The organism is Streptomyces sp. NPDC020898, from assembly GCF_044333925.1.
Taxonomy (GTDB): domain Bacteria; phylum Actinomycetota; class Actinomycetes; order Streptomycetales; family Streptomycetaceae; genus Streptomyces.
In genome coordinates this window covers 344,161-401,831 of the sequence record NZ_JBIRRV010000001.1, presented here as the reverse complement: position 1 = coordinate 401,831, position 57,671 = coordinate 344,161, and the positions used below count along the sequence as shown (strand labels likewise).

Annotated in this window: 47 protein-coding genes and 1 pseudogene; 24 read left to right on the top strand and 24 right to left on the bottom strand. The window is 70.8% G+C overall.

Annotated features, from left to right (window positions below; genetic code table 11):
* Positions 1-183: 183 nt before the first annotated feature.
* On the bottom strand, positions 184-981 hold the full coding sequence (gene lipB / locus ACH4TV_RS01800; protein WP_398393167.1) for a lipoyl(octanoyl) transferase LipB: 798 nt from the start codon (positions 979-981) through the stop codon (positions 184-186).
* Between the two features lie 238 nt (positions 982-1,219).
* On the opposite strand from lipB, the gene ACH4TV_RS01795 reads away from it, so the two are divergent.
* Positions 1,220-2,662: a regulator gene (locus tag ACH4TV_RS01795; protein WP_398393165.1), complete on the top strand. Its 1,443-nt coding sequence runs from the start codon at positions 1,220-1,222 to the stop codon at positions 2,660-2,662.
* Between the two features lie 142 nt (positions 2,663-2,804).
* Here ACH4TV_RS01795 and ACH4TV_RS01790 read toward each other — a convergent pair whose 3' ends face one another.
* Positions 2,805-4,226: an NAD(P)/FAD-dependent oxidoreductase gene (locus tag ACH4TV_RS01790; RefSeq protein ID WP_398393163.1), complete on the bottom strand. Its 1,422-nt coding sequence runs from the start codon at positions 4,224-4,226 to the stop codon at positions 2,805-2,807.
* A gap of 264 nt (positions 4,227-4,490) precedes the next feature.
* A complete protein-coding gene (locus ACH4TV_RS01785; protein ID WP_398393162.1) occupies positions 4,491-5,390 on the bottom strand; it encodes a TIGR01777 family oxidoreductase in 900 nt (299 codons plus the stop codon).
* A 61-nt stretch (positions 5,391-5,451) separates the two neighbouring features.
* On the opposite strand from ACH4TV_RS01785, the gene ACH4TV_RS01780 reads away from it, so the two are divergent.
* Positions 5,452-6,003 (top strand): GNAT family N-acetyltransferase, encoded by a 552-nt coding sequence (locus ACH4TV_RS01780; protein ID WP_398393160.1) that lies wholly within the window; start codon positions 5,452-5,454, stop codon positions 6,001-6,003.
* Between the two features lie 26 nt (positions 6,004-6,029).
* Here the strand turns inward: ACH4TV_RS01780 and ACH4TV_RS01775 are convergent, their stop codons facing one another.
* The gene (locus tag ACH4TV_RS01775; protein ID WP_398393158.1) at positions 6,030-7,214 is read right to left on the bottom strand and encodes a MarP family serine protease; all 1,185 of its coding nucleotides are present in this window, start codon (positions 7,212-7,214) and stop codon (positions 6,030-6,032) included.
* A gap of 224 nt (positions 7,215-7,438) precedes the next feature.
* On the opposite strand from ACH4TV_RS01775, the gene ACH4TV_RS01770 reads away from it, so the two are divergent.
* Both ACH4TV_RS01770 and ACH4TV_RS01765 read left to right on the top strand, forming a co-directional pair.
* A complete protein-coding gene (locus ACH4TV_RS01770) occupies positions 7,439-8,269 on the top strand; it encodes a peptidoglycan recognition protein (protein WP_398393156.1) in 831 nt (276 codons plus the stop codon).
* 103 nt (positions 8,270-8,372) lie between these two features.
* A complete protein-coding gene (locus ACH4TV_RS01765) occupies positions 8,373-8,600 on the top strand; it encodes a hypothetical protein (RefSeq protein ID WP_398393155.1) in 228 nt (75 codons plus the stop codon).
* A gap of 11 nt (positions 8,601-8,611) precedes the next feature.
* Here ACH4TV_RS01765 and ACH4TV_RS01760 read toward each other — a convergent pair whose 3' ends face one another.
* The 4 genes from ACH4TV_RS01760 to ACH4TV_RS01745 form a co-directional block, all read right to left on the bottom strand.
* Positions 8,612-9,136, bottom strand: coding sequence for a DUF4240 domain-containing protein (locus ACH4TV_RS01760; protein WP_398395307.1), 525 nt, complete (start codon positions 9,134-9,136; stop codon positions 8,612-8,614).
* On the bottom strand, positions 9,136-10,191 hold the full coding sequence (locus ACH4TV_RS01755) for a helix-turn-helix transcriptional regulator (RefSeq protein WP_398393153.1): 1,056 nt from the start codon (positions 10,189-10,191) through the stop codon (positions 9,136-9,138). The genes ACH4TV_RS01760 and ACH4TV_RS01755 overlap by 1 nt, the downstream gene beginning before the upstream one ends.
* 181 nt (positions 10,192-10,372) lie before the next feature.
* Positions 10,373-13,084, bottom strand: coding sequence for a pyruvate dehydrogenase (acetyl-transferring), homodimeric type (aceE, locus tag ACH4TV_RS01750; RefSeq protein ID WP_398393151.1), 2,712 nt, complete (start codon positions 13,082-13,084; stop codon positions 10,373-10,375).
* Positions 13,085-13,342: 258 nt separating this feature from the next.
* Positions 13,343-13,966, bottom strand: coding sequence for a GntR family transcriptional regulator (locus ACH4TV_RS01745; RefSeq protein WP_398393149.1), 624 nt, complete (start codon positions 13,964-13,966; stop codon positions 13,343-13,345).
* A gap of 239 nt (positions 13,967-14,205) precedes the next feature.
* On the opposite strand from ACH4TV_RS01745, the gene ACH4TV_RS01740 reads away from it, so the two are divergent.
* On the top strand, positions 14,206-14,940 hold the full coding sequence (locus ACH4TV_RS01740) for a hypothetical protein (protein WP_398393147.1): 735 nt from the start codon (positions 14,206-14,208) through the stop codon (positions 14,938-14,940).
* A gap of 70 nt (positions 14,941-15,010) precedes the next feature.
* Here ACH4TV_RS01740 and sucB read toward each other — a convergent pair whose 3' ends face one another.
* The 3 genes from sucB to ACH4TV_RS01725 all read right to left on the bottom strand — a co-directional run bounded on the left by sucB (position 15,011) and on the right by ACH4TV_RS01725 (position 20,099).
* Entirely contained in the window at positions 15,011-16,792 is a 1,782-nt protein-coding gene (gene sucB / locus ACH4TV_RS01735) for a 2-oxoglutarate dehydrogenase, E2 component, dihydrolipoamide succinyltransferase (RefSeq protein WP_398393145.1), read from the bottom strand.
* A gap of 58 nt (positions 16,793-16,850) precedes the next feature.
* Positions 16,851-18,239: a dihydrolipoyl dehydrogenase gene (gene lpdA, locus ACH4TV_RS01730; protein WP_398393143.1), complete on the bottom strand. Its 1,389-nt coding sequence runs from the start codon at positions 18,237-18,239 to the stop codon at positions 16,851-16,853.
* A 330-nt stretch (positions 18,240-18,569) separates the two neighbouring features.
* Positions 18,570-20,099 carry a leucyl aminopeptidase gene (locus ACH4TV_RS01725; protein WP_398393141.1) on the bottom strand — a complete coding sequence of 510 codons (1,530 nt, stop codon included), beginning with the start codon at positions 20,097-20,099 and terminating at the stop codon, positions 18,570-18,572.
* 384 nt (positions 20,100-20,483) lie between these two features.
* Between ACH4TV_RS01725 and ACH4TV_RS01720 the strand changes: the two genes are divergently transcribed.
* From ACH4TV_RS01720 to ACH4TV_RS01705, 4 genes are all read left to right on the top strand, one after another.
* Positions 20,484-22,466 carry a hypothetical protein gene (locus tag ACH4TV_RS01720; protein WP_398395305.1) on the top strand — a complete coding sequence of 661 codons (1,983 nt, stop codon included), beginning with the start codon at positions 20,484-20,486 and terminating at the stop codon, positions 22,464-22,466.
* A gap of 114 nt (positions 22,467-22,580) precedes the next feature.
* Positions 22,581-24,104: a GT4 family glycosyltransferase PelF gene (gene pelF, locus ACH4TV_RS01715; RefSeq protein WP_398393139.1), complete on the top strand. Its 1,524-nt coding sequence runs from the start codon at positions 22,581-22,583 to the stop codon at positions 24,102-24,104.
* Positions 24,101-25,621, top strand: coding sequence for a hypothetical protein (locus ACH4TV_RS01710; RefSeq protein ID WP_398393137.1), 1,521 nt, complete (start codon positions 24,101-24,103; stop codon positions 25,619-25,621). Before pelF ends, ACH4TV_RS01710 begins: the two co-directional genes overlap by 4 nt.
* A 37-nt stretch (positions 25,622-25,658) precedes the next feature.
* Positions 25,659-26,321, top strand: coding sequence for a spherulation-specific family 4 protein (locus ACH4TV_RS01705; RefSeq protein ID WP_398393135.1), 663 nt, complete (start codon positions 25,659-25,661; stop codon positions 26,319-26,321).
* Here ACH4TV_RS01705 and ACH4TV_RS01700 read toward each other — a convergent pair.
* Positions 26,310-27,134, bottom strand: a complete 825-nt coding sequence (locus ACH4TV_RS01700) for an adenosylcobinamide-GDP ribazoletransferase (RefSeq protein WP_398393133.1) — start codon at positions 27,132-27,134, stop codon at positions 26,310-26,312. The two genes, ACH4TV_RS01705 and ACH4TV_RS01700, sit on opposite strands and share 12 nt — an antisense overlap.
* A 100-nt stretch (positions 27,135-27,234) precedes the next feature.
* On the opposite strand from ACH4TV_RS01700, the gene ACH4TV_RS01695 reads away from it, so the two are divergent.
* Positions 27,235-27,999, top strand: coding sequence for a hypothetical protein (locus ACH4TV_RS01695; protein WP_398393131.1), 765 nt, complete (start codon positions 27,235-27,237; stop codon positions 27,997-27,999).
* On the opposite strand, the gene ACH4TV_RS01690 is transcribed toward ACH4TV_RS01695, so the two are convergent.
* From ACH4TV_RS01690 to cobT, 3 genes are read right to left on the bottom strand one after another with little or no spacing between them, the layout of a single operon-like run.
* On the bottom strand, positions 27,939-28,637 hold the full coding sequence (locus tag ACH4TV_RS01690; protein ID WP_398393129.1) for a hypothetical protein: 699 nt from the start codon (positions 28,635-28,637) through the stop codon (positions 27,939-27,941). The two genes, ACH4TV_RS01695 and ACH4TV_RS01690, sit on opposite strands and share 61 nt — an antisense overlap.
* Before the next feature lie 25 nt (positions 28,638-28,662).
* Complete coding sequence (locus ACH4TV_RS01685; protein WP_398393127.1) at positions 28,663-30,474, bottom strand: phosphatidylglycerol lysyltransferase domain-containing protein; 1,812 nt, start codon at positions 30,472-30,474, stop codon at positions 28,663-28,665.
* Between the two features lie 53 nt (positions 30,475-30,527).
* On the bottom strand, positions 30,528-31,700 hold the full coding sequence (gene cobT, locus ACH4TV_RS01680; RefSeq protein ID WP_398393125.1) for a nicotinate-nucleotide--dimethylbenzimidazole phosphoribosyltransferase: 1,173 nt from the start codon (positions 31,698-31,700) through the stop codon (positions 30,528-30,530).
* Between the two features lie 132 nt (positions 31,701-31,832).
* On the opposite strand from cobT, the gene ACH4TV_RS01675 reads away from it, so the two are divergent.
* Positions 31,833-32,849, top strand: a complete 1,017-nt coding sequence (locus tag ACH4TV_RS01675) for a class I SAM-dependent methyltransferase (protein WP_398393123.1) — start codon at positions 31,833-31,835, stop codon at positions 32,847-32,849.
* A 121-nt stretch (positions 32,850-32,970) separates the two neighbouring features.
* Here ACH4TV_RS01675 and ACH4TV_RS01670 read toward each other — a convergent pair whose 3' ends face one another.
* Positions 32,971-34,170 (bottom strand): bifunctional adenosylcobinamide kinase/adenosylcobinamide-phosphate guanylyltransferase, encoded by a 1,200-nt coding sequence (locus ACH4TV_RS01670; RefSeq protein ID WP_398393121.1) that lies wholly within the window; start codon positions 34,168-34,170, stop codon positions 32,971-32,973.
* 114 nt (positions 34,171-34,284) lie between these two features.
* Here ACH4TV_RS01670 and ACH4TV_RS01665 point away from each other — a divergent pair, with 114 nt between their 5' ends.
* A complete protein-coding gene (locus ACH4TV_RS01665) occupies positions 34,285-34,500 on the top strand; it encodes a hypothetical protein (RefSeq protein ID WP_398393119.1) in 216 nt (71 codons plus the stop codon).
* A 117-nt stretch (positions 34,501-34,617) separates the two neighbouring features.
* On the opposite strand, the gene ACH4TV_RS01660 is transcribed toward ACH4TV_RS01665, so the two are convergent.
* Both ACH4TV_RS01660 and ACH4TV_RS01655 read right to left on the bottom strand, forming a co-directional pair.
* Positions 34,618-35,325 (bottom strand): class I SAM-dependent methyltransferase, encoded by a 708-nt coding sequence (locus tag ACH4TV_RS01660; protein WP_398393117.1) that lies wholly within the window; start codon positions 35,323-35,325, stop codon positions 34,618-34,620.
* 83 nt (positions 35,326-35,408) lie between these two features.
* Complete coding sequence (locus ACH4TV_RS01655) at positions 35,409-36,035, bottom strand: DUF3043 domain-containing protein (RefSeq protein ID WP_398393115.1); 627 nt, start codon at positions 36,033-36,035, stop codon at positions 35,409-35,411.
* 259 nt (positions 36,036-36,294) lie between these two features.
* Here ACH4TV_RS01655 and ACH4TV_RS01650 point away from each other — a divergent pair, with 259 nt between their 5' ends.
* The 6 genes from ACH4TV_RS01650 to ACH4TV_RS01625 all read left to right on the top strand — a co-directional run bounded on the left by ACH4TV_RS01650 (position 36,295) and on the right by ACH4TV_RS01625 (position 45,198).
* Positions 36,295-37,098 carry a PspA/IM30 family protein gene (locus ACH4TV_RS01650; RefSeq protein WP_398393113.1) on the top strand — a complete coding sequence of 268 codons (804 nt, stop codon included), beginning with the start codon at positions 36,295-36,297 and terminating at the stop codon, positions 37,096-37,098.
* 21 nt (positions 37,099-37,119) lie between these two features.
* On the top strand, positions 37,120-37,398 hold the full coding sequence (locus ACH4TV_RS01645) for a hypothetical protein (protein WP_398393111.1): 279 nt from the start codon (positions 37,120-37,122) through the stop codon (positions 37,396-37,398).
* Between the two features lie 127 nt (positions 37,399-37,525).
* On the top strand, positions 37,526-38,764 hold the full coding sequence (locus ACH4TV_RS01640; RefSeq protein WP_398393109.1) for a sensor histidine kinase: 1,239 nt from the start codon (positions 37,526-37,528) through the stop codon (positions 38,762-38,764).
* Between the two features lie 65 nt (positions 38,765-38,829).
* Positions 38,830-39,513, top strand: a complete 684-nt coding sequence (locus ACH4TV_RS01635) for a response regulator (protein ID WP_398393107.1) — start codon at positions 38,830-38,832, stop codon at positions 39,511-39,513.
* Between the two features lie 164 nt (positions 39,514-39,677).
* Entirely contained in the window at positions 39,678-42,788 is a 3,111-nt protein-coding gene (locus tag ACH4TV_RS01630; RefSeq protein ID WP_398393105.1) for an efflux RND transporter permease subunit, read from the top strand.
* A 133-nt stretch (positions 42,789-42,921) separates the two neighbouring features.
* Positions 42,922-45,198: a protein kinase gene (locus ACH4TV_RS01625; protein WP_398393103.1), complete on the top strand. Its 2,277-nt coding sequence runs from the start codon at positions 42,922-42,924 to the stop codon at positions 45,196-45,198.
* A 15-nt stretch (positions 45,199-45,213) separates the two neighbouring features.
* Here ACH4TV_RS01625 and ACH4TV_RS01620 read toward each other — a convergent pair.
* Positions 45,214-45,525 (bottom strand): annotated as a pseudogene (locus tag ACH4TV_RS01620) (multiprotein-bridging factor 1 family protein); the annotation flags it as partial.
* A 166-nt stretch (positions 45,526-45,691) separates the two neighbouring features.
* Between ACH4TV_RS01620 and ACH4TV_RS01615 the strand changes: the two are divergent.
* Complete coding sequence (locus tag ACH4TV_RS01615) at positions 45,692-45,988, top strand: hypothetical protein (protein WP_398393101.1); 297 nt, start codon at positions 45,692-45,694, stop codon at positions 45,986-45,988.
* A 43-nt stretch (positions 45,989-46,031) separates the two neighbouring features.
* On the opposite strand, the gene ACH4TV_RS01610 is transcribed toward ACH4TV_RS01615, so the two are convergent.
* Both ACH4TV_RS01610 and nadA read right to left on the bottom strand, forming a co-directional pair.
* Positions 46,032-47,522, bottom strand: coding sequence for an ATP-binding protein (locus tag ACH4TV_RS01610; protein WP_398393099.1), 1,491 nt, complete (start codon positions 47,520-47,522; stop codon positions 46,032-46,034).
* A gap of 97 nt (positions 47,523-47,619) precedes the next feature.
* Positions 47,620-48,804, bottom strand: coding sequence for a quinolinate synthase NadA (gene nadA / locus ACH4TV_RS01605; RefSeq protein WP_398393097.1), 1,185 nt, complete (start codon positions 48,802-48,804; stop codon positions 47,620-47,622).
* 283 nt (positions 48,805-49,087) lie between these two features.
* Here nadA and ACH4TV_RS01600 point away from each other — a divergent pair, with 283 nt between their 5' ends.
* The gene (locus tag ACH4TV_RS01600; RefSeq protein WP_006380335.1) at positions 49,088-49,444 is read left to right on the top strand and encodes an iron-sulfur cluster assembly accessory protein; all 357 of its coding nucleotides are present in this window, start codon (positions 49,088-49,090) and stop codon (positions 49,442-49,444) included.
* A gap of 96 nt (positions 49,445-49,540) precedes the next feature.
* On the opposite strand, the gene ACH4TV_RS01595 is transcribed toward ACH4TV_RS01600, so the two are convergent.
* Positions 49,541-51,133 (bottom strand): hypothetical protein, encoded by a 1,593-nt coding sequence (locus ACH4TV_RS01595; RefSeq protein WP_398393095.1) that lies wholly within the window; start codon positions 51,131-51,133, stop codon positions 49,541-49,543.
* A gap of 171 nt (positions 51,134-51,304) precedes the next feature.
* A complete protein-coding gene (locus tag ACH4TV_RS01590) occupies positions 51,305-51,544 on the bottom strand; it encodes a hypothetical protein (RefSeq protein WP_398393093.1) in 240 nt (79 codons plus the stop codon).
* A gap of 135 nt (positions 51,545-51,679) precedes the next feature.
* Here ACH4TV_RS01590 and ACH4TV_RS01585 point away from each other — a divergent pair, with 135 nt between their 5' ends.
* Positions 51,680-52,654 (top strand): carbohydrate kinase family protein, encoded by a 975-nt coding sequence (locus ACH4TV_RS01585; RefSeq protein WP_398393091.1) that lies wholly within the window; start codon positions 51,680-51,682, stop codon positions 52,652-52,654.
* 89 nt (positions 52,655-52,743) lie between these two features.
* Here ACH4TV_RS01585 and ACH4TV_RS01580 read toward each other — a convergent pair whose 3' ends face one another.
* The gene (locus tag ACH4TV_RS01580; protein WP_398393089.1) at positions 52,744-54,129 is read right to left on the bottom strand and encodes a cysteine desulfurase/sulfurtransferase TusA family protein; all 1,386 of its coding nucleotides are present in this window, start codon (positions 54,127-54,129) and stop codon (positions 52,744-52,746) included.
* Between the two features lie 320 nt (positions 54,130-54,449).
* On the opposite strand from ACH4TV_RS01580, the gene coxB reads away from it, so the two are divergent.
* From coxB to ACH4TV_RS01565, 3 genes are read left to right on the top strand one after another with little or no spacing between them, the layout of a single operon-like run.
* Positions 54,450-55,442 (top strand): cytochrome c oxidase subunit II, encoded by a 993-nt coding sequence (gene coxB / locus ACH4TV_RS01575; RefSeq protein ID WP_398393087.1) that lies wholly within the window; start codon positions 54,450-54,452, stop codon positions 55,440-55,442.
* On the top strand, positions 55,439-57,175 hold the full coding sequence (gene ctaD, locus ACH4TV_RS01570) for a cytochrome c oxidase subunit I (RefSeq protein ID WP_398393085.1): 1,737 nt from the start codon (positions 55,439-55,441) through the stop codon (positions 57,173-57,175). Before coxB ends, ctaD begins: the two co-directional genes overlap by 4 nt.
* Complete coding sequence (locus ACH4TV_RS01565; protein ID WP_398393083.1) at positions 57,172-57,570, top strand: cytochrome c oxidase subunit 4; 399 nt, start codon at positions 57,172-57,174, stop codon at positions 57,568-57,570. Before ctaD ends, ACH4TV_RS01565 begins: the two co-directional genes overlap by 4 nt.
* Positions 57,571-57,671 lie beyond the last annotated feature (101 nt).

Sequence of the window (57,671 nt, the reverse complement as noted above, 5' to 3'; positions counted from 1 at the left end):
TACGCCCGTGCGGTTCCCGCCCTCCGGGGTGGGCAACCTTCGGGACCGGGGGTGCATTCCCGGGGGCTGGGTTTCCTCGCCCCCGCCGCCCCTACCCGTCCCATCCCTGGGGGCTGCGCCCCCAGACCCCGCTGTCGGCCCTGAACGGGCCTTGTCCTCAATCGCCGGACGGGCTGAAACACATCACGCCGGCGTCCGCTCTACCACCCTCGCCCGGAGTTCGGCGTCCTCCAGTACGGCCCGCAACTGCCGTTCCACCACGGGCAGTACCTCCGCCACCGTGACGTCCCGGCCCAGTTCGTTCGCGAGGGAGGTGACCCCCGCGTCCCGGATCCCGCACGGGATGATCCGGTCGAACCAGAGGTTGTCCGGGTTCACGTTCACCGCGAAGCCGTGCATCGTGACCCCCTTCGCCACCCGGATCCCGATCGCCGCGAGCTTGCGGTCCTCGCGGCGCTGTCCGGCGTTGGACGGGGCGTACTCCGGGCCGTTCATGCGAGGGTCGAACTCCTCGTCCGTCAGACGCGGGTCCAGGTCGAGCGAGAGGCCGCCGAGTGCGGGCCGCTGGTCGACCGGGTCACCGAGCACCCACACTCCGCTGCGCCCCTCCACCCGCGACGTCGCGACACCGAACTCCGCGCACGTACGGATCAGCGCCTCCTCAAGGCGGCGTACGTGCGCCACGACGTCCACCGGACGCGGCAGCTTCTGGATGGGATAGCCCACCAGCTGGCCCGGGCCGTGCCAGGTGATCTTGCCGCCGCGGTCCACGTCGATGACCGGAGTGCCGTCCAGGGGGCGTTCGCTCGGGTCGGTGCGCCGGCCGGCCGTGTAGACCGGGGGGTGTTCGAGGAGCAGGCAGGTGTCCGGGATCTCGTCCGCGAAGCGGGCCGCGTGCACCCGGCGTTGCTCGTCCCAGGCCGCCTGGTACTCGACGGCCTCGGCACCGAATCCCATCCGGACGAACCGCAACTCACTCACGGCAAGCGCCTCCCTCGAAGCTTCGCGTCAGGCACGTAGGGCGCCCCAGCCACTGTACGTCCGGCCGGTGTCCGTCAGTCCGGCGCCCAATCCTCACACGATCGGATGAATGTACGGCGAAATGTGCGATCGGCCGCTTACTCTCCGCTACATTCGCGCCGTTCACGAGGCCAAATAGGGCTGCTCACCAGCAATCCGGGCACATCAGAGAGCCCGAAGGCAGGAGACCGCACCGCAGATGACGGAACGACCCGCGCAGCGCACTCCCAACCGACAGCTCGCCGCGCTCATCGCAGAAGCGGGATTCTCCAACGCAGGTCTGGCCCGTCGTGTGGACCAGCTCGGCCTCGAACATGGGCTTGATCTGAGATATGACAAGACATCGGTGACCCGCTGGCTGCGCGGACAGCAGCCGCGCGGCACCACCCCCGCGCTCATCGCCGAGGTGTTCACCCGGCGCCTCGGGCGGCGCCTCACCGCCCAGGACCTCGGGCTCGACGCCTGTGCGCCCGTCTACGCCGGGCTGGAGTTCGCGGCCACCCCGGAGGAGGCCGTCGACATCGTCAGCGGGCTCTGGCGCAAGGACTCCGGCAGTCACGCCGAGCTGCGCAAGATCGCCTTCACCCCGGCGGGGCTCGTCGTCCCCAGTCGGGACTGGCTGATCGGGCGGCCCGACGACCGGGTGGGGCGAGGAGAGCAGCCCGGCGCCGTCCGGGTGCCCGTGCAGGGGCGCCCCGGCGTACCCCGGCAGCGCGGGCAGGCCGAGCGCGGCCCCGGGCAGAAGGTCACCGGAGGTGACATCGCCGCCCTCCGCTCGGTCGGCGAGCTGTTCCGGACCCTCGACGACGCCTACGGGGGCGGCCACGCCCGACAGGCCCTCGTCCGCTACCTCGAACACGAGACCGAACCGATGCTGCGCGGCACGTACGGCGAGCAGACGGGCCGCCGCCTGTTCGCGGCGACCTCCGACCTCACCCGGCTCGCGGGCTGGACGTCGTACGACATCGCCGCGCACGGGCTCGCCCAGCGCTACTTCGTCCAGGCGCTGCGGCTCGCGCAGGCGGCGGGGGACCGGGCGTACGGCTCGTACGTGCTGGCCACCATGAGCCGGCAGGCCGTCTACCTCGGGCACGGGCGGGAGGCCGTGCAGCTCGCGCGAGTGGCCCAGCAGGGTGTCGGGACGACCGCGCCGCCCGTCGTGCAGTCGCTGCTGCACGCGTGCGAGGCGCGTGCTCATGGGGTGCTGGGCGAGGTCCGGGCCTGCACCGCCTCCCTCGTCCGGGCCGAACGGGCGCTCGAAGCCGCCCGGCCCGGCGACGAAGTCCCGCACTGGGCGCGGTTCTTCGACGAGGCACAGCTCGCCGACGAGTTCGGGCACTGCCACCGCGATCTCCAGCAGTTCCGCGCCGCCGCCCAGCACGCGGAGCGCTCGCTCCAGCTGCGCGCCCCCGCCTTCGCCCGCAGCCGCCTCTTCTGCCGCGTCGTGCTCGCCTCGGCCCGGCTGGGCCTCGGCGAGCTCGACCAGGCCTGCCAGCTGGGCGCCGAGGCGGCCGGGGCGGCCTCGGAGATGCGCTCGGTGCGGGCGATCGAGTACGTACGGGACTTCGAGCGGCGCCTTGAGCCCTACAAGGACGCGGCACCGGTCAGGGGGTACCGCGACAAGGTCGCTGCGCTCGGCTGAGCGGTGCGGGAGGTGCCGCATGGTGTTGTCGGTCTGGTGCGGCGCCGCTGGGGCTGGTCGCGCAGTTCCCCGCGCCCCTTTGGGGCGCGGCGGAGCCGCACATAGAGACAGCCCCGCGCCCCTGTGGGGCGCGGGGCTTCGCTCACGCCGCCTCGGCAGTCGCCGTCGCTGTCGTAGTCGTCGGTAACGGATCCGCCGCGTGCAGCGGGCCCGCGCCCAGGTCCGTCAGGATCGCGGCCGCGGCCCGGTGCCCGGAGTGCAGGGCGCCCTGGACGGTGCTGGTGTCGCGGTGGTCGCCGCAGACGTACAGGCCCGCCAGCAGCCGTACCGGACGGCGCAGGTCGTGCGGTGGGCGCATCGTGGGCACCGCCTCGGCGGTGTGGTGCACGGCGAGCGTCTCCCAGCGGGTCGTCGACGTCCCGTAGAGGCGGGCCAGATGGGTCCGTACGGTCGTGTCCACGTTTTCCGGCGGGGCGCCCAGCACCGTCGAGGAGATCAGCGGGCGGCCGGCGGGGGAGCGGGACGGGTCCACGCGGCTGACCACCGCGGTGTGCGCGACCGGGCCCCGGCGGTCCGCGTCCAGGAGCAGGAACGCGCCGGTGGCGGGCGCCTCGTCGGCCGTGTGGTGGACGACGGTCACCGGATGGAATCCGGGCACCCGCAGGCCCGGCAGCAGAGCGGCGGCGGCACGGGCGTCGGTCGCCACCAGGACGGCCCGGCAACGCAGTTCGCCGTGGTCGGCGGTGGTCACGAGATTCGTGGAGATCGACGTGACCCGGACCCCGGTGTGCACCGTGCCCGGCGGCAGCGCCCGTGCGAGCAGCTCCGGCAGGGTGTCCGCGCCGCCCTCCGGCACGCACAGCCGGCCGCTCGCGAAGGACCGCAGCGCGAGGTCCGCGCACCGGCTCGACGTGGTCAGCTCGGGGTCGCAGAGGAGCGCGGCGAGCAACGGGCGCAGGAAGCCCTCGATCGTACGGGCGGGCAGGCCGCGGTTGGCCAGGGCGCGGGCGGCGGGCAACTCGGGGCGGGCCAGCAGCCGTTCGACGGGAACACCGGCGAGCCGGGTGAGCGCGGCGCCGAGCCGGGCCTGGTCGACCGCGCCGCCGAACGCTCCGCCGACGGTCCCGCCGAGAGGTGCGCCGGTGCGCGCCAGCGCCGACGTGACCGTCCTGGGCGTCCTGGACGTCCTGGTCTGCCTGGGGGCGCTTGCCAGGGCGCGCACCGCGCCGAGTGCGCCCCGTGCGCCCCCTCCACCCAGCGGTGCGCCCGCGCGATACCGCCGTCCGTCACTGTGCACCAGGACACCCGGCGCGAACGGCCGCAGGACGAGCGCGTCGAGGCCCGGGGTCAGCCGCAGTTCGGGGTACGACGTGGACAGGAGCTGCCCGATCCGGTCGAGCCGGAAGCCGTCGACCTTGTCGGTCGCCATCCGGCCGCCGACGTAAGGGGCGGCCTCCAGGACCGCGGTCGTTACTCCTGCGCTGGTCAGCCGATGGGCCGCCGAGAGTCCGGCGACCCCGGCCCCCACAATGACGACGTCCGCCTGGTACGCGGGCTCAAGCACGTGCCCTCCCTCGATCGCGGTGACGCGGCCGGCCGGGGCGCCCTGCCTCGGTCGACCCATGCCCCAACAGGCTTATGGAATAAGCGAGTTCGGATCGTTCGGGTCGTTCAGGTCGTTCGGATCGAGGGTAGGGCGGTCCGCCGCCGACGGAAGTCGCGCATGAACAGGGCACGGTCGCACACCGGTCGCATACGGTCGCACCCGGTCACACGGGATGCGGACCTCGGGCGCGGACAGGGCGCGGGCCGGGGCGCGACGGTGCGGCTATGCCTGCGCCGCGCGGATCGCGTCGTCGATCTCCGGGAACGCGAAGGTGAACCCGGACTCCAACAGCCGCTTGGGCAGCACCCGCTGGCTGCCGAGCACATCCCCGGACATCTCGCCCAGCACCAGCCTCAGCACGGGCGCGGGCACCGTGAAGAGCGTCGGCCGGTGCAGCACGCGCCCCATCGCCGCCGTGATCTCGCGGTTGGTGAGCGGCTGCGGTGCCGTCAGGTTGAACGGCCCGGACAGCCCCTCGGTGTCCATGAGATGCCGGATCGCCGCCACCTCGTCGTGCAGGGCGACGAACGACCAGTACTGACTGCCGTCGCCCATCCGTCCGCCCAGGCCCGCCTTGAACAGCGGGAACAGCTTTCCCCAGGCCCCGCCCCCACGCGCCACCACCAGCCCGGTCCGCGCGAAGACCGTCCGTACGCCCGCTTCCTGGGCCGCGCGGGTGGCCCCCTCCCACTCCACGCACAGCGACGGCAGGAAGCCCTCCCCCGGAGGGGCGTCCTCGTCCACGGCCCGCTCGCCGGTCTCCCCGTAGTAACCCATCGCGCTGCCGTTCACGAAGACCCGCGGCGGCTCGTCCATCGAGGCGACGGCCTCGGCGAGCGTCGTCGTGCCCAGGACGCGGCTGTCGCGGATCGTCCGCTTGTACGCGTCCGTCCAGCGCCGGTCGCCGACACCCGCCCCGGCCAGGTTCACCACGGCGGTGCAGCCCACGAGCCCGGCCGCGTCGATCGTCCGCCGCGCGGGGTCCCACTGGACCTCGTCCTTCGCCCGGGGCGCACGCCGTACCAGGCGGCGCACTTCATGTCCGTCGGTGGTCAGCGACCGCACCAAGGCCCTGCCGATGAGACCGGACGCACCGGTCACCGCGATTCGAGAGCGTTCCATGCCCCCATCCTGCGCCTCCGTCCCCGGGGCCGTTGTCGTACCCCCGCCCTAGAGTGGTCCCATGCCGCCCGAGCCTCATCAACCGCCCCAGCCGTACGCCGCGTACGCGAGTGACAAGCCGCGTGACGAGCCGTTCGTGCGCCTCGCCCTGCCCGACGACGAAGAGGTCCTCGGCCGGCTGGAGCGCGCCACCTGGTCCACCCTGCACGCCGTCACACCCCGGGCCAGACAGCCGTACACGCCGTTCTTCCACGAGAGCTCCGATGCGCGCGACCATCTGGTCGCCGTGGCCGGTGACGGCCGGGTCGTGGGCTTCGTCCGGCTGGCCCGGCCCTCTCCGCTCGCGTCGAACGCGCACGTCCGGCAGATCCAGGGGCTCGCCGTCGCCGACGAGGCGCGGGGCATGGGCGTCGGGCGGCTGCTGGTCCGGGCCGCCGTGGCCGAGGCCCGCCGCCGGGGCGCCCTGCGCCTCTCGCTGCGCGTCCTCGGACACAACTCCCCGGCCCGCAAGCTGTACGAGTCGGAGGGCTTCGTCGTCGAGGGCGTACAGCCACGGGAGTTCCTGCTGGACGGGGAGTTCGTGGACGACGTCCTCATGGGCCGGCCGCTGTGACCACGGGGACATGAGCCAGGACAGGGCTACGACGTGACCAGGTCGCCCGTGTCCACCGCCGCCGTCGAGGTCGCCGCGCGTCGGGCGTCGTCGGCGACCTCGTCGGCCGTCAGGACGTAGCCCGTCTCGTCGTCGGACGTCGAGCGGGCGAAGACCACGCCGTACACCCTGCCGTCGGTGGTGAGGAGCGGGCCGCCGGAGTTGCCGGGGCGGACGGTCGAGCGGATCGAGTAGATCTCGCGGGTCACCGTGTCGCTGTTGTAGATGTTCTGGCCCCTCGCCCGCACCTTGTCGGCGACCGTGGCGGCCTGGAGGTTCAGATCGCCGTCCTGCGGATAGCCCGCGACCACCGCCGAGTCGCCCCGCTCCGCGCTGTCGTCGAAGCGCAGGACGGGCGCGCGCAGATCCGGGACGTACAGCACGGCCACGTCCTTCTCGGGGTCGAAGAGCACCACCCGCGCCTCGTGCGCCGTCCCGACACCGCCCACCCGGACGGTCGGCTCGTCGATGCCCGCCACCACATGGGCGTTGGTCATCACATGCCGGGGCGCGTACACGAAACCGCTGCCCTCGCGGCCCTGGTTGCCCGCGACGCCCTCGACCTTGACCGTGCTCATCTTGGCCGCGTTCGTCGCGCTCGCCGTGACACTGTCCCCGGTGGGTTTGGCGACGCTGGTCGCCGGTTCGTTCTCGAAGGGGTTGAAGACCTGCGGGAAGCCCGCCTGGGTGAGCGCGGACGTGGCCCGCGAGAACCAGGTCGGCGTGGTCTCCGGCATCGCGTTCTGCACCGCGCCCAGCAGTGCCGAGTCCCGGATCGCCGTCGTGACCAGCGGCGAGGAGGAGGCGCCCAGGACGCTCGCGGCCACCCAGGACACGATCAGCACGGCGACCGTGTTGGCCACGGCCCCGCCGACCCCGTCGGCCACTCTGAGCGGCCCCCGGTCCAGCTCGCGCCGCAGTTTCAGCGCCAGCCTGCCCATCAGTTCATGGCCCACCACGGCCGGCACCAGCACCGTGAGCACCGCGGTCACCGTCGCCGCGGGCGTCCCCGGCGTCACCAGTTCCATGATCCACGGCAGCACCCACACGCCGATGGCGGCACCGCCCACGAACCCGGCCAGGGAGACGCAGCCCGCCACCAGGCCGCGCCGGTAACCGGACGCCGCGTAGCCGAGCATCACCAGCAACAGCAGGATGTCGAGCAGGTCCACTCCGGCCGCCTTTCTCCTGGACCCCTGGGCCCCCTGTACATGCGGTTTACATGCGGTAGTACGCGCGGGACGGGCCCGTTGATCAGCCGCCGATCAGTCATGGGCCCGTGATGCGCGCACATCCGGTGCCCGGAGCCCGTAAAACGTCCCGGACCGGGATGTTGGTTCCACCAAGTGGCACAGCACACATCGCGGGCGGAACCGAACCGCCCCACAGTGGGCCCATGGGTGACTCGCGTGTCTTCCGTGTGCCGCTGCGGGCACGCACGCCCCGCGGGGCGCGAAAAAGGCGCGCGGTACGAATACCGGGCGCCGCCCGCGCGGTGCTCGCCTGCCTCCCCGGAATCGCCGCCGCCCTCGGCCTGGTCCTGTGCGCGGCCGGCGTCGACCGGACGACCGCGCGCGAGGCACATCCCGTCGCGGCCCGCCCCTCCGTCGCGCACCCCGCCGCCAAGCCCCGCATCGTGCCCCGCAGCGCCTGGATCGCGGACGCCGGCCGCAGCCAGCCCCCGCCGCGCTACGACGACCGCGTCGTCGCCGTGTTCATCCACCACACCGACTCGCCCAACGGCTACGACTGCGCCGACGCGCCGCGCATCATCCGCTACCTGTACGCGGGCCAGACCGGCTCCCGCGACTGGGACGACATCGGCTACAACTTCGTCGTCGACCGCTGCGGCACCGTCTACGAAGGCCGCGCGGGCGGCGTCGACCGCCCCGTCACCGGCGCCCACACCCAGGGCTTCAACCACCGCACCGCCGGCATCGCCGCCCTCGGCACCTTCACCGCGGGCGTGCCCGTGCCGCAGGCCATGACCGACGCGATCGCCGCTCTCGCCGCCTGGAAGCTCGGCCTCTCGGGAACCGACCCGCGCGCCGGCGTACGCCTGGTCTCCAGCAACTCCCTCAGCCGGTGGGCGTCCGGCACCACCGTCACCCTGCCCGCCCTCGCAGGCCACGACGACGGCTACATGACGAGCTGCCCCGGCGCCGCCCTCGCCGCCCGCCTCCCGGCGATCAGACAGACCGCGGCCCGCCTCCAGGGCCGCCGCTGAGCCGCTCACAGGTACACCACAGCGCACTCAGGGAAACACCCCAACTCCCCGCCCTACCTTCGTCGTACGCACTCGTCGTACGCACTGACTGGAGGTGGGGATCATGAGCAGCAGCAGTCACAAGAGGTCTTCCGGCGGCTGGACCGGGGGCGCACGGGGTCCGTGGACCGTGCTGTGCGCGGTGGTGACGGTCGTCCTGGGCCCGGCGGCGGTCACCGCGTCCGCCCTCGACCAGGCCAACGCGGCACCCATGCACCACGCGGTACGGGCCGACCACACGCAGCAGGCGTACATCCCGTCGGACCTCACCCGGCGCCGCGCGGCGGCCTGAGAGGCGGGCGCTCAGCCGCCCTTGAAACGCTGCCACAGCTTGGGATACCGGTCCGCGAGCGCCCCTTCGTCCTCCAGGGCGAGCGGGGTGCCCTCCGGCTCCGGAGGCGCCGGCGGGATGCCGAGGTCGGGCGCGGTCGTGCCGGTGAGCTGCTCGTACGCCTCGTCGGACGCGTAGCCCAGCTCCTCGCCGTCGCCGTCGATCTCCGCGTCGAAGTCGTCCAGGAGGTCGGCGAGCGAGTCCGGATCGCCGTGCAGGGCGCCCTCGAAGACCTCGCGGCCCTGGCCGATCAGCCAGCACCGGAAGAAGTCGAAGGCGTCGTCGTTCGCCCCGTCGAGCAGCACCCAGGCGGCGCCCCACAGATCCCATCGGTAGGCGCGGTTGTAGCGGGACTCGAAGTGCCGGGCGAAGTCGAGAACCGAGTCCGGGTCGCGCTGAAGCAGCCGCTCGACCAGCAGATCGGCCTGGTCCTCGGGGTCACCCTCGGCGGCCTCACGGGTCGCGTCCACCAGCTCCCAGAACTCCGTCTCGTCCATCACGGCTCAAGCATCGTGCCTGGAGGGGAGGGGCGCACGTGGAGCGACGCGGAATGTGATGGGGCGTACAGCGCCCCCAGGCGCGTCGCGTCCCGCGCGAACCGGGCCCGCAGCTCAGCCGGTGCCAGCACCTCGACCTCCGGCCCGAGCGCCGTCAGCTGACTGTGGGCCACCTCCGTCGACTCCACGCCCAGCGTCACGGTGACCCGGCCCCGCTCGTCCGGGTCACCGCCGGCCGACAGCGCGTCCCGCGCGGACACGGGATCGACGGCGTACGGAAGTCTGCGCGCCCCTTCCGCCGAGAGCCGTACGACGATCTCGGCGCGCAGGATCGACCGCGCGAACTGCTCGGCCCGCTCCTCCCAGAACCCCGGCAGGTCGAAGCCGTCGTCGCGGGTGAAGCGTTCGCGCTTCGCGGAGACCTGGACGGAGGTGAACCGGTCGACGCGGTACACCCGGAAGGGCCCGGGGGCGGCGGGTTCCGGCACCCGGGCGCACAGATACCAGAGGCCCGCCTTGAGGACGAGCCCGTACGGCTCCAGCACGCGCTCCACGTCGTCGGTGTCCCCGGATCCGCGCCGGTACCGGACCAGGACGGGCCGGTCGTCCCACACCGCGTCCGCGACGGCGGGCAGCAGCTCGGGGGTCGGGGGCTCGCTGAACCAGGCGGGTGCGTCCAGATGGAACCGCTGGGCAGCGGTTCGGGAGGCGTCGCGGAGGGAGGGGAGGAGGGCGGCGGACACCTTGAGGCGGGCCGCTGAGGCCGCGTCCTGGAGCCCCATCTCGCGCAGGGCGCCCGGCACGCCGCTCAGGAACAAGGCCTCGGCCTCGCCGCGGGCCAGTCCGGTGAGCCGGGTGCGGTAGCCGCCGATCAGCCGGTATCCGCCGGCTCGCCCGCGGTCGGCGTACACCGGCACGCCCGCCTCGGACAGGGCCTGCGCGTCCCGGGTGACGGTGCGCTCGGAGACCTCCAGCTCCCGGGCCAGTTCGGCGGCGGTCATGGAGGGCCGGGACTGGAGCAGCAGCACCATTTTGATGAGGCGGGCAGCACGCATGGGTTCATGATGCAGGGCGCCGCGGGCGGGGGCGTCGGGTTTTCGCCCCCGCCGCCCCTACCCGTCCCATCCCTGGGGGCTGCGCCCCCAGACCCCCCTTACGGCCCTGAACGGGCCTCGTCCTCAAACGCCGGACGGGCTGAAATGACACCGAGACGGGTGGGTGGGCAGAACGCGCCCCCTACAACCCGTACCGCTCCCGTGCCTCCTTGACCGCCGTGGCCTTTACCTCGCCGCGTCGCGCCAGCTGGGCCAACGCCGCGACGACGATCGACTGCGCGTCGACGCCGAAGTGACGGCGCGCCGCGGCACGGGTGTCCGACAGGCCGAATCCGTCGGCGCCCAGTGACGAGTAGTCCTGCTCGACCCACTGCGCGATCTGGTCGGGCACCTGGCGCATGTAGTCGGACACCGCCAGGACAGGGCCCTCGGCCCCCTGGAGCGCCTGGCGGACGTACGGCACCCGCTCCTCGCCCCGCAGCAGTGCCGCGTCCGCTTCCAGCGCGTCCCGTCGCAGCTCGGTCCAGGACGTCGCGGACCACACGTCCGCCGCCACGCCCCACTCCTCGGCGAGCAGCTGCTGTGCCTCCAGGGCCCAGTGGATGGCCGTACCGGAGCCGAGCAGCTGGATGCGCGGGGCGTTGGCGGCAGGTGAGAGTCCTGCCGACTCCGCCGTGTTGAAGCGGTACAGGCCCTTGACGATGCCGTCGTCGAGACCCGGGGCCGCCGGCTTCGCGGGCTGCGGGATCGGCTCGTTGTAGACCGTCAGGTAGTAGAAGACGTTCTGGTCCTCGCCGGGCGCCGCCTCGCCGTACATCCGGCGCAGACCGTCCTTGACGATCACCGCCACCTCGTACGCGAAGGCCGGGTCGTACGACAGCGCGGCCGGGTTCGTCGCGGCGATCACCGGGGAGTGGCCGTCCGCGTGCTGGAGGCCCTCGCCGGTCAGCGTCGTACGGCCGGCCGTCGCGCCAATGAGGAAGCCGCGGCCGAGCTGGTCGCCGAGCTGCCACATCTGGTCGGCCGTGCGCTGCCAGCCGAACATCGAGTAGAAGATGTAGAAGGGGATCATCTGCTCGCCGTGCGTCGAGTACGACGTCGACGCGGCGATGAAGTCCGCCATGGAACCGGCCTCGGTGATCCCCTCGTTGAGGATCTGGCCGTCCTTGGCCTCCTTGTAGTACATCAGCTGGTCGCGGTCGACCGGCTCGTACGTCTGGCCCTTGGGGGAGTAGATCCCCAGGGACGGGAACAGCGACTCCATGCCGAAGGTACGCGCCTCGTCCGGCACGATCGGTACCCAGCGCTTGCCCGTCTCCTTGTCGCGGACCAGGTCCTTGACCAGGCGCACGAACGCCATCGTCGTGGCGATGTTCTGTGAGCCGGAGCCCTTGTCGAACGACGTGAACGTCTTGTCCGCCGGAGCGGGGAGAGGGGCGAGCGCGTGCGTACGGCGGGCCGGGGCCGGGCCGCCGAGGGCCGCGCGGCGCTCCTGGAGGTAACGGACCTCCGGGGAGTCGGTGCCCGGGTGGCCGTACGGCACCACGCCGTCCACGAACTGGGCGTCGGAGATGGGGAGTTCGAGCAGATCACGCATCTGCTTGAACTCGTCCACCGACAGCTTCTTCATCTGGTGGTTGGCGTTCTTCGACGCGAAGCCCTCGCCCAGGGTGAATCCCTTGACCGTCTGGGCCAGGATGACCGTCGGCCCGCCCTCGTGCTCGACCGCCGCCTTGTAGGCCGCGTACACCTTGCGCGACTCGTGGCCACCGCGCGAGAGGTGGAAGCACTCAAGGATCTTGTCGTCGCTCAGCAGCTTCGCCATCTCGGCGAGCGCCGGGTCCTTGCCGAAGAAGTCGGCACGGATGTAGGCGGCGTCGCGGGTCTGGTACGTCTGCACCTGGGCGTCCGGTACCTCGCGCAGGCGGCGGACGAGCGCGCCCGTGGTGTCGAGCTGGAACAGCTCGTCCCACGCCGTGCCCCACAGGGTCTTGATGACGTTCCAGCCGGCGCCGCGGAACTGGGCCTCCAGCTCCTGCACGATCTTGAAGTTCGCGCGGACCGGGCCGTCGAGGCGCTGGAGGTTGCAGTTGATGACGAAGGTCAGGTTGTCCAGACCCTCGCGTGCCGCCAGCGCCAGTGCCGCCGTCGACTCGGGCTCGTCCATCTCGCCGTCACCGAGGAACGCCCACACGTGGGACGCCGAGACGTCCTTGATGTTGCGGTTGGTGAGGTAGCGGTTGAAGCGTGCCTGGTAGATCGCCGACAGCGGGCCGAGGCCCATCGACACCGTCGGGAACTCCCACAGCCAGGGCAGGCGGCGGGGGTGCGGGTACGACGGCAGACCCTTGCCGCCGGACTCCTGACGGAAGTGGTCGAGGTGGTCCTCGGTCAGCCGGCCGTCGAGGAAGGCGCGGGCGTAGATGCCGGGGGAGGCGTGGCCCTGGATGTAGAGCTGGTCACCGGAGCCGGGGGACTCCTGGGATTCCTTGCCCTTGAAGAAGTGGTTGAAGCCGGTCTCGTAGAGCCAGGCCGCGGAAGCGAAGGTGGCGATGTGGCCGCCCACGCCGTGTTTGCTGCCCCGGCTCACCATCGCCGCCGCGTTCCAGCGGTTCCAGGCGGTGATCCGGTGTTCCAACACCTCGTCGCCGTCCACCGCGGGCTGCGCGGCGGTCGGGATGGTGTTGACGTAGTCCGTCTCCAGGAGCTTGGGCAGCGCGATGCCGTTGCCCTCGGCGCGCTCCAGTGTGCGGCGCATCAGATACGCGGCACGGTGCGGCCCGGCCGCCTTGGTGACCGCGTCCAGCGAGGCCTGCCATTCGGCGGTCTCTTCGGGGTCGCGGTCGGGAAGCTGGTCGAGCTCGCTCGGCTGGATGGCCTTGGGGTCGGTCATGTCGCCGCCTTCCTCAGTCGAAGGGGGTTCCCTCGTCGGTAAGGGTTCGGGGGTGCCCTTGGTCTTTGGCAGGACAGGGCTGAGAGCTCTGGTGGGAGCCCGTCGGCGACTGTAACCCGCTGATCGATGATCGATCAAAGGGTTGAGGGGCAAAACCTCTTGATCACGAGAAAGTAGGCACGGGGTGCCGTTCGGGTGGGCACCGGGTGCCGCGCTTTTCGTCGTTTCCGCAGGTGAGCGGCTGCGGGCTCGGTTGTGTCAGGGGCGCGGCGCGCAGCCCAGCACATGGGCCTTCACCAGCTCGGCGATCCGTGGATCCCGGCGGCGGAACGCGGCCACCAGCTCCTCGTGCTCCTCCGCGTACGACTGCTGGACCGTCCCCAGCCAGCGGATCGACAGGGCCGTGAACACCTCGATGCCCAGCCCTTCCCAGGTGTGCAGCAGCACCGAGTTCCCGGCCGCCCGCACCATCTCGCGGTGGAACCCCACCGTGTGCCTGACCTGGCCCGTTCCGTCCGACTCGCGGTCCGCCTCGTACAGGGCGGCCACATGCGGTTCGAGGGCCGAGCAGTCGTCCGCCAGCTTCTCCGCCGCCAGTTCCGCCGCGATCGCCTCCAGGCCGGCCCGGACGGGGTAGCTCTCCTCGAGATCGGCCGCGGTCAGATTCCGTACGCGTACGCCCTTGTTGGGGGCCGACTCGATCAGCCGCAGCGACTCCAGCTCGCGCAGCGCCTCCCGGACGGGGGTCTGGCTGACCTCCAGCTCGGTCGCGATCCGTCGCTCGACGATCCGCTCGCCCGGCTTCCAGCGCCCGCTGACGATCCCCTCCACGATGTGCTCGCGGATCTGCTCGCGCAGCGAGTGGACGACGGGCGCGGTCATTGGGACTCCTTAGGGAGGGGCCGCCCATCGGCCCCCGGGCGTTTGACGTTTAGACAATAAGGCCGCCGCTCCGTGCACGAGGGGCGCACGGAGGCGCTTTGACGCAGGTGAGACGAGCCTTACACGCTCCCAGTGAAGTGTCTTCTGTACAGACAAGGAACCTTCGGGACCCTGATCCGTGTCGCGGTCGGCAGTGGGGTTCCCGTGCAGGGGCGCCTCCTGGCACATCGGGGGACGGCATGAACGGTGGTGGGGTACGGCCGAGGCTGACCGGCTGGATGGTCGCTACGGCGGTGGCCGCGGCCCTCGTGGGCGTGACCGGCTGTCAGCAGGCGGCCACGAAGACGGACGCGAGGCCGGACGCGAAGGGGGACCCGTCTCCCGGCGTGACCGAGGAACTCCAGGGCATGTCGGCGGCCGGGCCCCGGCGATCCGGCGGCGCCTGCGTCTTCGTGAAGCCCGACGGCGCGCAGAAGTTCGGGCACGTCGGCTGGGGCTTCCGGATCACGGGCACCGAGCGCTGGGTGTACGGCGCGATCGAGAACCCGTCGGGCAGGCTCTACACCCCGCCCGGCGGCGACATCGGGGCCTGGCACACCGAGGGCTCGTACAAGAAGATGCTCAGCGAGATGTCACGGGACGCCCTCCCCCACGCTCGAACAACCTCGCGCGGGGGGACCCCCATCCCCGGCGAGTCCGAGCACCCGTACAGCCGTTACCGCTGCACCAACTCGTCGCGGAGCGATGTGCCCGCCGCCCGGGACATGATCCGCGTCGTCGAAGAGCGCGGCTTCCTGGTCGGCGTCGACCCGAAGACCGGCAAGCTCACGTCCTGGGACTGCCTGGACGCCACGTACGACGTCCTGAAGGCCTACCGGACCCGGCATCTGCCGAAGGCGGCCGAGCTGTCCGTCCCGAACGTGTGGGTGGAGTCCCTGGTCGGCTGGACGGACGACGAACTCACGCCGCACTGAGCGGGTACGACGGTGCCCCGCCCGGAGAGCTCCGGACGGGGCACCGTCGTACGTACGACTACGGGAGGGTTCAGAGGCCGAGCTCGACCTCGAACTCGCCCGCCTCCAGGATCGCCTTGACGGCCGTCAGGTAACGGGCCGCGTCGGCGCCGTCGACCAGACGGTGGTCGTAGGACAGGGTCAGGTACGTCATGTCGCGTACGCCGATGACCGTGCCCTCCTCCGTCTCGATGACCGCGGGGCGCTTGACCGTCGCACCGATGCCCAGGATCGCGACCTGGTTCGGCGGCACGATGATCGTGTCGAAGAGCGCACCGCGCGAGCCGGTGTTGGAGATGGTGAAGGTCGCACCGGACAGCTCGTCCGGGGTGATCTTGTTGGCCCTGACCTTGCCCGCGAGCTCGGCCGTGGCCTTGGCGATACCGGCGATGTTGAGGTCACCGGCGTGCTTGATGACCGGGGTCATCAGGCCCTTCTCCGAGTCCACCGCGATACCGATGTTCTCGGTGTCGAAGTAGGTGATCGTGCCCTCGTCCACGTTGATCCGGGCGTTGACCGGCGCGTGCGCCTTCAGCGCCTGGGCCGCCGCCTTCACGAAGAACGGCATCGGGGAGAGCTTGACGCCCTCGCGGGCCGCGAAGGAGTCCTTCGCCTTGCCGCGCAGACGCATCAGCCGGGTGACGTCGACCTCGACGACCGAGGACAGCTGGGCCTGCTCGTGCAGGGCCTTCACCATGTTGTCGCCGATGACCTTGCGGATGCGAGGCATCTTGATGGTCTGACCGCGGAGGGGAGAGGCCTCCAGGGTCGGCGCCTTCTTGGCGGCCGGGGCAGCGGCAGCGGCCGGAGCCGGAGCAGCGGCGGCGGCCTTCGCGGCCTCGGCGGCGGCGAGGACGTCCTGCTTGCGGATACGACCGCCGACGCCGGTGCCCTTGACGGCGCCCAGGTCGACGCCGTTCTCGGCGGCGAGCTTGCGCACCAGCGGGGTCACGTACGCACCCTCGTCGGTGGCCTGCGCGGCGACGGGAGCCGGAGCCGGAGTGACCGGGGCAGGGGCGGGCGCCGGGGGAGCGACCGGAGCCGTGGCCTGGACCGGCGCCGGCGCGGGGGCCGGAGCGGCGGGAGCCACGGGGGCCGGGGGCGCGACGGGCGCGGCCGGAGCGGGTGCCGGGGCAGCGGCGGCGGGCGCCGGAGCCGGAGCGGCCGGAGCCGGGGCAGCCGCCGGAGCGGCACCCGGGGCGCCGATCACGGCCAGCTTGGCGCCGACCTCGGCGGTCTCGTCCTCGCCGACCGTGATCTCCAGGAGCACACCGGAGATGGGCGCCGGGATCTCGGTGTCGACCTTGTCGGTGGACACCTCCAGCAGCGGCTCGTCGGCCTCGACGCTGTCGCCGACCGACTTCAGCCAGCGGGTGACGGTGCCCTCGGTGACGCTCTCACCGAGCGCGGGGAGGGTGACGTCCGTGCCGGTGGCAGCTCCTGCGGGAGCGGCGGCCGGAGCCGCAGCGGGGGCAGGGGCCGGTGCGGCCGGAGCCTCGGCCACGGGGGCCGGGGCAGCGGCCGGAGCCGGGGTGGGCTCAGCGGCGGGGGCCGGGGCGGCAGCGGGGGCGCCGCTGCCGTCGTCGATGAGGGCCAGCTCGGCGCCGACCTCAACGGTCTCGTCCTCGGCGACCTTGATGGACGCGAGGATGCCGGCGACGGGCGAGGGGATCTCGGTGTCGACCTTGTCGGTCGACACCTCCAGCAGCGGCTCGTCGGCCTCGACGCGCTCGCCCTCGGCCTTCAGCCAGCGGGTGACAGTGCCCTCGGTGACGCTCTCACCGAGCGCCGGAAGGGTTACGGAAACCGCCATGGTTTCGGTTGCTCCTTACGAATTGCGGAAGTCTGTGTCGTCGTCCGTCGACCGAGGGTCAGTCGTGGGAGTGCAGCGGCTTGCCGGCCAGGGCCAGGTGGGCCTCGCCGAGCGCCTCGCTCTGCGTCGGGTGCGCGTGGATGAGCTGCGCGACCTCGGCGGGCAGCGCCTCCCAGTTGTAGATCAGCTGGGCTTCGCCGACCTGCTCGCCCATACGGTCGCCGACCATGTGGACGCCGACCACGGCACCGTCCTTGACCTGGACGAGCTTGATCTCGCCCGCGGTCTTGAGGATCTTGCTCTTGCCGTTGCCCGCGAGGTTGTACTTCAGAGCGACGACCTTGTCCGCACCGTAGATCTCCTTGGCCTTGGCCTCGGTGATGCCCACGGAGGCGACCTCGGGGTGGCAGTACGTCACCCGGGGCACGCCGTCGTAGTCGATCGGGACGGTCTTGAGACCGGCCAGACGCTCCGCGACCAGGATGCCCTCGGCGAAGCCGACGTGCGCGAGCTGGAGCGTCGGGACCAGGTCACCGACGGCCGAGATGGTCGGCACGTTCGTCCGCATGTACTCGTCGACCAGGACGTAGCCGCGGTCCATCGCGACGCCCTGCTCCTCGTAGCCGAGGCCGGCCGAGACCGGGCCGCGGCCGACGGCGACGAGCAGCAACTCGGCCTCGAACTCCTTGCCGTCGGCAAGGGTGACCTTGACACCGTTCGCGGTGTACTCGGCCTTCGAGAAGAAGGTGCCCAGGTTGAACTTGATGCCGCGCTTGCGGAACGCGCGCTCAAGAAGCTTGGAGGAGTTCTCGTCCTCAAGGGGGGCCAGGTGCTTGAGGCCCTCGATGATCGTGATGTCCGAACCGAAGGACTTCCACGCGGACGCGAACTCGACGCCGATGACCCCGCCGCCGAGGACGATGGCCGACTCGGGCACCCGGTCCAGGACGAGGGCGTGGTCGGAGGAGATGATCCGGTTGCCGTCGATCTCCAGGCCCGGCAGCGACTTCGGCACGGAGCCGGTCGCCAGCAGGACGTGGCGGCCTTGGATGCGCTGGCCGTTCACATCGACGGAGGTGGGGGAGGAGAGCCGTCCCTCACCCTCGATGTAGTGGACCTTGCGGGAGGCGACGAGGCCCTGGAGTCCCTTGTACAGACCCGAGATGACCTCGTCCTTGTACTTGTGGACCGCGGGGACGTCGATGCCCTCGAAGGTGGCCTTCACACCGAACTGCTCGCTCTCGCGGGCCTGGTCGGCGATCTCGCCCGCGTGGAGCAGGGCCTTGGTGGGGATGCAGCCCCGGTGCAGGCAGGTACCGCCGACCTTGTCCTTCTCGATCAGGGCGACGTCAAGCCCCAGCTGGGCCCCGCGCAGCGCCGCGGCGTAACCGCCACTACCACCGCCGAGGATCACTAGGTCGAAAACGGTGCTGGCGTCGTTCGCCACGTCACGTCCTCCATGCATGTGCGCCGTACGCCGGTCGTCAGTGACCGGGCGGCGGCTGGTGTCCGGCCGCTCTTTCGTCGGCCCTGTGGTGGGGGCCCTATCCTGCCGAGGCCCATCTTCGCACTTGTCGGCCGTGGAAGAGACGCCGGGCCTGTGTGACAGACACCCCACCCTTGTCAGCGAGGGGCAAGGTGACCCACCTCAGGGGCGCGGGGAACTGCGCGACAAGCCACACACGACCCGCACCCGCCCATGCACATCAGGTATCGAGCTATGAGGCGCAACGGGACCCCGGACTACCCGCCCACGGGGTCCCGCCACAAAAACCCCTCAGCCCAGATCGCCCGCGGCAGTCAACTCAGCCAGCCGCACCAACGTACGAACCGCGGTCCCGGTCCCACCCTTGGGTGTGTACCCAAAAGGCCCACCCTCGTTGAACGCGGGCCCCGCGATGTCCAGGTGCGCCCAGGTGATCCCCTCACCCACGAACTCCCGAAGGAACAGACCCGCGACCAGCCCACCCCCGTACCGCTCACCCATGTTCGCGATGTCGGCGGTCGGAGACTCCATCCCCTTCTTCAGGTGGTCCGGCAGCGGCATCGGCCACGCCGGCTCCCCGACCTCCTCCGCCGCCTCGTGCACCGCGGAGCGGAACGCGTCGTCGTTCGCCATGATCCCGTACGTCCGGTTGCCCAGCGCCAGCATCATCGCGCCGGTCAGCGTCGCCACGTCGACGATCGCGTCCGGCTTCTCCGCCGAGGCGGCCCACAGGGCGTCGGCGAGGACGAGGCGGCCCTCGGCGTCGGTGTTGAGGACCTCGACGGTCTTGCCGCTGTACATGCGCAGCACGTCACCGGGGCGGGTGGCGGTGCCGGACGGCATGTTCTCGGCGAGCGCCAGCCAGCCGGTGACGTTGACCTCAAGGCCGAGCCGTGCGGCGGCGACGACCGCGGCGAAGACCGCCGCCGCGCCGCTCATGTCGCACTTCATCGTCTCGTTGTGCCCGGCGGGCTTGAGCGAGATGCCGCCCGAGTCGTAGGTGATGCCCTTGCCGACGAACGCGAGATGCTTGCTCGCCGCCTCGTGCGTGTACGTCAGCTTCACCAGGCGGGGCCCGGCGGCCGAGCCGATGCCGACACCGAGGATGCCGCCGTAGCCGCCCTCCTCCAGCGCCTTCTCGTCGAGCACCTGCACCTTGATGCCGTGCTCCTTGGCCGCGGCCTGTGCGACGGCGGCGAAGGCCTCCGGGTCCAGGTCGTTCGGCGGGGTGTTGATCAGGTCACGGGCGCGGTTCAGCTCCTCGGACACGGCGGTGGCACGGGCGACGGCCGCCTTGTACGCGGCGTCGCGCGGCTTGCCGCCGAGCAGGGCGACCTCGGCGAGCGGCGCCTTGCCGTTCTTCGCGTCCTTGCCGTTCCTGCCGCTCTCCTTGTACGCGTCGAAGGCGTACGCCCCGAGCAGCGCGCCCTCGCCGATCGCGCCGGCGTCGGCCGCGTCCTCGATCGGCAGGGCGAAGGCGGCCTTCTTGGCACCGGCGAGGGTGCGGGCGGCGACACCGGCGGCCCGGCGCAGCGACTCGGCCCCGAAGGTCTCGTCCTTGTCGGGCAGCGCGCCCAGGCCCACGGCCACGATGATCGGTGCCTTGAAGCCCGCCGGGGCGGGCAGCTTGGTCACCTCGCCCTCGGCACCGGAGGCGCCGAGGGACCCCAGGACGTCGGCGAGCTTGCCGTCGTACGCCTTGTCCACGGCCTCGGCGCCCGGTGCGACGACCGGGCCCTTGCCGCCCTTGGCGACACCGACGACGATCGCGTCGGCCCGGAGGCCGGGCGCCGCGGCGGTGCTGAGAGTAAGAGCAGTCACGGTGGTGAATTCTCGCTTCCGTCTGAAAAGTTCCTGTGGCCGAGTGGAGCGGGTCGACCAGGCCTGACAAGTGACCCTAAATCCGGCCTCGGGGGCGGTCAGCACCAGGGTTGGTACACCCGCGACGAGCCTACGCTCGGTGGCCGGATTCGCTGATTCCCGCGGGCGTTCACCTGACGGTGGCGCCGCGGCCACTTCCCACCCTCCACTTCCGGTGACCTCAGTCACACTCGCCGGGTTCTGGTGAGCGGCTTGCTTACCGCTTATGCATGATTTCCACGGATCCTTCTCGGAATCGACCATCGGGGAGGGCTGGTTGGGGGAAAGGCGAACATGGCGCAGAGAGCGCACATACGGAGATTTTCGAGAAACGCGGCCGTCGTGATGGCGGCCGCAGGGCTGTTGGCGCTGGGGCTGGGAGTGCCCGGCGCGGCGGCGGCCGAGGAGCCGCGCATCGACCTGAGGGTGCTCGTCGTGGACAACGGCGACAGCCCGGTCGGGGCCATCACGGCCGAACTGGCGAAGACGGGCATCCCGTACACGACCGTCGACCTGAACAGCGCGAGCCGTCCGACGATCGACGCCGCGTTCCTGAGTGACACGGTGGACGGCATACCCCGGGCCAGGTTCCAGGGAGTGGTGCTGCCCAACGAGGCGCCGTTCGGGGCGGGTTCGGCCGAGCAGACGGCCCTGGAGGCGTACGAGACGACGTACGGCATCCCGCAGGTCGACGCCTACACCTGGGCGCACCCCGGAGTCGGGCTCGACTACAGCTCGTACTCCGGCACGCTGGACGGACAGGCCGCCGCCGTCACCGACGCGGGCCGGACGGGGTACTTCGGCTATCTCGACGGCGCGCTCACGTTCGAGGACAACTCGGCGTCCGTGCTGGAGAGTTACGGCTTCGTGGCCAGCCCCCGGGCAGGCTTCACCAGTTACGTCGACACCGCCGTGCCGGGCGGGACCGGGCGCGGCAGCCTGGTCGGCGAGTACGCGCACGACGGGCGCCGCGAACTCGTCGTGACCTTCGCGTACAACGAGTACCAGCAGCAGTTCCGGGTGCTGGCCCGGGGCATCGTGGAGTGGCTGACCCAGGGCGTACACCTGGGGCAGAGCAGGAACTCCTTCGCCGTGCACATCGACGACGTCTTCGCGCCCGACAGCCGCTGGGACACCGAACGCAACTGCACACCCGGCGACTTCGACTGCGTCGGCGGTGACGGTGAGGGCACCACGCCGATCCGTATGACGGCGGCCGACGCGGTGTACGCGGCCCAGTGGCAGAGGTCGAGCGGTCTCAAGCTCGACATGACCTTCAACGGCGGATCGGGCGAGGAGTGGAAGGCGGAGAGCGGCGGCACCGACCCGCTCACCGACCAACTCCTCGCTGACAAGGACGAGTTCCGCTGGATGAACCACACCTACACGCACCAGTACCTCGGTTGTGTGCAGGACACCTCCACCGTGCCGTGGAGCTGCGCGAAGAACACGGACGGTTCGACCCAGTACATGAGCCGCGCCGACATCTCGGCGGAGATCGCCGGCAACTACAACTGGGGCGTCACGAACGGTCTTTCGATGGACCGCGCCGAGCTGGTGACCGGTGAGCACTCGGGGCTCAGGACGCTGCCGCAGCAGCCCGACGACAATCCGAACCTCGCGGGCGCCCTCGCCGACAACGGCATCGAGTGGACAGCCTCCGACAACTCCCGTGAGTCGGAGCAGCGTTCGGTGGGCGGCGCGCTGACCGTGCCGCGCTATCCGATGAACGTGTTCTACAACACGGGTACGGCGGCCGAGATGGCCGACGAGTACAACTGGATCTACGCCTCGGCGGCCGACGGCGGCAGCGGCATCTGCGAGAACAACCCGACGTCCACCTGCCTCGACGAGCCGCTGGACACCGCCACCGGCTACGCGTCGTACATCGTCCCGCAGGAGGCCCGTACCGCCCTCGGGCACGCCATCTCGGGCGACCCGCGTCCGCACTACGCGCACCAGTCCAACCTGGCCGAGGACCGCACCCTCTACCCGGTCCTGGACCAGGTGGTCTCCGGCTACCAGGCGCTGTTCGCCGACAACACCCCCCTGGAGAACCCCCGGCAGAGTGCGATCGGCACCGAACTGCAGCGCCGCGCCGCCTGGCAGAGCGCTGTCGCGGACGGCACGGTCACGGCGTACCGCGTCGGCTCGACCGTCACTGTCGTCGCGCCGTCCGGGACGCAGATCCCGGTGACCGCACCGGAGGGGACCACCAAGCAACTCCTGCTCGGTACCGCGACGTTCGGCACCCCGTACGCGGGCAGGCAAGCGGCCTGGACCACACCAGACCTGCTCCAGTCCGCGCTCACTTTGAACCTGCCGTAAAGCGATGCGCCCTGAAAGGGGCGCGGGGAACTGCGCGATCAACCACGACGCGCCCGCAGTCGGGACAGGTCCGCAGTTCCCCCCACAGCATCCGCATCACAGGGGAGCAACACAGTGCTGCGCACAGGCCGTCACGTCACGATGCTCACCGAAGGCACCTACCCGCACGTCCACGGCGGGGTCAGCACCTGGTGCGACCAACTCGTCAAGGGCATGCCCGAGGTCGACTTCCACATCGTCTCGCTCACCGGCAGCGGCCGCGAACCCGTGAGCTGGGAACTGCCGCCCAACATCTACCGGCACACCTCCGTGCCGACCTGGGGACCGCGCCCCGGGCGCGCCCGAGCGCCGCTGGGCCGCGCCCGACGGCGCTTCGTCGACTCGTACGAGCGCTTCCTGCTCTCCTTCCTCGACCCCGAGGCGCACTGCGACTTCGGTGACGCCCTCTACGAGCTGGCCGAACTCGCCCGCGCCGGACGCCTGTCGGCGGCCCTGCGCACCGAGACGGCGCTGCGCTCGCTGATGTGGATCTGGACGATGCCGCACGTGGCGATCGCCGAGGCCTGCCCCACGGTGCACGACGCGCTGACCGCGACGGACCTGCTGGAGCACGCCCTGAGGCCGCTCGGCACCCGCATCCCCGAGGACTCCGTCGCGCACGCGGTCAGCAGCGGCCTCGCCACGCTGCCCGCCCTCGCCGCGCACAAGCTGGACGGCGTACCGTTTCTCCTCACCGAGCACGGCATCTATCTGCGCGAGCGCTACCTCGGCTACCGCAGCGGCGAACAGCGCTGGCCCGTCAAGGCGTTCATGCTCGGCTTCTACCGCGAGCTGAACTCCCTCGGCTACCGCGAGGCGGACCTCATCACCCCCTGCAACCAGTACAACCGCCGCTGGGAGGAGCGCGGCGGCGCCGACGCCGACAAGATCCGCACGGTCTACAACGGCGTCGACCCGCAGGCCTTCCCGCATGCCGGCCCCGAACCGGAAGTCCCCACCCTCACCTGGTGCGGACGCGTCGACCCCATCAAGGACCTGGAGACACTTCTCCGCGCGTACGCCATGATCCGCGCCGAACTCCCGGAGACCAGGCTGCGGTTGTTCGGCCCGGTACCGGCCGGCGGCGAGGCCTACAAGACCCGCCTGGAGAAGCTCGCCGCCGAACTGGGCATCGCCGACGGACTGACCTTCGAGGGCCGCATCAGCGAGGTCTGGCGCGCCTACGCGGCCGGCCACATCGTCATGCTGTCGTCGATATCCGAGGGCTTCCCGTTCTCCATCATCGAGGCGATGTCCTGCGGCCGTACGACGGTCTCGACGGACGTCGGCGGAGTCAGCGAGGCCGTCGGCGACACCGGCCTCGTGGTCCCGCCGCGCGAGCCCGAGAAGATGGCGGCAGCCGCGCTGACCCTGCTGAAGGACGACGAACGGCGCCTGAAACTGGGCGAGTTGTCCCGGCAGCGAGTGATCGAGCGCTTCACGCTCCGCCGTTCCGTGGACGCCTTTCGGACGATCTACCAGGAACTCGCGGGCCAGGCCGAGGTGTACGAGCCCACTCTGGAGACCGTCGCGGACTGGACCCTCGAACTGCGCGACCCCTGGTACGAGGCCGTCGCGACGAACGGGACCGGCTGGTGAGCGGAAGCATTTGGATGCCGCCCGGAGCGCGCCCGGACACGCTGCCCGCGCTACCCCGGCAGCGCACGTCCCCCAGCTGGGCGGAGCCCGACCCGATCGACCAACTCACCGAACGGCTGCGGGAGTTCATCGCCTCGGCCGTGCACCCCGACGAGATAGCCGCACTGCTGGAGTCCGACGGCCTCTCCGACGACCAGATACGCGAGCGGTACGGCGTGAAGAACTCCTTCGCGCTCGCCGAGGAGCTCTACGAACGCGTCGAACGCCGCTACTACGAACCGGACGGCCCGGCCCACGACCCGTGGCGCATAGGCCTGTTGGGCTGTCTGCTGCGCGGAGTCGTCTTCGCCCTCCCGGGACTCGGCTACGTCCTCGGGGCCCCGCTCCTCGCCGGCCCCCGCGACGGCCTCGGCCTCCCGGCCGGTACCGTCCCGCTCCTCGCCGGCGCCCTGTGCGGCTGGACCTGGAACCAGGGGCTCGCCCACCGGGCGTACTCCTGGCTCGGGTTGGGCGACCGCTCGGCCGCCCGGCGCTCCCTCCTGACCGGCGCACCCGCCGGGGCCCTGCTCGGCTCCCTGGTCGCCCTCTCCGCCATCAACACCGCGAGCGCCGGCGCGGTGGCCTTCGCCGCGGGCCAGTCCTGCTACCTCGCCGCCGCCACCGTCCTCCTCGTCATGGGCCGCGAACGCGCCCTCCTCGCCGCCCTGTTGCCCATGGCGGCGGGCGCGGTACTGACCATGGTCCAGCCGGTACCCGACACCGCGAGACTGGCCCTGCTGCTCGGCTCCCTGGCAGCGGTAGTGATCTTGGGTCTACTGGAAGTCGGGCGCGACAGCAACGGACCTAAGGGGCGCGGGGCTGTATCTGATGTGCGGCTACCGCCGCGTGGGCGCGACAAGCCCCCACCGGCCCGCAGAGGATCAACGACCTCAAGCGCCCCTCTGTCCCTTTCCATCCCGTACGCCCTGTTCGGCCTGGGCAGCGGCATCCTCGTCGTCTACGCGGCCCTCGGCGACGTGTTGGCCGGCGAGCACAGCGCCATAGCCGCCCCCGCCGCCGTCGCGCTCACCCTCAGCATGGGCCCCGCCGAATGGCTACTGCACCGCTTCCGCAGCGGCGGCCTCGCCGGACTGCGCTCCAGCAGCACGTCGAAGGACTTCTGGCGCACCACCGCCCTCACCCTCGTCCAGTGCCTCACCGGCTATCTCGCCACCCTGCTCGCCCTCAGCCTCGCCACCTCCGCCCTGTGGCCGCACGCACCCGGCGTGGGAGGCATCCGGCTGGCCGGGCTGCTCCTCCTGGGCGTGGTCCTGTGGACGGGCCTGCTGCTCCAGTCCTTCGGCGCGGTCCTCAGCGCCGCCGTGATCTGCTGCGCCGCGGCCGTCGCCCAGACCGTGGCCCTGGCGACCCACTCGGGCAGCCCGCACTGGGTGAGCCTGATCGTGTACGGGACGGCAGCCGGCGTACAGGCAGCCCTGGTCAGTGGTCTGCTGGGCAGGGCAACAGCCCACCGCTGATCCCGAGTCGAGAGAAAAGAACGGACAAGCCCCCCACATGAGTCCGAGCAGTCTCCTGGTCCCGTACTACGAACACCCGTCCGTCCGTCCCGCCGAATGGGAGGCGATCCTCGCCGCCGCGCCCCGGCTGTACGGCGTGGTCCTGAACCCGGCCAGCGGCCCCGGTGACCGCCCCGACCCGGCGTTCGCCGAGATCGCGGCCCGGCTGCGCGCGGCAGACGTCCGGGTCCTCGGGTACGCCGACACCGACTACGCCCGCCGACCGGTCGCCGAGGTCATCCGCGACCTGGTACGTCACCACGACTGGTACGGAGCGGACGGCGCCTTCCTCGACCAGGTCACCTCCGGCCCCGACCAGTTCGCCCACTACCGGCGCCTCGCCTCGGCCGCCTGGGGCGCCGGCTGTCACACCCTCGCCCTGAACCACGGCACCCCGCCGCACCCCTCGTACGCCAGGATCGCCGACGTCCTGGTGACCTTCGAGGGCACCTGGGACACGTACCGCACCCAGCGCCCCCACTCCGGGCAGACCCCGGGGACGAGCGTGTGCCACCTCGTGTACGGCGTCCCGGCGGACGTCGACCTCGAAGCGGAGGCGCGCACCCAGGGCGCCGCCCTGCACTGCGCGGTCCCCGGCACCGGGGACCATCCGTGGGGCACCCTGCCGCACACCCTGGAGCCCGGCCGGTCAGCCGAGTGAGAGCACGACCAGCGCTGTCGTCGCCGCCGTCTCCGCGAGACCGCCGAAGACATCGCCGGTGACCCCGCCGAAGCGGCGCGTGCAGTGCCGCAGGAGAAGTTCGGCGGCGGCGCAGGCCGCGACGACCGCGAGGGCGGTACGGACGATGTCGTCCACCCCGAAGAGGGCGCCGAAGCCCGCCGCGGCGACCGTGACCAGGGCCGCCACCAGCATCGCCGAGCGCACCGGCACCGTCCCCGCGACCGCCGCCCCCAGTCCCTCGGGCCGGGCGGCCGGTACGCCGGTGCGGGCGGCCAGGGTGAGGGCGAGCCGGGCGGCGGTCGCCGAGACGAGGGCGGCGAGCGCGCCCCGCGCCCAGGAGTCGCCGTACGCCTGCGCGAGCGCGGCCACCTGGGCCAGCAGGACGAAGAGCAGGGTGAGTACCCCGAACGGGCCGATGTCCGACTGCTTCATGATCCGCAGCGCGTCCTCGGCGGGCTTGCCGCTGCCCAGCCCGTCGGCGGTGTCCGCGAGACCGTCGAGATGCAGCCCCCGGGTGAGCACGGCGGGCACGGCGGCCGTGGCGACGGCGGCGAGCAGCGCACCGGCGCCCAGGAACAGAAGCAGCAGACCGACCATGGCGGCACACCCACCCACGACCACACCGGCCACCGGCGCGCACAGCATGCCGCCACGCGCCGCGTCCCGGTCCCAGCGGGTCACCTTCACCGGCAGCACGGTCAGCGTGCCGAAGGCGAACCGGAGCCCATCAAGGCGATCGGCGGGCGGGGCGGCGGAAGGGGGCTCGGAGGGCCTGGGCGGGGGCGTGGACACCGGCGCAGAGTACCGGGCGGCCCGCGAAGTGCCCAGGGTCGGTGGCGAACAGGTAGCCGCGAACGATGAAGAGCGGTAGATACCCGGATAAAGTGCGCGTATGGGTCATTGGCTGGAGCGGAACATCATCGAGCCGGGCAAGCTGCCGCTGCTCCTGGCACTCGCCGCCTTCGTACTGACGTTCCTGATCACCCGGGTCGTCACCCGGATGATCCGCGCGGGCAAGGGGCCGTTCGGCAACGTCAGGGCGGGCGGGGTGCACATCCATCACGTCGTGCCCGGGGTCGTGCTGACCGTCGTGGGCGGGTTCGGCGCGGTGGCCAGCGGGCAGCGCGGGTTCGGGGCGGCGCTGTGCGCGGTGCTGTTCGGGATGGGCGCCGGCCTGGTGCTGGACGAGTTCGCGCTGATCCTGCATCTCGACGACGTCTACTGGACCGAGGCCGGCCGGCGGAGCGTCGAGGTGGTGGTGCTGACGGCGTCCCTGGTCGGCCTGGTCCTCCTGGGCTTCCTGCCGTTCGGGGTGAACGACCTCAGCGACGAGGACATCCAGAACCGGGGCGGAGCCATGCTCAGCATCGGCGTCAACTTCCTCTTCGCCCTCCTCGCCCTGACCAAGGGCAAACCCCGCACGGCGATCTTCGGCGTGATCGTCCCCTTCGTCGCGATCTGGGGCGCGCTCCGCCTGGCCCGCCCCGGCTCCCCGTGGGCGAAGCGCTTCTACGGCCGCCGCCCGCGCGCCCGTTCCCGCTCCACCCTGCGCGCCTACCGCAACGACCGCCGCTGGGCCGGCCCCCGGCGCCACCTTCAGGACTGGATCGGCGGCAAGCCGGACCCCGAGCCCGCCAGGTCCCCCGTACGCCGCTGACGCATCTCCGAGACCCCGCACAGGACGAGTACGGCCACGATGGCGGCCAGATGCTCCTTGCCCGCGAGGTTGTTCTTGAGGATCACCTCCACCACCATCGCCACGATCACCGCGGAGGCGGTCACGTACGCCCGGTAGCGCCACCCCAGGTACACGGCGAGGCCCACCACGGCCGCCGACGGGCCGGTGTCCACGACCTGCGCGTCCGTGCCGGGCAGCCCCAGGAAGCCCGCCGGGCCCACGGCGACGCCCACGCGTGCGTAGAGCGTGCCGGCGAGGGTGGCGACGTACGCGACGGCGAGGGTGCGCCACCGGCCGAGGCAGATCTCGGCGAGGCCGAAGACGACCAGGATCTGTGCCAGGGCGCCCCACACCGGCAGGTCGGGGGCGGGCACGACGAGGGACAGCGGGGTGCGCAGGAGGGCGAGCCAGAGGGGGTCCTCGGCGCGGACGGCACCGATGTTCTGGACGAACCGATAGCCCCAGGACTGGTTCTGCGTGAACTGGACGAGCGCGGTCAGGCACACGACGCCGAGCGTCATGGGCAGCGCCCGCCACCGCTTCCGGAGCAGGGGACCGCGTACGGCGACGTAGAGCGGTCCCCACTCGGTGCGGGCCCAGCGGGCGAACGTGCTCACCGGCGCGTGTCCACTCTCTGCGTGCTCATCTCTTCGACTCCAGGTGCTTGCGGTGCAGCCACTTCGGCAGTCCCGGCGCCTCCAGGAAGCCCTCCGCGCGCGCCGCGGCGATGCCGATGCGCGGCAGGTCCGCGCTCTTCTCGAAGAGCAGGAACCGGGGGTCCCAGATGGGCCGGTACTTCGCGTTGGCGCGGTACAGCGACTCGATCTGCCACCAGCGGGAGAAGAAGCTCAGCAGCGAGCGCCACAGCCTCAGCACCGGCCCCGCGCCGATGCGCCCGCCACGTTCGAAGACGGAACGGAACATCGCGAAGTTGAGCGACACCTGAGTGATCCCGATCTCCTGGGCACGCTGGAGGAGCTCGATCACCATGAACTCCATCAGCCCGTTGTCGGAGTCCCGGTCGCGCCGCATCAGGTCGAGCGACAGGCCGTTCGGCCCCCAGGGCACGAAGGAGAGCACGGCCCTCAACTCGCCCTCCCCGTCCGCGCATTCGAGCATCACGCACTGCCCGTCGTCCGGGTCGCCGAGCCGCCCGAGCGCCATGCTGAACCCGCGCTCGGTGGCGCCGTCCCGCCAGTCGTCGGCGCGCTGGAGGAGGTACGTCATCTCGTCGGCCGGGATGTCCGCGTGGCGGCGGACGCGCACGGTGTACCCGGCCCGCCTGACCCGGTTGTAGGCCTGCCGGACGGTCCGCATGGCCCGCCCCTCCAAGCTGCTGTGCTTTCCCGGGGGATTCCCCCCGGACCCCCAGGCGGCGGTCTCCACGATGGCCTCGTCGCCGATTTCGAGGGCGTCGAGCCCGTGCCGCGCGTACACCGTCCCGGCCTCCTCGCTCGCGCCCATCACGGCCGGGATCCAGCCGTGGGCGCGGGCCTCCGCGAGCCACGGTTCGATGGCGCCGGGCCAGGCCTCCGGATCGCCGATCGGATCACCGCCGGCCAGGGAGACCCCGCCCACGACGCGGTGGGCGACGGCGGCCTTGCCGGTGGGGGACCAGGTGACGCTCTTCTCGCGGCGCAGGGCGAAGTAGCCCAGCGAGTCACGGTCGCCGTGCCGGTCGAGGAGGGCCCGCAGGCGGGTCTCGTCGTCCTCGGTGAGCCGGTCGACGGCACGGCGGGAACGGAAGGCGGCGTAGAGGACGGCGAGGATCAGCACCGTACTGATGACGTTGATGACGACGTCGACCCAGTTGGGCGTGGAGATCCCCGCGAAGCCCGAGTCGTCGGCGGCGACGGAGATCAGCCGCATAGTGCCGTAGTTCCAGCGCTCCAGGAACGTCGAACGGTGGCTGTCGTCCGCCTGGTTGGCGACGGTGACCAGGAGCGCGGCGAGGAGGGAGGAGACGAGCAGCCCGCCGACCGCGACGGCGGCGGCGAGCCGCGGGTTGGACCGGTCACCCTTGGCGTAGAACTCCCGGCGCCCGACGACGAGCGCGGCGACGAAGGCGGCGGTGAGGGCGAGCGAGATCCAGTTCTGCGCGTGCTGCCGGATCTCCGGGAAGGCCATGGCGACGCCGAACAGCAGCAGGAACAGCACGCTGACCACGATGTTCAGGATCCACGCGGCCCGTTTCCGGCGCCGCATCGTGATCGCCAGGAACATCGTGAACACACCGGAGGCGAAGCCGGCGGTCAGCAGGTACGGCGTGAAGTAGTTCTCCTCGTTGTGCCGCCGCACGTCGTTCCCGAAGGACACCCACACCGCGCTGAGGAAGTTGACGAAGGCGACGACCCGCAGATACCAGACGGCGAACGCGGCGGCCCGCCGCGAGGCGGCGGTACGGGGACTTGGTTGACTTCGCTGAACATTCGGCGCGAACCGGGCATCTCCCATGGGGAGCGATCATATGGGGCATGGTGTGCCGTATGCCCCATATGCCCCTCCGGCTAGGGAGTCTCTGCCGCCGCCTCGGGGGCCGCTGTTGTTTCGGTCGTCGCCGCCTCGGGGGTCTTCTCCTCGGCGGTCGCTTCCTCCGCGTCGGGAGCCGCGACCTCCGTCTCCGCGACCTCCGTCTTGGTGACCTCCGGCAGTTCCGCCGCCAGTGCCGCCGCGGCCTGGACCAGCGGCAGGGCCAGCAGGGCCCCCGCGCCCTCCCCGACGGTCACCCCGTGGTCGAGCAGCGGCTCCAGTGCCATCCGGTCCAGGGCCTTCGCCTGGGCCGGCTCCCCGCTGTTGTGCCCGGCGAGCCACCAGTCCGGCGCCCGGAACGCGATCCGCTGCCCGACCAGCGCACAGGCGGCCGACACCACACCGTCCAGGATCACCGGCATCTTGCGCACCGCGCTCTGCAACAGGAATCCGGTCATCGCCGCGAGGTCGGCGCCGCCCACCGTCGCCAGCAGCTGCAACTGGTCCCCGAGCACCGGCCGGGCCCGTCGCAGCGCGTCGCGGATCGCCGCGCACTTGCGCATCCACGCCAGGTCGTCGATCGGCAGCCCGCCCCGCCCGGTGACGACCGACGCGTCGGTCCCGCACAACGCGGCCACCAGCACCGAAGCGGCAGTGGTCCCACCGACGCTCACATCGCCGAGCACCACCAGATCCGTACCGGAGTCGGCCTCCTCGTCGGCCACGGCCACCCCCGCCAGGAAGGCGGCCTCCGCCTCCTCCAGGGTCAGTGCGTCCTCGACATCGATCCGCCCGCTGCCGCGCCGCGCCCGGTGCCCCGCGACCCCGTCGGGCAGCACGTCCGGCTCGCAGTCCAGCGCCATGTCGACGACGCGTACGGGCACACCGAGCCGCCGCGCGAGCACGGCGACGGGGCTGGAGCCGTCCAGTACGGCCCGCACGGACTGCTCGGCACTGCCGGCGGGCCGCGCGGACACCCCCAGCCCGGCGATCCCGTGATCCCCCGCGAACAGCACGACACGCGGCCGTTCGACCGGCCGTACCGGCACGGAGGACTGTGCCGCCGACAGCCACTCACCCAGGTCGTCGAGGCGCCCGAGTGACCCGGGCGGCACGATCTGGCGCTCCCGGCGTGCCTCCGCGTCGCGGCGCACACCGCCGTCGGGGCGCTCGATCAGATCGGTGAAGTCGTCGAGATTAAGCGAGCTCATTCGCCGAACAGTACCGGCCCCGATCGAACACGGCGCCGCCACGTGGGAGCCATGTCATTGCACCCAAGATCGCGATCCCCTACGTTCCGTTTTGGTACGTAATGTCATGCAGCGATCCGGCAGGAGCCGCCCATGTCCCCCGCCCCGAAGGCAACCGCCCCGCAGGAGACCGACAGCTTCCACGAACCGCGCCGCGAGGACTGCCCCTGGTGCGGCTCCAAGCGGCTGCGCACCCGGTTGCGCACCCCGGACCTCAGCCGGCGCAGGCCGGGCACGTTCGTCGTCGACGAGTGCCGCGACTGTGCCCACGCCTTCCAGAACCCCCGCCTCACCGCCGAGGGCCTCGCCCTCCACCACCAGGACCTTCCCGAGGCCCCCCACCCGATCGCGCCCCGCCGCCACCGCGCCGCGGCCCGCGCGATGCTCGCCTTCCGGGAACCGGAGAGCTGGCTGGACGTGGGCACAGGAGAGGGAGCCTTCCCGGCGGCGGCGAGACGCTACTTCCCCTACACGGCCTTCGACGGCGTGGACATCACCCGCCGCGTCCAGAAGGCCCGCGCCTCCGGCCACATCGAGGAGGCACACCGGGGCAGGCTCACAGATCAGGGGTTGGTCAACCGCCTGCACGCCCGTTACGACGTCGTCAGCATGTTCCATCACCTGGAACACACCCCGGACCCCCGCGAGGAACTCCGCGCAGCCCTGAAGGTCCTGCGCCCCGGCGGCCACCTCCTGATCGAAGTCCCGGACCCGCACTGCGCGTTCGGCACCCTGCTCGGCAAGTGGTGGCCCTGGTACGCCCAGCCCCGCCACCTCCATCTCATGCCGCTCGCCAACCTCGTGGCGGAACTGGAGTCCCAGCACTGCACGATCGTCACCACGGACCGCCGCACCCCCCACATCCCGTACGACCTGACAGGCGCCCTCTCCCTGGCCCTCACCCGGGCGATCCCGGCCCCCGACACCCCCTGGCGATCGACCCCGCCCACCGCCCTCCAGCGCAGAACCCGCACGACCTTGCTCCGGGCGACGACCCCGTTCCTCGCCGCGGCCACGGCTCTGGACCACACCTTGGCCCCGGTACTGCGCCGCACCCGCTTCGCGAACACGTACCGGATCATCGCGAGAAGGGGCGAGGCGACGACGTAGCCCAGCTGCGTGGGCGGGGCCTGCGAACTCCGGCCGCCTGAAGCGCCCCTCAAGGGGCGCGGGGAACTGCGCGACCAGCCCCCACCGGACCCGCAGCCAACACCGGACCATGAGCGCCGACTCACCCCCGCAGCACCACCGCCTGCCCGGCCACCACCAGCAGCACGTGCTCGCACTCCGCCCCGAACACCGAGTTCAGCCGCCCCAACTCGTCCCGGTACCGCCGCCCGGACGCCGTGGCGGGCACGATCCCGGAGCCCACCTCGTTGGACACGGCGACGACAGTCCGCCGCGTGGAGCGCACCGCCGCCGCCAACTCCCGTACGCGCCGCCGCAGTTCCTTCTCCCCGCCCCCCGCCCACTCGGCGTCGTCCCACGCCCCCACCTGATCCATGGCGTCCGTCAGCCACAGCGACAGACAGTCGATGAGCAGCGGCGCCCCGTCGTCCTTCAGCAGCGGTACGAGGTCACAGGTCTCGGTGGTACGCCACGACCCCGGCCGCCGCTCCCGATGCGCGTGCACCCGCGCCGCCCACTCCCCGTCCCCGTTCCGCGTCCCGCCCGTGGCCACGTACAGCACATCCGGGAACGCCTCCAGCCGCCGCTCGGCCTCCACCGATTTCCCGGACCGCGCTCCGCCCAGCACCAGCGTCCGCCGGGGCACATCCGGTACGTCCTCGTACACGCCCACCGTCAACGTCGTACCGTCCGCCACCGCCCGCGCGCCCGCCGCCGCGAGCCGCCGTCGCAGCTCGGCACCCGGCGGCACGTCATGGTCCAGATGGACGGCGATCACATCCGTGGCCGGCCCGAGCGCTCCCACCGCCCGGAGCCGCGCCAGGGCGTCCGGCCGCCCGACGACATCCGCGAGGACCATGTCGTACGAGGGCCCTTTCTCGTCGAGCCCGGCCGGCGCCGCCCCCGGCGGCAGATACAGCAGCCGCTGCCCGTCCGGACCGGTCACCGCGTACCCCGTCCCCGGCGCGTCCATCGGGACCGCGCGCACCCGGTGCCCGGTCAGCAGCGCCAACTCCCGCCCGTCCGGCACCCGTCCGGGCTGCGGAAGCCCCGCCGGCACCTCGACGGCGGGCCCGTCGTGCGGATGCGACAGCAGCACCTGCCGTACGCCGCCCAGCGAATGCCCGGCGCGCGCCGCCGCGAGCACGGCGCCGGGGGTGAGGTCGAGCAGCAGCGTGCCGTCCACGAGCAGCGCGGTGGCCGCCCGCGCGTTCACGCCGAGCGCGCCGGTACAGGCCGCGCACACACAGTCGGGGCGGGGAAGACCCGCGGGGGCACCGGTACCGAGCAGAGTGAGTTCCACGAACCTGATTTTCGCGTGTCCCCGCAGGTCTTGCGCGTCCGGCTAGGCTCGGGGCAGGAAGCGGATCAAGATCCGGCTCCTGTGTTTGCAGTGGTTCACATCTTGGAGGCGTACATGGCGGCATGGACGTGGCGGTTCGAGAAGACCGACGGGGTGGAGGTCCAGCCCGCGGTGGAACCGGAGGAGTTCACCACGCAGGGGGATGCCGAGTCCTGGATCGGCGAGCACTGGAAGGACCTCCTCGCCGGCGGCACGGACCAGGTGCGGCTGTCCGAGGACACCACAGAGATCTACGGCCCGATGAGCCTGCACGACGCGCAAGAGGCGTAGCCGGGAGCGAAGGTTTCCCCGCGCTCCCTTTTCATCGGGGCGCGGGGAACCGCTTTTAGGGGCGCGGGGAACTGCGCGACAAGCCACAGCGGACCCGCAGACGACGCACCAAGGCAACTACCCCCGAACCCCGCACAGATGCAGCAACGCCGCCACCTGCCGATACGGATCCGTCCGCCCCGCCCGCTCCTCAACAGCCAGCAGCGCGTCCACCTCGGCCCCCGCCGGAATCTCCGCGTCGTCATCCGCCGTGTCGGTGAAGACCCGCACCCCGTACCACGCATGCAGCGGCGCCCCGATACCGGCCAGGGTGGCGGTGAGCGAGGACAGCCGGTCGGCGCGCACGTCGAGCCCGAGCCGGTTGGTGTACGAGACGGTGTCGAAGGACTCCAGCGCACCCGCCCAGTCCCCGGCCAGCCCCGGCCGCATGGCCAGCGCGTCACCGTTGCGCACCAGCAACGACAGCAGCCCGCCCGGCGCCAGCATCCGCGCCAGCCCCGCCAGCAGGGCGTCCGGCAGTTCGACGTACATCAGTACGCCATGGCACAGCACCACATCGAAGCTGCCCGGCAGGAAGTGCACCCCGGTGTCGCGGCCGTCGCTCTCGAAGAGCCGGACGCGCTCGCGGATGCCCTCCGGCTCGGCGGCGAGAGCCTCGCGGGCCGCGCCGAGCATCTTCGGGTCCTTCTCGACCCCGGTGACCTGATGGCCGGCCCGGGCCAGCCGCAGCGCCTGCGTGCCCTGGCCCATGCCGACGTCGAGCACCCGCAGCCGCTGTCCGACCGGGAACCGCCCGGCTATCTGTTCGTCGAGCTGCCGGGTCACCAGCTCCTGTCGTACGACATTCCGCAGCCCGCCCAGCTTGTGCAGCCAGGAATCCGCCGCGCCCCCGGAGAACGACGTAGTGCTCAGGGCCGCTCTCCGCGCTTGACCTGCGGCTTCGGCAGCCGGAGGCGACGCATCTGGAGGGAGCGCATCAGCGCGTAGGCGACCGCGCCCTTCGCCCGCTCGTTCGGATAGCGGGCTGCCAGCTGCTTCTTCAACCGCATCGCGATGAAGACCGAGTCGACGATGATCAGCACGATCACGAAGAGCCACAGCAGCAGAGCGATGCTCTGCAGCGCGCCGACCCGGACCATGCTCAGGATGAGGATGACCACGGCCATCGGCAGGAAGAACTCGGCGACACAGAACCGGGAGTCCACGAAATCGCGCGCGAAACGGCGCACCGGGCCCTTGTCACGGGTGGGGAGATAACGCTCGTCCCCGTTCGCGAGTGCTTGGCGCTGGCGCTCCATCGCGGCACGGCGCTCTTCGCGCTGCCGCTTGGCCCCCTCCTTGCGCGTCTTCGGCGTATTGGCCACGCTGCGGCGCTGGGACTGGGCCGTACTCCGCTTGGGAGTGGGCCTGCCCTTCGGGGCCTGCGGGTCACGGGTCTGCTTGGAGTCGGTCACGGCCGCCTTGTCGGCGGGTGCCTTCTCTTCCTTGGCGCGGCTACGGAACACAAAACCCAAGGGTAAGGGGTCCCGGGGCATGGACCACAGTCGAGTGGGGAACGATCCGGCAACACCGGTCGTCTGTAGAAGACAGCCAGAAAACAGACAGAGACAGACAGAAGGCAGTTCAGGTAGGGGAGACACCTACTCCCTACGCCGGAGCGGGACAGATCGCAGTCGTCCTTGGGGATGAGCGCATCGGGCCCCGAACAGTGCGGTAATGGATGCAGGGCCCGTACTGTGGGTTCTGTTGCAGTCGCTGGAGCTGGAGTCCGTCAGAAGGGGGCGCGCGAAGCCCATGAGCGGTGTCATGAAGCGTATGGGGATGATCTTCCGCGCGAAGGCGAACAAGGCCCTTGACCGGGCCGAGGACCCGCGCGAAACCCTCGATTATTCGTACCAGAAACAGCTGGAGCTGCTCCAGAAGGTGCGCCGCGGAGTCGCCGACGTGGCGACCAGTCGCAAGCGCCTGGAGCTGCAGCTCGCGCAGCTGAACAAGCAGTCCACAACGCTGGAGGACCAGGGCCGCAAGGCGCTCGCGCTGGGCCGCGAGGACCTGGCCCGCGAGGCGCTCTCGCGCCGCGCCGCCCTCCAGCAGCAGGTGACCGACCTGGAGACGCAGCACCAGACCCTCCAGGGCGAGGAGGAGAAGCTCACCCTCGCGGCGCAACGCCTCCAGGCCAAGGTCGACGCCTTCCGCACCAAGAAGGAGACGATCAAGGCGACGTACACCGCCGCCCAGGCCCAGACCCGGATCGGCGAGGCGTTCACCGGCATCTCCGAGGAGATGGGCGACGTGGGCCTGGCGATCCAGCGGGCCGAGGACAAGACGGCACAGCTCCAGGCGCGCGCCGGCGCGATCGACGAACTGCTCGCCTCGGGCGCCCTCGACGACCCCACCGGCATGGCGAAGGACGACATCCAGGCCGAGCTGGACCGGCTCTCCGGTGGTACGGATGTAGAGCTGGAGTTGCAGCGCATGAAGGCGGAGCTGGCCGGCGGTTCGTCGTCGGGGCAGCAGGCCATCGAGGGCGGTGCGGGCCAGCAGCAGTCCCAGTCCCAGCAGCAGCCGAAGGACACCCCGCGGTTCGACAAGCAGTAGGCCACGCCTGAGGAGGGCGACATGATCGTACGGATCATGGGGGAGGGCCAGGTGAGGCTGGCCGACAGCCACCTCACCGAACTGAACAAGCTCGACGACGTACTCCTGGCAGAGATGGAGAACGGCGACGGCCCCGGCTTCCGCCGTACCCTCCAGTCCCTCCTGGACAAGGTCCGCGAACTCGGCGAACCCCTGCCGGACGACTCCCTGGACCCGTCGGACCTCATCCTCCCGTCGCCGGACGCGACGCTGGAGGAGGTCCGGGAGCTGCTGGGCGACGACGGTCTGATCCCGGGGTGACCTGTTTGCTGGCGCCGGGCGGCACTTTCAGCCCGTCCGGCGATTGAGGACAAGGCCCGTTCAGGGCCGTAGCGGGGGTCTGGGGGCGCAGCCCTCAGGGGCGCACAGGTGAGCTACCTTGACAAACGTGACCGCCCTCCAGCGAGCCCGATGCCACGTCAAAGCGCACCCCCTCGCGCTGGACGTGGCCCTCGCCGCAGCCGTCCTCGTCTGCATGCTGGGCGCCTCGTTCCTCGACCCGCACGGGCAGCACGGGCAGCACGGCGCCAGATGGACCGCCCGCACCCCCGACCCCCTCAGCCTGGTCCTCATGGTCCTCGCCGCCGCCGCGCTCGTCCTGAGGCGCCGCGCCCCCATGAAGGTGCTCGCGGTCACGGGCGTCGCCTCCGTCGTCGAGTCGGTCACCGCCGACCCCCGGGCGCCCGTCGCGATGTCCGCGGTGATCGCCCTCTACACCGTCGCGTCGACCACCGACCGCCCCACCACCTGGCGCGTCGGCCTCCTCACGATGACCGTCCTCACCGGTTCCGCGATGCTGGCCGGCCCTCTGCCCTGGTACGCACAGGAAAACCTCGGCATCTTCGCCTGGACCGGCATGGCCGCGACCGCCGGGGACGCCGTACGCAGCCGCCGTGCCTTCGTGGACGCCATAAGGGAGCGCGCCGAGCGAGCGGAACGCACCCGCGACGAGGAGGCCCGCCGCCGTGTGGCCGAGGAGCGGCTGCGTATCGCCCGTGACCTGCACGACGTGGTCGCCCACCACATCGCCCTCGTCAACGTCCAGGCCGGAGTCGCCGCGCACGTCATGGACAAGCGCCCCGACCAGGCCAAGGAGGCCCTCGCCCACGTACGGGAGGCCAGCCGCTCGGCGCTGAACGAGCTGCGCGCGACCGTCGGGCTGCTGCGTCAGTCGGGGGACCCGGAGGCGCCCACCGAGCCCGCGCCCGGTCTGCACCGGCTCGACGAGCTGGTCGGCACCTTCCACAGCGCGGGTCTCCAGGTCGAGGTCGCCCGCGCCGACCAGGGCACCACCCTGCCCGCGGCCATCGACCTGGCCGGGTACCGGGTGATCCAGGAGGCCCTGACGAACGTACAGAAGCACGCGGGCCTGGAGGCGAAGGCCGAGGTCAGCGTCGTACGCGTAGGGCCGAACATCGAGATCACCGTGCTCGACAACGGGCCGGGGACGGACACCGGTCCGGAGGAGGGCGGCGGGCACGGGCTGCTCGGGATGCGGGAGCGGGTCACCGCGGTCGGCGGCAGCTGCACCGCCGGTCCCCGATACGGAGGCGGCTTCCGGGTCCATGCGATCCTGCCGGTGAAGAGCAGTTCGCGTGCGGCGGAGGGCGCCGCCACCCCCGTATGAACCCTCTGGGACCTTCTTAGACCCTCTCGAATCCGTATGACGGTATGCATATGTGAGGACCGTGTATGACGATCCGTGTCCTGCTCGCCGACGACCAGGCCCTGCTGCGGAGCGCCTTCCGGGTGCTCGTGGACTCGGAGCCCGACATGGAGGTGGTCGGGGAGGCGTCCGACGGGGCGGAGGCGGTGCGGCTGGCGCGGGAACAGCGCGTTGACGTCGTGCTGATGGACATCCGGATGCCGGGGACGGACGGGCTGGCCGCGACCCGGCTGATCAGCGCGGATCCGGGCCTCGCACATGTACGGGTGGTCATGCTGACCACGTTCGAGGTGGACGAGTACGTCGTGCAGTCGTTGCGGGCCGGAGCCTCCGGGTTTCTCGGCAAGGGGTCCGAGCCCGACGAACTGCTCAACGCCATCCGGGTCGCCGCCGGGGGCGAGGCGCTGCTGTCGCCCGCCGCCACCAAGGGGCTGATCGCCAAGTTCCTCGCGCAGGGCGACGTGCTGGACGAGGACCGTGACCCCGCCCGTGCCGAGCGGTTGGAGGCACTGACCGGGCGGGAGCGAGAGGTGCTGGTGCAGGTCGCCGGCGGGCACTCGAACGACGAGATAGCGGAGCGGCTGGAAGTCAGCCCGCTGACGGTGAAGACGCACGTCAACCGGGCCATGGCCAAGCTGGGCGCCCGGGACCGGGCCCAGCTCGTGGTCATCGCGTACGAGTCGGGACTGGTACGTCCAAGGGTGGAGTGAGCTTCGAGGGGTGTACTGCGGTCGGAGTAGGGCCCGGGTAAGGAAACGGGACCTGGGGGCTAGGGAACAGGGGTGTTCCATGGCCCAGGGTGTAAGGCGGGCGCTCAGATGCGCCTTCCTCCGCTCAGGCCGCAGAAGACAGAACAGAAGAGAGACGCTCACCCATGTCCTGGCTGTCCAGGTTCAGCCTCGCGCAACGGGCCCTGATAGGGCTGATGTCGATCGTCGCGATCGTCTTCGGAGCGATAGCGATACCGCAGCTCAAGCAACAGCTGCTGCCCACCATCGAACTCCCTGTGGTGTCCGTCCTGGCGCCGTACCAGGGCGCGTCCCCCGATGTGGTCGAGAAGCAGGTCGTCGAGCCCATCGAGGACAACCTCGAAGGCGTCGACGGCATCACCGGTGTCACCTCCACGGCCAGTGAGGGCAACGCGCTGATCACGGCGTCCTTCGACTACGGCAACGACACCAAGCAGCTCGTCGCCGACGTCCAGCAGGCCGTCAACCGGGCCCGCGTGCTGCTCCCGGACGGTGTGGACCCGCAGGTCGTCGCCGGTTCGACGGACGACATCCCCACCGTCGTGCTCGCCGTCACGTCCGACAAGGACCAGCAGGCCCTCTCCGACCAGCTCGACCGCACCGTGGTCCCCGACCTGCGGGCCATCGACGGCGTCGGCCAGGTCACGGTCGACGGCGTACGGGACGTCCAGATCACCGTCACCCCCGACGACAAGAAGCTTTCGGCGGCCGGCCTCACCTCCGCGGCCCTCGCCCAGGCACTCCAGGCGGGCGGCGCGACCGTCCCGGCGGGCTCGTTCGACGAGAACGGCAACAACCGCACGGTCCAGGTCGGCGGCGGCTTCACCTCGGTGCAGCAGATTGAGGACCTGATGGTGACGGGCCAGGCGGGCAAGGCTCCCGTGCGCCTGGCCGATGTGGCGGCCGTCAAGCAGGAGTCCGCGAAGGCCGACTCGATCACGCGTACGGACGGCAAGCCGAGCCTCGCGGTCAGCGTCACCATGGACAACGACGGCAGCGCGGTCGCGATCTCGGACGCGGTCGAGGACAAACTCGCCGACATGCGCAAGGACCTGGGTGCGGGTTCGACCATCACGGTGGTCAGCGACCAGGGCCCGGCGGTGGCGAAGTCCATCAAGGGCCTGACGACGGAGGGCGGCCTCGGCCTGCTCTTCGCGGTGATCGTCATCCTGGTCTTCCTGGCGTCGATCCGCTCGACCCTCGTCACGGCGGTCTCGATCCCGCTGTCGGTGGTCCTGGCGCTGATCGTCCTGTGGACCAGGGACCTGTCCCTGAACATGCTGACGCTGGGGGCGCTGACCATCGCGATCGGCCGGGTCGTCGACGACTCGATCGTCGTCCTGGAGAACATCAAACGACACCTCGGCTACGGCGAGGAGCGCCAGGAGGCGATCCTCAAGGCGGTCCGTGAAGTGGCGGGCGCGGTCACCTCGTCCACGCTCACCACCGTTGCCGTCTTCCTGCCGATCGGCCTCGTCGGCGGCATGGTCGGCCAGCTGTTCGGCTCGTTCAGCCTCACGGTGACGGCGGCCCTGCTGGCATCGCTCCTGGTCTCCCTGACCGTCGTACCCGTCCTGTCCTACTGGTTCCTGCGCGCCCCGAAGGACACCCCGGCGGATGCGGACGAGGCCCGCAGGCTGGCGGAGGAGAAGGAGGCGAAGAGCAGGCTCCAGCGTGTGTACGTCCCTGTCCTGCGCTTCGCCACCCGTCGCCGTCTGATGAGCGTGGCGATCGCGGCAGTGGTCCTGATCGGCACCTTCGGCATGGCACCGCTCCTGAAGACGAACTTCTTCGACCAGGGCGAGCAGGAAGTCCTCACGGTCAAGCAGCAGTTGAAGCCGGGCAGCAGCCTCGCGGCGACGGACGTCCAGGCGCAGAAGGTCGAGCAGCTGCTCGCGGACGTGAAGGGCGTCAAGGACTACCAGGTGACGATCGGCTCGTCCGGCTTCCTGGCGGCCTTCGGCGGCGGCACGGACACCAACCAGGCCTCGTACCAGATCATGCTGGAGGACTCGGCGTCGGCGGACGACGTCCAGGACAGCATCGAGGAGGGCCTCACCAAGCTCTCCGGCATCGGTACGACCACGATCGCGGCCGGTGACGGCTTCGGCAGCCAGGACCTGCGCGTCGTCGTGAAGGCGGCCGACGCGGACACCCTGCGCAAGGCGGCCGACGAGGTCCGCGACACGGTGGCCGGCCTGGACGACGTCACGGACGTGACGAGCAACCTCGCGCAGAGCGTGCCGCGCATCTCGGTGCGGGCCAACTCCAAGGCGGCGGCGGCCGGTTTCGACCAGCAGACGCTGGGCGCGGCGGTGGCCGAGGCGGTCAAGGGCACGACGGCCGCCAAGGTGACCCTGGACGACACCGAGCGCGACGTCGTCATCAAGTCGGCGAAGCCCGCCCAGACGCTGGACGAGCTGAAGGCGCTGGCGCTGGGCCCGGTGAAGCTGGGCGACATCGCGGACGTACGGCTGGTGGACGGCCCGGTGTCGATGACCCGGATCGACGGTCAGCGGGCCGCGACGATCACCGCCCGCCCGACCGGCGACAACACGGGCGCGGTCAGCGCCGACCTGACGACGAAGCTGGACGCCCTCAAGCTTCCCGAGGGCGCGACGGCGGAGATCGGCGGGGTGTCGTCCGACCAGGACGACGCGTTCAAGAACCTGGCGCTGGCGATGCTGGCGGCGATCGCGATCGTCTTCATGCTGCTGGTGGCGACGTTCCGTTCCCTGGTCCAGCCACTGATCCTCCTGGTGTCGATCCCGTTCGCGGCAACGGGCGCGATCGGCCTCCTGGTCGCCACGGGCACCCCGATGGGTGTCCCGGCGATGATCGGCATGCTGATGCTGATCGGCATCGTGGTGACGAACGCGATCGTCCTGATCGACCTGATCAACCAGTACCGCAGCCAGGGCTACGGGGTCGTGGAAGCGGTGATCGAAGGCGGCCGTCACCGCCTCCGCCCGATCCTGATGACCGCCCTGGCAACGATCTTCGCCCTCCTCCCGATGGCCCTGGGCGTGACGGGCGAGGGCGGCTTCATCGCCCAGCCGCTCGCGGTGGTCGTCATCGGCGGCCTGATCACCTCAACTGCCTTGACCCTGCTGCTCGTTCCGACGCTCTACGCGATGGTGGAACTGCGGAAGGAACGGCGAGCAAAGAAGAAGGCGGCGAAGAAGGCCGGGACGACGGGTACGCCGGTACAGGAGCCGGAGCCCGCGAGCGTGTGACGGACCGTGTGACGGTCTGATCCCTCCCTGCGGCCGGGTGCCGAACCCCTGTGGTTCGGCACCCGGCCGCAGCCGTGATCGGGTTCCGTATCCTGTGGGCTCGAACGGCCGTGCACGGGAAGGGGAATCGGGCGTGCTGCTGCACAAGGAGGACCCGAAATCGATCGGCGGGTACAAACTGGTCGATCGGCTCGGGTCCGGCGGCATGGGCATCGTCTACCGGGGCAGATCGCGCTCCGGGCGTGAGGTCGCCGTGAAGGTGGTGCACGCCCAGTACGCCCAGGACAAGGTCTTCCGCGCCCGGTTCCGGCAGGAGATCGAGGCCGTCCGCAAGGTGAGCGGCGCCTTCACCGCACCGGTCGTGGACGCCGATCCCGAGGCGGTACGCCCCTGGATGGCGACCCAGTACGTGCCCGGACGTTCCCTCGCCGACCGGATCCGCGAGGGCGGCGCCCTGCGCCCCGCCGAACTGCGGCAACTGGCCCTCGGGTTGGTGGAGGCGCTGCGCGACATCCACCGGGCCGGGGTCGTGCACCGGGACCTGAAGCCGGCGAACGTCCTGCTGGCCGGGGACGGCCCTCGTGTCATCGACTTCGGCATCTCCCGCGCGGCGGAGAACCACCAGACCCTGACCGAGACCGGCCAGATGATCGGCACCCCGCCCTTCATGTCACCGGAGCAGTTCACCGACGCCCGCACGGTCGGGCCCGCCTCGGACGTCTTCTCGCTCGGGGCGCTCCTGGTGTTCTCGGCCACCGGACGCGGCCCCTTCGACGCGGACAGCCCCTACCTGACCGCCTTCCGGGTCGTCCACGGGGCGCCCCAGCTGGACGGCGTGGCCCAGCCGCTGCGCGCGGTCCTGGCGCGCTGCCTGACCAAGGAGGCCGCCGACCGGCCCCGACTCGACGTGCTGGCACAGGAGTTCGCCGAGGCCCTGCCCGAGCCCGACCCCAGCGATCCGGACACCACGAGCCTCCGCCTGACCGAGCTGAGGACCGTCGAGGAGACCTACGCCGGCAACGGCGACGCGGCGTCCGCGAAGACCACGAGGGGCACCGGGGCCACCCGGTCCGGACGTGCGGGCGGCCGCAGGGTCCGCCCGTTGCTGGTCGCGGCCGGCACGGTGGGCACGCTGGCCCTGGGGACGGCGTGGTACGGGGCGTACGGTCCGGGATTCCCCGACGGTGCCGCGGTGGCGGGCTCCGCCCCGGTGGCGAGTTCCGCCCCGGTCACAGACTCCCGCTGGGCGACGGTCCCCACCGGATGGCAGCCCTGGCAGACGACGATGTTCGCCACGGCACAGCGGGGCGAGGTCAACGCGCTGGCGAAGGACAGCGGTGACTCGGGCGACGCCACCTGCCAGAGGTACGAGAACGCGGTCTACTGCGCGGGCAACAACGTCCTCCCGGTCCGTCTGGACGGCCGTACCGGCGACACCGTCTGGCGCTCCTCGCTCGCGTCCTCCGCCGAGGGCGCGGACACGGGGCGGAACATCTTCGAACTCCTCGGGGTGCGGGACGGTGCGATGATCGTCCAGCAGTCCGTCTACGGGGACGCCGAGGGCGCGAAGGTCAGCATTGTCGCCCTCGACACCGAGAGCGGCGAGCAGCTGTGGGCGCGGCAGCGGAACAGCATGGCCGTCGACCAGATCGTGTCCGGCGACCTCGTCCTGACCCCCGACCTCAGCGGCCGGCTGGTGACGGCCCGTTCTCCGCGCACCGGCGCCGACCGCTGGACCACGCAGCTGCCCTCCGACGACTACTGCCAGTTCGTGACGGCCGGCTCCCGCCTGTACGCGCACTGCTTCCCGGACGACGTGACCCAGGCCGCCGTACTCCTGGAGCTGGACAAGTCCGACGGATCGGTGCTCCGGCGCCTGAAGACCCCGCACACGAGCAGCCTGCTCGGCACCGTCGACGGCCGGCTGGCCTTCGTGGTCGGGGGCGACATCGGCCCGGCGCGCCCCGAGGAGCTGAAGTTCGGCGAGATCTGGCTGCTCGACCCGGACACCGGCGCCACCACCACGACGAAGCTGACGAAGACCTACGACGGCTCGGTACGGCTGGCCGCCGACACCCTGTGGATCGCCCAGGCCGACGGCCAGGTGATCGCCGTGTCCCCGCTGACCGGCAAACAGCTGTGGCAGACCCGGACCGGCGTCGAGGGCTCGGGTCAGCCCGTGTACGAACCCCGCACCCGCACCCTCTATCTGGCCAGCACCAGCGGCAGGGTCGCCGCCCTCGACACCCGCAAGGGCCCACTGCTGTGGGAGACGGGCACACACGCCGAGCAGTTCGCGAGCGGCGACGTGATCAAGTCCCAGGTGCTGCCGTACGGCGGCGCGCTGACCGTGAGCACCCCGGACGGCACCGTCTTCAGCCTCGACCCCGCTCACCGCACAGGGGGGTGAGCGGGGAGGGGGAGCGATGACTTCCGAGTGCGCCTCGAAGTCCATGAACCGGCGGTACTGGTCCGGATGCGCCTCGCGTTTCGCCAGCTCGTACAGCCCGTGGAAGTGCTTGTCCGTGCCGAAGGCCGCGTCGAGTTGTGCGGGCAGGTCGGGTGGCGGCATCAGTTCGGCCGTCTCGACCCGGGCCAGTGTGCTCTTGCTGGAGCTGAGGATGTCCGCCAGCTGTACGAGCGACAGCCGCGCGGCCTCGCGGTGGCGGCGCTGCTCCGCGCCGAAGTAGTGGCGGGCGGAGTGGTAAGGGGTCAGCTGCTGTGGCTTGAACGTCATCGGTCTCGCCTCTCGTTTCGTGCCTCTTGTTCCGGTCGTCCCGATCTCAACGCTGGGACACGGATCCCCTGTTGGGGACGCATGCCACACGGTGACGATGTAGGCACAAACGGTAATCGCCGGTGCTTGCGGCCGCCAGAGGGACCGGAGCGAAGGGAGTCACGTGATGATGCGCGACGGAATGGGTACGCAGCTACGGCTGCTGCCGTGGACCACACCCGAGGGCGGCCCGTGCTACCTCAGCACGTCCGACCCGAACAGCCGACTGTCGTGCATGGCGGACGAGTTGGAGGCGGAACTGCTCGACTCGGCGGAGTTCGTACTCGGGCAGGCGAAGCCGTTGCTGGCTGGGAAGGGCGTGGGGGAGCGGGAGTTGAGGTTCACCGGGGTACGGCTCGCCGAGGCGCTGGGGGATGCGTTGCGGATCGCGGTGAGTCGGGGGGCGCGGTTGCCGGAGGGATAAGGGGGTTGGGGGGAGAGGGAGCGTGCGGTCAGGGGAACGGTGACTACGACCCGCCGTACAGACGCTTCAGGTCCACGAGGACGGCTTCGCCGCGCTCGGCCGCCGCATGCAGCTCCGGGGAGAACCCGACGCCGCTGTAACAGGCGAGGCGGGTGTGGCTCGTGTCGATGCCTCGCGCCGCGAGGAGCCCGAGGATGTGGCGCAGTCGGTCGAGGTGGCGTACGTCCATCACCTTGTTCCACTTCGCCTCGCCGATCGACAGCAGGATGCCGTGGTCCTGGCCGACGGCCCCGCGTACGACGACGTCGACCTCGTGGGAGGTGCGCGCGGCCGGATCAGGGACCGTTCCCGAGGTGACGTCGATGGGCAGGCCGCCGAAGGTGTCGGGTTCGGCGTGCCGGGCGACCCACTCGCGGCACAACTGCTCGAAGTGGGGGCCGACGATTTTGCTCAGGAATGTGTCCCGGGACAGGGACCAGGTCGCCTTCAGGTTGCGTCGCTCGGCCATGAGGGCCTGGTTACGGCGTACCACCGCGTGATGGAACGTGATCAGCGGTTCGGCGATGCGGTAAGCGCTGCGGTTGCCGCGGAAAGCGTCCGCTTCCAAGGTCAGCAGTCCGCATCGCTTGAGTACCGTCAGCGGCTGGGAGATGTCCGTCGCCTTGCGGCCCACCGCGCTCGCGATGCCACCGCTGGTGTGGTTGCCGGCCGCGACTGCCGCGAGGACGGAGTGGTAGAGCGCGCGATCGCGCACGTCCGGTTCGGCGGCCAACAGGAACTCCGCCTCGCCGTGGATGGGGCGCATGGGATTGAGGACCGTACGGCACACCCAGTCGTCGAAGTCTTCCAGTCCCTCCGGTACGTCGTTGGCCACGAACTCCCGCCGGTAGGCCGGGGTTCCGCCGACCACGGCGTGCGTGAGGACGGCGAGTCTCGGGTCGGTGATGCCCCAGAACTCGGCCGCTTCCCGGTAACCCAGGGAGTGCACGACGAGGTTGAGCCTCGCGCGGCCGTACAACGGTGACGTGCCGGAGAGCAGACCACCCATGAACGACATCGCGCTCCCGCAAAGGAGGATGCGGGGGTGGTGGCGCAGATCGCGGCCGAATCCGGCTCCGATGGCCGCCTGGAGGCGGGAGGTGAGGGAGGTGTCGCCCCGGACCAGATACGGGAACTCGTCGATGACGATCGTGACGGGGCGCTGCGAGGCAAGGTCGAAGAGCAGCTCCAGGGCCTCGCTCCAGTGATGGGGGCGGGGCGGCACGGGAGCGTCCGTGAATCGTCCGATCTCCTCGCCGAGCAGACTCAGTGACTCGGCCCGTGTGGCCTCGACGGCGGCGAAGTAGAAGCCGTTCGTGGCTGAGGTGAGGGCTTTGAGCAGGAAACTCTTCCCCTGCCGGCGGCGCCCGGAGACAACCGCGAGGTGTGGTCCGGGCTCCTCGTCGGAGACGAACGCGGTCAGCTCGCTCCACTCCCAGTCGCGGTCGAAGATCTGGGACGGCTTGGGGATGCTGCGGCGGGACGGTCGCGGCACGGTCAGGTCACCTCGTTCTTAGGGATGCACATCTAAGATGTACATCCCTAAGAACGCGAGTGCACCCGATTGGACACGGGCGGCCCCGCTCACCCGCCTACGGCAGCGCCAGCATCCGCTCCAGCGCCAGCTTCGCGAAGGCTTCCGTCTCCCGGTCCACCGCTATCTGGTTGACCAGGTTGCCCTCGGCCAGGGACTCCAGGGTCCAGACCAGGTGGGGGAGGTCGATGCGGTTCATGGTCGAGCAGAAGCAGACCGTCTTGTCGAGGAAGACGACCTCCTTGTCCTCGCTCGCGAAACGGTTCGCCAGGCGGCGTACCAGGTTCAGTTCCGTCCCGATGGCCCACTTGGAGCCGGCCGGGGCCGCCTCCAGGGCCTTGATGATGTACTCGGTCGAACCGACGTAGTCCGCCGCTTCCACCACCTCGTGCTTGCACTCGGGGTGGACCAGGACGTTCACGCCGGGAATCCGGGCGCGGACGTCGTTCACCGAGTCGACGCTGAAGCGCCCGTGCACGGAGCAGTGCCCCCGCCACAGGATCATTTTCGCGGCGCGCAACTGCTCGACCGTCAGGCCGCCGTTCGGCTTGTGCGGGTTGTAGAGGACGCAGTCGTCGAGCGACATCCCCATGTCCCGTACCGCCGTGTTGCGGCCCAGGTGCTGGTCCGGCAGGAACAGGACCTTCTCGCCCTGCTCGAAGGCCCACCCGAGGGCGCGTTCGGCGTTCGACGACGTACAGATCGTGCCGCCGTGCTTGCCGGTGAACGCCTTGATGTCCGCCGAGGAGTTCATGTAGGAGACGGGCACGACCTGGTCGGCCACCCCGGCCTCCGTCAGGACGTCCCAGCACTCGGCGACCTGCTCGGCCGTCGCCATGTCCGCCATCGAGCAGCCGGCGGCCAGGTCGGGCAGGACCACCTTCTGGTCGTCGCCGGTCAGGATGTCCGCCGACTCCGCCATGAAGTGCACACCGCAGAACACGATGTACTCCGCCTCCGGGCGCGCGGCCGCGTCCCGGGCCAGCTTGAAGGAGTCGCCCGTGACGTCCGCGAACTGGATGACCTCGTCGCGCTGGTAGTGGTGGCCGAGGACGAAGACCTTGTCACCGAGCTTCTCCTTGGCCGCACGGGCACGTGCCACCAGGTTCGGGTCCGAGGGGGAGGGAAGGTCACCGGGACACTCGACGCCGCGCTCGCTCTTCGGGTCGGCCTCGCGGCCGAGGAGCAGCAGGGCGAGGGGCGTCGGCTGTACGTCGAGGTCCTGCGTCTGGGCGGTGGTCACGACACGCACCCTTTCTGTTCATGCCTTTTCGTCGAATTGACGTTATCTATCGTAACCGCTTCACGTCACTTTGACGAGGTCCATAGCGTCGATGTGACATGAATCCCGGAGGCGGTTCCCGGACCGGGCCTAGGTTGTCCACAGGGCGCTGTTCGCGTTCTTGCGTGTGTGCGAGCATGGAGGGGAGAACGGAAAGAACAGACTCTCGGCCCGGAATGAATCCGCGGCCCAGCCGGTTGCACTCGTCGGCAAGCAGTCTCCGTACAACCCGGGAGAGATGTAGATGTCCGTATCGGACGAGACCAGCACCGTCACCGACGGCATCATCCTGTCCGACGCCGCCGCGGCGAAGGTCAAGGCCCTGCTCGACCAGGAAGGCCGTGAGGATCTGGCCCTGCGCGTCGCGGTCCAGCCCGGCGGTTGCTCGGGTCTGCGCTACCAGCTGTTCTTCGACGAGCGTTCCCTCGACGGTGACGTTCTCAAGGACTTCGACGGTGTGAAGGTCGTCACCGACCGCATGAGCGCTCCCTACCTCGGCGGCGCCTCCATCGACTTCGTCGACACCATCGAGAAGCAGGGCTTCACGATCGACAACCCGAACGCGACGGGCTCCTGCGCCTGCGGTGACTCGTTCAGCTAAGCGCCACAGCGAAGTCCCAGGTCATACGCTCTACGTCGTACGTGTGAAGGCGGCGCCCCCTCCGACGGGGCGCCGCCTTCACGCGTACCGGGCGGGTTACTTCTTGGCGAAGTCGCCCTCGGGGATCGACTTTCCGTCCGCCCCCACGACCTTCCGGTCACCCAGCGGCTCGTCCAGCTGCACGGTCTCGTACATCGCCTTGGCGATCAGGATGCAGACCTTGCCCTTCTCGGACGACGAGGTCACCGCCACCTTCACCTGGTCCTCGTTCGCGCCGTCCGCCCCGTCCTCGCTCACCGAGGCCGAGTACGTGCTGCACACCCCGCCCCAGAAGCCCAGGGTCAGCTCCTTGCCGTCGCCGGAGACCGTGTAACCCTCGATCTTCTCGTCATGCGTCGTCGTCCCGGACGTCGGCTCGTCGCCCGGCGCGGTCGGCGTGGGCGTCGGGGACGGCTCCGCGCTCGTCGCCGCCCCGGCCAGATACCGGGGGTCGACCGCGGGATACGTCACCGTGAAGCCCTCGGCGGCACCCTGGGGCCGTACCTCGAACAGCCACGACGGCACCAGCGCCGGCTGCCCGGACACGGAGTGCGAGGCCAGTCCGAACACCGCCTTCTCGACGCCGAGCGACTCCCGCTCCGGCGCCGTCGCGCCACAGGGCGCCTCCAGACGATCCTTCAGCGGTGCGGGGGTCGCGCAGCCCCCGATGCCCGCGCGGGGCCCGGGAGTCGCCACGGCTCCCGGCGAGTTGAGCAGATCGAGCGTCTTCTGCGCGCCGAGCACCGGATACGTGTCGCTCTTCACCGGCGTCGCCAACTGGCCGCTGCCGCCCACGACTTCGCCCTGCGCGCTGACCTGGATGCCGGTCGTCCAGCCGTACGTGGGCAGCCCGCCGACCAGCGGGTTGGCGTTCACCACCCGCTGGTCGCCCATGAGCTGGCTCGCGTCGAGCTTCGCGTCGTCCTGGCCGACCGCCTTCAGGACCGGCGCCGCCGCCTTCTTCGCCGCCGCCTCGCTCACCGGTTCGACGGCGATGTCGGGGGACGCGGGCTGCGGGCACTCGGTGGTGCTCTTGCAGTTGTCGGAGCCGCCGCCGACGTACCGGCTGAAGGTCCAGGTCCCGGGCGCCTGCTTGTTCACCCGCAGGGTCGGACCCGTCCCGTCCTTCGCCGCGCCGACCAGCCAGCCGTCGGCCTCCGCCACCGGCTTCCCCTCGACGCCGAGGGCCTCGGCCAGCCGGGTCACCTCGGCGGCCGTCGTCTCGTCCTTCGCCGTCGAGTACACCGGCGCGGAGGCGGGCCCCGCGGGCAGCTCACCGTCGGCGCGGTAGATCACGCCGTTCGGGTCGGGCTCACCCGGCGCGATGCCGCTGTTACCGCCGCCATCGCCCTCGGTGTAGCCGTCGAGGGCCAGCGGCGGGGGAGTGGTGTTGTCGCCGCCCGGCGCGGACGTGTCCGTACGGTCGTCGTCGCCCGAGCCGCCGGTCACGCTGGTGGCGAGATACGCCCCGCCGCCCCCGACGAGCAGGACCGCGGCCGCGACCGAGGCGACGAGCACCGGGGACCGGCGCCGGGACGGGCGCCCCGCGCCGCTCTCCTCGGCACCTTGTGCACCCTCGGTGGTGGCGTCGACGTCGGCCTCGGGGGCCTTGTCGTCGGCGTCGTCGTGATCGGGTCGCTCGGTGTTCACCGCATCGCTCCTTCGGCTCCCAGCTGTCCCGGCTGCCGCGACCGCCCCGGCCCTGTCACGGACAGACACCGAGGGGTCGTACACCGCATCCTCTTTACGGGGGACAGCGATGGGACGCAACGGGGGAGCGCACGGTTCCCGTCGAGCGCTGGTCGCCGGGCCGGGGTGCCGTCAGTCGCCGTAGTAGGGCATCGCGTCCACCAGCCGGGCCGAGGCGGGCGAGACGGTCACTCCGTGGATTCGGGACGGGGAGACGGGCAGGGTGATGATCCGGTCCGGGGCCGCCCAGTGCGGTGCCATCCGGGCGCAGTCGCCGCGCAGGGAGGCCAGATCCCCTTCGAGGTCGTGCGAGGCCGCGCCCCGGCCCTCCGAGTGGACCTGTGGGACCTGGTGGACCTTGAAGTTCGTCATACCGGAACCGTATGCACCGGATACCCGTCCGAGAAAGATCTACTATCGGGTAGTTTTGCCTGCTACAGCGAGCACGGGCCGACCGGGTAGCGTGAACTGTCAATCCCGCCACCCCTGCAGGAGAGTGTCTCCGTCGTGCGTATCGCAGTCACCGGCTCCATCGCCACCGACCACCTGATGACCTTTCCCGGCCGTTTCGCCGACCAGCTCGTAGCGGATCAGCTGCACACGGTCTCGCTCTCCTTCCTGGTCGACAACCTCGACGTCCGCCGGGGTGGCGTGGGCGCGAACATCGCCTTCGGCATGGGCCAGCTCGGCACCAAGCCGATCCTCGTCGGCGCCGCCGGCTCCGACTTCGACGAGTACCGCGCCTGGCTGGACCGGCACGGCGTGGACACCGACTCGGTGCGCATCTCCGAGACGCTGCACACCGCCCGTTTCGTGTGCACCACCGACGCCGACCACAACCAGATCGGCTCCTTCTACACCGGTGCCATGAGCGAGGCCCGGCTCATCGAGCTGAAGACCGTCGCCGACCGGGTGGACGGCCTCGACCTGGTCCTGATCGGCGCGGACGACCCGGAGGCGATGCTCCGCCACACGGAGGAGTGCCGCACGCGGTCCATCCCCTTCGCCGCCGACTTCTCCCAGCAGATCGCCCGCATGGGCGGCGACGACATCAAGGTCCTGCTGGAGGGCGCCGCGTACCTCTTCTCGAACGAGTACGAGAAGGGCCTCATCGAGTCGAAGACCGGCTGGTCCGACGCCGAGATCCTCGCCAAGGTCGGCACCCGGGTGACCACCCTCGGCTCGCGGGGCGTGCGCATCGAGCGCGTCGGCGAGGACCCGATCGAGGTCGGCTGCCCGGAGGAGGAGGCCAAGGTCGAGCCGACGGGCGTCGGCGACGCGTTCCGCGCGGGGTTCCTGTCGGGACTGGCGTGGGGGGTGTCGCTGGAGCGGGCGGCGCAGGTCGGCTGCATGCTCGCCACCCTCGTCATCGAGACGGTCGGCACCCAGGAGTACCGCCTCCAGCGCGCCCACTTCATGGACCGCTTCCGCAAGGCGTACGGGGACGACGCGGCGACCGAGGTTCAGCAGCACCTGGGCTGATTTTGTCGTCTGCGGGCGCGTGGGGGCTGGTCGCGCACACGCGGCGGTAGCCGCACATTGACACAGCCCCGCGCCCCTCTGGGGCGCGTTCAGCTCACCCGGCGGATCAGATATGCCGTTCCCTTTTCCGCCGGTTCCTCGCCCACGTACTCCTGGTCCCGCATCTCGCACCACGCCGGGATGTCCAGCCGCGCCGCCTCGTCGTCCGAGAGGACCCGGACCGTGGCGCCCACCGGGACATCGCCGATCACCTTCGCCAGCTCGATCACCGGGATCGGGCACCGCTTGCCGAGGGCGTCCACGACGAGCGCGTCCCCCTCGCCCACGGCGGCGACCGTCACCGGAACCGGCGCGCCCAGCTTCTCCCGTACGGCCGCCACCGCGTCCGGCAGCACCGACAGGAACCGTTCGACGTCCTCCTCCGCGGTGCCCGGCGGCAACGACACCCTCACGTTGCCCTCACTCAGCACCCCCATCGCCCTCAGCACATGGCTGGGCGTCAGCGTGCTGCTCGTACAGGACGACCCGGACGAGACGGAGAAACCCTCCCGATCCAGCTCGTGCAGCAGTGTCTCCCCGTCGACATAGAGACACGAGAAGGTGACGATGCCGGGCAGCCGGCGTACCGGATCGCCGACCACATCCACATCCGGGACCAGCTGCGGCACCCGCGCCCGGATCCGCTCCGTCAACTCCCGCAGCCGTACGGCCTCCTGGGCTGCCTCGGCCCGTACCGCGCGCAGCGAGGCCGCCGCCGCGACGATCGCCGGGATGTTCTCGAACCCGGCGGCCCGCCCCGACTCCCGCTCGTCGACGGGCCCTTGAGCGGCGAACCGCACCCCCTTGCGGACGACCAGCAGCCCGACCCCGGAAGGCCCACCCCATTTGTGGGCGCTCGCGGTCAACAGCGACCAGGGTCCCGCGACCGCCCCCCACCCCAGCGACTGCGCCGCGTCCACCAGCAGCGGCACACCCGCCGCCTGGCACACCTGTGCCACCTCCGCCACCGGCTGCTCGGTCCCCACCTCGTGGTTGGCCGACTGGAGACAGGCCAGCGCCGTGTCCGGGCGTACGGCGGCCTCGTACGCCTCGACGGCCACGCCACCGGCGCGGTCGACGGCGACCGTCGTCACCGCGCCACCCGCCGCCTCCCACGCCTCCGCCGAATGGAGCACCGACGAGTGTTCGACCGCTGACACGATCAGGTGGCGCCCGACCCGACGCCGCCCGGCGAGAGCGCCCGCCATACCGGTGTGCACGGCCCGCGTGCCCGACGACGTGAACGTCAGCTCATCGGCCCGGCACCCAACGGCGTCGGCCGCCGCTTCCCGGGCGGCGTCCAGCAACATCCGGGCCCGCCGCCCTTCCCTGTACAAACGCGCGGGATCAGCCCACCCTTCGTCGAGCGAGGCTTGCAGCGCCTGCCGGGCAACGGGATGAAGGGGAGCTGAGGAGGCCGCATCAAAGTAGGACACACGGCAACGCTAAGCGCCCTGAAGGGGCGCGGGGAACTGCGCGATCAACCACAACGCACCCGCACCCGCCGTACAACCCGAACCCCCACCCCCTCAGGCGCCCCCGACCCCTCGTCAGAACGCCCCCAACCCCGCCCATCCCACCCCTTCGGAGTGACCCACGGCGCGTTGGGGACCCTCCCCGCGCGACCCCAAAAAGCGTCCAGTAGGGTTTGGTCCGCATAAACATCCAAACCCCTGCCCGACGCAGGGCGGCGACCGACCCCGAGAAGGCAGGCCGCAGCCAATCCGCGCGGGCGAGACTCTCGGGAAGGCGCTACGTGAGTCCCAACGGCTCCGACCTCCCCCACGCCCTGGGGGGCGCGGGCGGTACCCCCACGCCGCGGCGCCCGATGCGGCGGAAGCTGCTGCAGGCGATGACTGCGGGCCTGGTCCTTGTGACCGCGACCGGTTGCACATACAAGGACTTCCCCCGCCTTGGTATGCCCACCCCGACCACGGAAGAGGCTCCGCGGATCCTCTCCCTGTGGCAGGGATCCTGGGCAGCCGCGCTCGCCACCGGCGTGCTGGTCTGGGGCCTGATCCTGTGGAGCGCCATGTTCCACCGGCGCAGCCGCACCAAGGTCGAAGTACCTCCGCAGACCCGGTACAACATGCCCATCGAGGCGCTGTACACCGTGGTCCCGCTCATCATCGTCTCGGTGCTCTTCTACTTCACGGCACGTGACGAGTCGAAGCTCCTCGACGTCTCCAAGAAGCCAGATCTGACGGTCAACGTCGTGGGCTTCCAGTGGAGCTGGGGCTTCAACTACATCGAGAACGTCGAGGGTTCCACCGGCAACGCGAACACCGACGAGAACCTGGCCGCCATTCCGGACCGGTTCAAGAAGGACTTCCCGGCGGCCGCCGGCGGCGTCTACGACGTCGGCACGCCCGGTGTGAAGAACCCGCAGACCGGCAACCCCGGTCCGACCCTCTGGCTCCCCAAGGGCAAGACGGTCCGCTTCGTCCTCACCTCGCGTGACGTCATCCACTCCTTCTGGGTGGTGCCGTTCCTGATGAAGCAGGACGTCATCCCGGGCCACACCAACGCCTTCCAGGTGACCCCCAACAAGGAGGGCACCTTCCTGGGCAAGTGTGCGGAGCTTTGCGGCGTCGACCACTCCAGGATGCTGTTCAACGTGAAGGTCGTCTCCCCCGAGCGCTACGAGCAGCACCTCAAGGACCTCGCGAAGAAGGGGCAGACCGGTTACATTCCCGCCGGCATCGCGCAGACGAGCCACGAGAAGAACCGGGAGACGACAAACCTGTGAGCATCCTCAACGAACCCCAGGGTGCCGCCGCAGCTGAGGACTCGTACGAGAACGAGCTGCCGGTACGGCGCAAGCAGCCCGGCAACGTGGTCATCAAGTGGCTCACCACCACCGACCACAAGACGATCGGCACGCTGTATCTGGTGACGTCGTTCGCGTTCTTCTGCATCGGTGGCGTGATGGCGCTGTTCATGCGCGCCGAGCTGGCCCGGCCGGGTCTGCAGATCATGTCGAACGAGCAGTTCAACCAGGCGTTCACGATGCACGGCACGATCATGCTGCTGATGTTCGCGACGCCGCTGTTCGCCGGTTTCACCAACTGGATCATGCCGCTGCAGATCGGCGCCCCCGACGTCGCGTTCCCGCGGCTGAACATGTTCGCCTACTGGCTGTACCTGTTCGGCTCGCTGATCGCCGTCGGCGGCTTCCTCACCCCCTCGGGTGCGGCCGACTTCGGCTGGTTCGCCTACTCCCCGCTCTCCGACGCGGTCCGCTCGCCGGGCATCGGCGCGGACCTGTGGATCATGGGCCTGGCCTTCTCCGGCTTCGGCACCATCCTCGGCGCGGTCAACTTCATCACCACCATCATCTGCATGCGCGCACCCGGCATGACCATGTTCCGCATGCCGATCTTCGTGTGGAACGTGCTGCTGACCGCGGTCCTCGTCCTGCTGGCCTTCCCTGTCCTCGCCGCCGCGCTGTTCGCGCTGGAGGCGGATCGGAAATTCGGCGCACACATCTTCGATGCCGCGAACGGTGGTGCCCTGTTGTGGCAGCACCTGTTCTGGTTCTTCGGGCATCCAGAGGTGTACATCATCGCGTTGCCGTTCTTCGGCATCATCTCCGAGGTCATCCCGGTCTTCTCCCGCAAGCCGATGTTCGGCTACATGGGCCTGATCGGCGCGACCATCGCCATCGCGGGCCTCTCCGTGACGGTGTGGGCGCACCACATGTACGTCACCGGCGGTGTGCTGCTGCCGTTCTTCTCCTTCATGACGTTCCTGATCGCCGTGCCAACAGGCGTGAAGTTCTTCAACTGGATCGGAACGATGTGGAAGGGGTCCTTGTCCTTCGAGACCCCGATGCTCTGGGCCACCGGCTTCCTGATCACCTTCACCTTCGGTGGTCTGACCGGTGTCATCCTGGCGTCGCCGCCGATGGACTTCCATGTCTCGGACTCGTACTTCGTGGTGGCGCACTTCCACTACGTGGTGTTCGGCACGGTCGTCTTCGCGATGTTCTCCGGGTTCCACTTCTGGTGGCCGAAGATGACCGGCAAGATGCTCGACGAGCGCCTCGGCAAGATCACGTTCTGGACGCTGTTCATCGGCTTCCACGGCACCTTCCTCGTCCAGCACTGGCTGGGCGCCGAGGGCATGCCGCGCCGGTACGCGGACTATCTCGATGCCGACGGCTTCACCGCGCTGAACACGATCTCGACGATCAGTTCGTTCCTGCTCGGTCTGTCCGTGCTCCCGTTCTTCTACAACGTGTGGAAGACCGCGAAGTACGGCAAGAAGGTCGAGGTCGACGACCCGTGGGGCTACGGCCGCTCGCTGGAGTGGGCCACGTCCTGCCCGCCCCCGCGTCACAACTTCCTCACCCTGCCGCGTATTCGCAGTGAATCCCCGGCGTTCGACCTGCACCACCCGGAGATCGCGGCGCTCGACCAGCTGGAGAACGCCGGGCACGGCGAAAAGGCTCTCGCAGGCGGCAAGGAGGCGGGCAAGTGAAGGTCCAGGGCAAGATGTTCATCTGGCTCGCCGTCTTCGTCCTCGCCATGGCGATCGTCTACGGCGTGTGGTCGAAGGAGCCGGCGGGCACCACGGCGCTCTTCCTGGCCTTCGGCCTGTGCATCATGGTCGGCTACTACCTGGCCTTCACGGCCCGGCGGACCGACCAGCTCGCGCAGGACAACAAGGAAGCCGACATCGCGGACGAGGCCGGTGAGGTCGGGTTCTTCAGCCCGCACAGCTGGCAGCCGCTCTCGCTGGCGATCGGCGGCGCGCTCCTGTTCCTGAGCGTCGCGATCGGCTGGTGGCTGGCGTACTTCTCGGCTCCGCTGCTCCTGGTGGGCCTGTGGGGCTGGGTCTTCGAGTACTACCGCGGTGAGAACCGCACCCAGTAGCACGCTCTGCGCGCAGAGGAGCCCGGACACTCCGTCAGGAGGGTCCGGGCTCCCTCTTTTGCCACACCTTCGTTCCCTCGCACGGATCACCCGCCGCGCCG

Bases quoted from the DNA above. Each gene is read 5' to 3' on its own strand.
- ACH4TV_RS01795 (WP_398393165.1), top strand. From the start codon at position 1,220: ATGACGGAACGACCCGCGCAGCGCACTCCCAACCGACAGCTCGCCGCG.
- ACH4TV_RS01785 (WP_398393162.1), bottom strand. From the start codon at position 5,390: ATGGAACGCTCTCGAATCGCGGTGACCGGTGCGTCCGGTCTCATCGGC.
- ACH4TV_RS01780 (WP_398393160.1), top strand. From the start codon at position 5,452: ATGCCGCCCGAGCCTCATCAACCGCCCCAGCCGTACGCCGCGTACGCG.
- ACH4TV_RS01770 (WP_398393156.1), top strand. From the start codon at position 7,439: ATGGGTGACTCGCGTGTCTTCCGTGTGCCGCTGCGGGCACGCACGCCC.
- ACH4TV_RS01765 (WP_398393155.1), top strand. From the start codon at position 8,373: ATGAGCAGCAGCAGTCACAAGAGGTCTTCCGGCGGCTGGACCGGGGGC.
- ACH4TV_RS01760 (WP_398395307.1), bottom strand. From the start codon at position 9,136: ATGGACGAGACGGAGTTCTGGGAGCTGGTGGACGCGACCCGTGAGGCC.
- ACH4TV_RS01755 (WP_398393153.1), bottom strand. From the start codon at position 10,191: ATGCGTGCTGCCCGCCTCATCAAAATGGTGCTGCTGCTCCAGTCCCGG.
- aceE (WP_398393151.1), bottom strand. From the start codon at position 13,084: ATGACCGACCCCAAGGCCATCCAGCCGAGCGAGCTCGACCAGCTTCCC.
- ACH4TV_RS01745 (WP_398393149.1), bottom strand. From the start codon at position 13,966: ATGACCGCGCCCGTCGTCCACTCGCTGCGCGAGCAGATCCGCGAGCAC.
- ACH4TV_RS01740 (WP_398393147.1), top strand. From the start codon at position 14,206: ATGAACGGTGGTGGGGTACGGCCGAGGCTGACCGGCTGGATGGTCGCT.
- sucB (WP_398393145.1), bottom strand. From the start codon at position 16,792: ATGGCGGTTTCCGTAACCCTTCCGGCGCTCGGTGAGAGCGTCACCGAG.
- ACH4TV_RS01720 (WP_398395305.1), top strand. From the start codon at position 20,484: ATGGCGGCCGCAGGGCTGTTGGCGCTGGGGCTGGGAGTGCCCGGCGCG.
- ACH4TV_RS01705 (WP_398393135.1), top strand. From the start codon at position 25,659: ATGAGTCCGAGCAGTCTCCTGGTCCCGTACTACGAACACCCGTCCGTC.
- ACH4TV_RS01695 (WP_398393131.1), top strand. From the start codon at position 27,235: ATGGGTCATTGGCTGGAGCGGAACATCATCGAGCCGGGCAAGCTGCCG.
- ACH4TV_RS01685 (WP_398393127.1), bottom strand. From the start codon at position 30,474: ATGGGAGATGCCCGGTTCGCGCCGAATGTTCAGCGAAGTCAACCAAGT.
- cobT (WP_398393125.1), bottom strand. From the start codon at position 31,700: ATGAGCTCGCTTAATCTCGACGACTTCACCGATCTGATCGAGCGCCCC.
- ACH4TV_RS01675 (WP_398393123.1), top strand. From the start codon at position 31,833: ATGTCCCCCGCCCCGAAGGCAACCGCCCCGCAGGAGACCGACAGCTTC.
- ACH4TV_RS01665 (WP_398393119.1), top strand. From the start codon at position 34,285: ATGGCGGCATGGACGTGGCGGTTCGAGAAGACCGACGGGGTGGAGGTC.
- ACH4TV_RS01655 (WP_398393115.1), bottom strand. From the start codon at position 36,035: ATGCCCCGGGACCCCTTACCCTTGGGTTTTGTGTTCCGTAGCCGCGCC.
- ACH4TV_RS01650 (WP_398393113.1), top strand. From the start codon at position 36,295: ATGAGCGGTGTCATGAAGCGTATGGGGATGATCTTCCGCGCGAAGGCG.
- ACH4TV_RS01645 (WP_398393111.1), top strand. From the start codon at position 37,120: ATGATCGTACGGATCATGGGGGAGGGCCAGGTGAGGCTGGCCGACAGC.
- ACH4TV_RS01635 (WP_398393107.1), top strand. From the start codon at position 38,830: ATGACGATCCGTGTCCTGCTCGCCGACGACCAGGCCCTGCTGCGGAGC.
- ACH4TV_RS01630 (WP_398393105.1), top strand. From the start codon at position 39,678: ATGTCCTGGCTGTCCAGGTTCAGCCTCGCGCAACGGGCCCTGATAGGG.
- ACH4TV_RS01615 (WP_398393101.1), top strand. From the start codon at position 45,692: ATGATGCGCGACGGAATGGGTACGCAGCTACGGCTGCTGCCGTGGACC.
- ACH4TV_RS01600 (WP_006380335.1), top strand. From the start codon at position 49,088: ATGTCCGTATCGGACGAGACCAGCACCGTCACCGACGGCATCATCCTG.
- ACH4TV_RS01590 (WP_398393093.1), bottom strand. From the start codon at position 51,544: ATGACGAACTTCAAGGTCCACCAGGTCCCACAGGTCCACTCGGAGGGC.